This is a genomic window from Acidovorax sp. FJL06 (genome assembly GCF_003852545.1).
Lineage (GTDB): Bacteria > Pseudomonadota > Gammaproteobacteria > Burkholderiales > Burkholderiaceae_C > Acidovorax.
The window spans coordinates 1-42543 of sequence record NZ_QAJR01000036.1 but is presented as its reverse complement, the minus strand read 5'-3'; the positions used below and the strand labels follow the sequence as shown (position 1 = coordinate 42543).

Sequence of the window (42543 nt, the reverse complement as noted above, 5' to 3'; positions counted from 1 at the left end):
CCAAAGCCCCAAAGCCCCAGGTTTTGGGCCCTCTGTCCATCCAGAAAACCAGAAAACGCACCCGTAAAAACTGACGCGGCCCGAGCGAGGGCCGCCGCGCAAGGGCCGCCTCGCCGCGCTGGCGGCGTCCCCCTCCCATAGCGCGCAGCGCGTAGAGAGAGAGGGAGGCGCGCAGCGTCTCAGGGGGGGCAACCCTAAAACGGCGTGATGGAGTTGAAGAACCGGCCCATCCAGCCCATGGCCTGTGCCTCGTTCTGTGCACCGCGGCCACGGGATTCGACCCGCACGTTCGCCACCTGGGTCGAGTTGACGATGCTGCCGGGCTGCAGGGCCCTCGGATCGACGGTGCCCGAGAAGCGCAGCACATCCACGTTCTGGTTCACGCCGATCTGCTTTTCGCCCGTGATGACCAGGTGGCCGTTGGGCAGAACGTCCACCACGGTGGCGGTGATCGAGCCGGTGAAGGTGTTGGCACTTTCCGTGCCCCCCTTGCCGGAAAACGCGTTGCCTGAGGTGGCGCCCACGCCCAGCTTGTCGGTTAAGCTGGTGCTGGTGAAGGGCAGGGCGGTCACGCCCGCAGAGACCTTGGAGTCGCGGTCCACCGTGGACGAAGATTTCTGGCTGGCCGTCACGTTCTCGACGATCTGGATGGTCACGTTGTCGCCCACCAGGCGGGCGCGGCGGTCTTCGAACGCGGGCCGGTAGCTCGCGTTGTGGAACAGGCTGCCCGTCACCGGCGGTGGCGTGCGCTGTGCGGCGGCCAGCGGCGGTGGTGTGGTGGGCAGGATGTCCACGGGCGGCGGGGGCGACAGGCTGGCGCAGCCTGCGCACAGCAGCGCCACGCCGGTCGCGGCCCATGCGCCGGCGCGCAGCGAGCGCACGGCCTGAAGGAGGGAGGAGTGGAGCGGGTACCGCATGGCAATTGTCCTGAGCGTCCTGAGCGAAGGGGCTGGTGGCGCGGCGCTTAGAGCTGCGCGAGCTTGGCCAGCATCTGGTCCGAGGTCTGGATGGCCTTGGAGTTCATCTCGTAGGCGCGCTGGGTCTGGATCATGGTGACCAGTTCTTCCACCACGTTCACGTTGGAGGCCTCCAGAAAGCCCTGCTTGATCATGCCCAGGCCGTTGGTGCCGGGCGTGCCCTGCTGGGGCTGGCCGGAGGCCGCCGATTCCTTGAACAGGTTCTGGCCGATGGGCTCCAGGCCGGCGGGGTTGATGAAGGCCGCCATGGCCAGGCTCCCCAGCGGCTGGGGCTGGGTGTTGCCCGGCACCGTGGCGGCCACCACGCCGTCCGCGCCGATGCTGATGCTGGTGGCGTTGGCGGGCACGGTGATGCCGTTGGCCACGGGCAGGCCGCTGGAGGTGACCAGGCGGCCTTGCGCATCGACCTGGAACGAGCCATCGCGTGTGTAGCCGATGGTGCCGTCGGGCATGGTCACTTCAAAAAAGCCGTTGCCGTTGATGGCCACGTCCAGGTTGTTCTTCGACTCCTGCAGGCTGCCCTGCACGAAGTTGCGGCTGGTGGCCACCGTGCGCACGCCCAGGCCCAGGTGCAGGCCGGTGGGCAGCTGGTTCTGCTCGGTGGTGTTGGCACCCACCTGGCGCAGGTTCTGGTAGATCAGGTCCTCGAACACCGCGTTGTTGCGCTTGTAGCCGGTGGTGGAGACGTTGGCCAGGTTGTGCGAGATGACATCGAGCTGGGTCTGCTGGGCAGACATGCCGGTCTTGGCGATCCAGAGGGAGTTGATCATGGTGCTTCCTTTAGGCAGATGGCGGGCGGTGCTGCGGCGGGCGCGGCATCAGCCGTTCATGCTCAGCAACTGGCTGGCGGTCTTGTCGTTGGTTTCGGCGGTCTGCAGCAGCTTCATCTGCTGCTCGAACTGGCGGGATGCGGCGATCATTCCGACCATGCACTCCACCGGGTTCACGTTGGAGCCCTCCAGCGCGCCCGACAGCATGCGGGCGTTGGCGTCGCTGGGCATGGGGTCGCCCGATGCGGTGCGGAACAGCCCGTCGTCGCCGCGCTTGAGCGGGTCTTCGGGCGTGGGCGTGGCGAGCTTGAGGCGCCCCAGGGCCTGCGCGGGTTGGCCGGCGGCCTTGGCTGTAATGGTGCCGTCGGAGCCCAGCGACACGTCGGCGCCGGGCGGGACATCAATGGGGGATCCGCCATCGGACAGCACGGGCAGCCCGGTGGGCGTGAGCAACTGGCCGGTGGCCGACACCTGGAAGCTGCCTGCGCGGGTGTAGGCCTCTATGCCGTCCAGGCCCTGCACGGCAAACCAGGCGTTGCCGGCGGCCATCGCATCCAGGTTGCGGCCGGTGCGCTGCACGGGGCCCGGGGTGCTGACGTAGCCCGAGGTGGCCTCCAGCGCAAACACGCGGGTTTTGGTGCCGTCGCCCTGCAGCGGCACCGAGCGGAAGGTGGACATCTCGGCGCGGAACCCGCCCGTGGAGGCGTTGGCCAGGTTGTTGGACAGCACGGCCTGCCGGTGGGCGGCCGCGTTGGCGCCCGTCATCGAGGTGTAGATGATGCGGTCCATGGGGGCTCTCCGGGGTCCTGGGTGGGGTCAGTGAAGGGGCTGCTGCCGATCAGCGCAGGTTCACCAGGGTGGACATCACCTGGTCTTGCGTCTTGATCGTTTGGGCATTGGCCTGGTAGGCGCGCTGGGCGGTCATCATGTTCACCAGCTCGGCCGTGAGGTCCACGTTGGAGTCTTCGAGCGCGCCGGAGCGCAGCGAACCGAAGTTGCCGTCGGTGGCGGTGCCCGCCACGGGCTGGCCCGATTCGAACGTGGCCACCCAGTTGTTGCTGCCGACCGAGGCCAGGCCCTGCGTGTTGCGGAAGCTCGACAGTGCCAACTGGCCTTCGGCGCGGGTCACGCCGTTGGAGTAACGGGTCATGATCATCCCGTTGTTCTCGATGTTGATGCCGGTGAGTTCTCCCGAGGTGTAGCCGTCCTGGCTCAGGTTGGACACGGCGAACTTGGTGCCGAACTGGGTCACCTTGTCCAGGCTCACGTCCACGGTGTAGGTGGGCAGGTTGTTGGGGTTGGGCGGCGTCGGGTTGACGGTGAGCGGCAGTGTGAAGCCCGTGGCCGGTGGCGTGGCCACCGGGCCGGTGATGGCGCCGTTGTTGTCAAAGGTGATCTGGCCGATGGGTGCGGCCACCACGGGCGGCACGGCCGTGGGGTCGTCCAGTTGGTCGTACACGTCCCAGGTGTTGGCGGTGGCGGTCTTCTGGAAGTACAGGCTCACGGGCTTGGCCACCCCCTGGCTGTCGAACACGTTGATCGACGTGCCGTAGGTGGCGCGGGGTGTGGCAGGGACGGGGGGCGTGGCCGCCGGGTTGCCCGCCGCATCGGTGGCGCGTGCGTCCAGGTTGAAAGCGGCGGTGATGGTGGTGGTCTGCTTGGCCGGGATGGGCTCGGCCGTGGGGAATACCATGGGGATGGGGTCGGTGCCCGAGCGCAGGCCCGTGACGGGGTCTACCGGGTAGCCCATCACCGAGGCATTGTCGTTGGTGATCATGTTGCCTTCCTTGTCCAGCTTGAAGTTGCCGGAGCGGGTGTAGGCTGGCGTGCCATCGGGCAGCGTGAGCGTGAAGAAGCCATTGCCATTGATGGCCACATCCAGGCTGTTGCCCGTGATGGTGAGGTTGCCCTGGGTGAACTGCTGCGACACGGCCGCCACCTCCACGCCAATGCCAGCATTGGTGCCGCCGGAAGACCCGATGGCCGAGGCCACCATCTCCGCAAACTCGGCCCGCGAGGCCTTGAACCCAACGGTGTTGGAGTTGGCAATGTTGTGCCCGATGACGTCGAGGTTCTTGCTGGCGGCGTTCAAGCCCGACAGGCCTTGCTGAAAACTCATGGTGTTCTCCTGATGGGGGCGAAGGGGTTCGGTCCGGGTTAGACCAGGGCCTTGATCTGGCTGTAGCTGATGGTTTTGCCGTTGGCGAGGGTCAGCTTGAGCTGGCCGTCTTCGGCGCCCGCGGCCGTGACCTTGGACAGGGCCAGCGGCGTGCTGGGCAGCTTGGTGGCGCCGTTGACGGCCGTGACGCGGAACTGCAGCGCATCGGTGGCGCCGGTGTACTTGCTCGCATCCCACTCAAACGTGTGGCGGCCTGCTGCCTTGGCGCCCAGGTCAATGGTGTCCAGCACCTGGCCCCCGGCCGTCGTGACCTCGACCTTCACGTTGGTGGCGGCCGAGGGCAGCTCGAAACCGCCTTTGCCGGCCTTGTCGGCCACGGCCAGGCTGGAGCCTTCGATCATCACGTTGCGCCCGATCAGCGCCGTGCCCTGCATGACCTGCAGCGAGTTGAACTGGGAGGCCATGCTCTGCATGGTCTGGTTGAGCTGCTGGATGCCGGTCACCGTGTTGATCTGCGCGATCTGCGAGGTCATCTGGGCGTTGTCCAGCGGGTTCATCGGGTCCTGGTTGTTGAGCTGGGCAACCAGCAGCTTCAGGAACCGGTCCTGGGCCGCCGAGGGATCGCTCGCGGCATTGGCCTTGGTGGCCGAATCCGTGGTGGTGGTAGCGGCGTTGGTGGCGCTGAGGATCATGGTGGGTCTCCCGGGGTTACTGGCCCATCTGCAGGGTCTTGAGGAGCAGCGACTTGGCCGTGTTCATGACCTCGACGTTGTTCTGGTACGAGCGCGAGGCCGAGATCATGTTGACCATCTCTTCCACCGCATTCACGTTCGAGTGCGTCACATAGCCCTGCTCGTCGGCCGAGGGGTGGCTGGGGTCGTGCACGCGGCGGCCGGGCACATTGCTCTCGCTCATCCCGCTCACGCGCACGCCGGCCGCGCTGTCGGCGCCCATGGGCGCGGTCTGGAACACCACCTGGCGCGCCTTGTAGGCCTTGCCATCGGGGCCCGCCACGGCATCGACGTTGGCCAGGTTGCTGGCCACCACATTGAGCCGCTGCGACTGTGCGCTGATGGCGCTGCCGGACACATTGAAGATGGAGAACATGGACATGGCGTGGCTCGCTTTCTGCGCTGCAGTGCTTTTGCTTATTGGCCCTGGATGGCGCTGAGCATGGTTTTGGCGTTGCCGTTGATGAAACGCAGCGTGGCCTCGTAGCGCACCGAGTTGTCCACGAAGCTGGAGCGCTCGCGGTCCAGGTCGACCGAGTTGTTGTCCAGGCTGGGCTGCGTCTGCACCCCGTAGCCCAGCGCGCCCTGCTTGTCGATGCTGGCGCTGCTGGGCGTGGCGGGCACGGTGGACAGCGGGATGTGGCGCGGGTCGGTGGTGCTGGCCGTGCCAGCCGTGCTCTGGGCGCCACGGGTGGCCAGGCGGGTCACGGCCGAGCCGGCCCCAGCCGCGCCGGTGCCGGACGCGCTGACACCCGTGGCCTCCCGCAGGGCATCCCCGAACTTGAAGTCGCGTGCGACGTAGCCGGGGGTGTCGGCGTTGGCGATGTTGCTGGCGATGGCGCGCTGACGTTCCGCACGCAGCACGAGGGCGTTGCCATGGAAATTCAGCTGGTTGGTCATCTTGTCAAGCATGTGTGCCTCACACCGTCGGTTGCACTGTCGCCAGCCCCGGGGGCTTTTTTGGCGTTGCTTGATTGTGGAGACCGTGCCTTTTTTCTAAAGCGCGAAGAGCGTGGAAATGGATGGGCAGTTCCGGGTTTTGGGCCGGGGCCGTCGGCCTATAGTTCCTGGGGTGAAATGGCCTTTGCCCCCGGTGGGAGGGCCACCCGATGTCCAGGAGGCCTTATGCCCGCAACCCCTGCAACCCCCTTTTCTTCCTCCCTTGGCGTGCCACCTGCTGCCGGGCGCGCGCCAGCGCGTGCCCGTGGCGGCGCGGCGTTGCGCGCGCTGTGCCTGGTGGGGCTGGGCTGGGCTGCGGCCCTGGGCGGCGGCGCGGCGCAGGCCCAGGCGGTGGGCGATCCGGCCACGGACCTGGGCCCCCTGACGCAGCGCTGGCTGGACGATGCCCTGTCCCGCAATGCCTCCACCGCTTTGCCGCTGCGCATGGAAGTGAGCGTTGGCTCACTGGATTCGCGCCTGCGCCTGGCACCTTGCGCGCGGGTCGAGCCCTATCTGCCGGTGGGCTCTCGCCTGTGGGGACGCACCCGCCTGGGCTTGCGCTGCATAGAGGGCGCGATGGCCTGGAATGTGTTTCTGCCCGTGACCATCAAGGCGTTTGGCCCGGCCTGGGTGCTGACGGGCAATGTGGCGCCGGGGGCGGTTCTGACGGCCAACGATGCCACGGAGGCTGAGGTGGACTGGGCGGCCGATGCCGCCCCCATCATGGCGAACCCGGACCTGTGGGTGGGCCAGATTGCCGCGCGCCAGCTGGTGGCCGGCCAGGCATTGCGCCAGACCATGGTGCGGGCGCCCTTGCTGTTTCGTGCTGGGGCCCAGGTGAAGGTGGTGGCCCAGGGGCCCGGCTACGCGGTCACGTCGGCAGGGCAGGCGCTGTCTGCGGGCTCCGTGGGGCAAACTGTGCGCGTGCGCATGGATAATGGGCGAATCGTCAGTGGAATTGTGAATGAGGGTGGGACGGTGGACGTCACTCTTTGATGACGCCCTGGTGATAAATGGCTAAAGTCCCGGCGAAATGGGTCGAAAACATTGCTACTGTGCCCCACATCAAACGGGGTGGTGGAGAGAGCGATGAAGATAGGTCAAAAACCGGAACTCCCGGGCGCCTTGGCGCAGACGGGGCTTGCCAAGCAAGCCAAAAGTCCTGCCAGCGCTGCTGAAGGAGCCACCAAAGACGCCCTGGCTGCGTCGACCGCCGGTGTGCCTGTCACCGTGTCCCTCGCTGCCCAGAGCCTGAACCAGACCGCCCGCACCAGCGGTGATTTTGATGCCGGCAAGGTCAAGGCCGTTCGCGCCGCCATTGAAAAGGGGGCGTTCTCCGTCGATGCCGAAGCGATTGCCGACAAGATGCTGTCCAACGCCCAGGAGATCCTCTCGCGCTCGCGGGGCTGAGCACCCGCCACTTGGCAGACGGGCGCGATCCACCCCACAATGCGCCATGTCACTGGAAGAATCCCTCTCAGCTGTCGAGCAGCTGATCGATAAAGTCTCTACCGCCCTTCTCGCGGCGGACCCCCAATCCCTGGAACAGCACAGTACGGCCCTGCGGGATGCCGCGGCGCAGTTTGCGCGTGTGCTCGAACAATTCACCGCGCGTGGCCTGCCCCTGCCGGAGTCTGTGCAAAAGCGGGTGAACGCCGTCGGCGACATGCTGGTGGTGCACCGTGAAAGCCTGGCACGCCTGTCGGCCGTGGCAGACCGCCAGGCCGCCGGCCTGCTGCCCCCGTCCGATGCGGCGTCGACCTATGGGGATGGGTCGGCTGCGCGCGCGGCCAAGCCGGGCGTGGCGCGCATCTACCGCTCTGCAGGCTGAAGAAGGGGGGGTCAGTGCGCGCGCATCTTGGCGCGCAGCCGGGCGATGGACTGGCTGTGCAGCTGGCACACCCGTGACTCCGTCACACCGAGTACGGCAGCAATCTCCTTGAGATTCATGTCGTGCTCGTAGTACATGCCCATGATGTGCTGCTCGCGCTCTGGCAGGCTCTTGATGGCATTCACCAGCGATATTTTGAGGCGCTGGTCGCGCAGCAATTCCACCGGGTCGGCATCGGCGTCGGCGACATGGCGGTCCAGAAACCCCTCCTCGTCGTCGTTGCCGTGGGTCATGTCTTCCAGGTACACCAGCTGGGTGCCCCGGACCTTGCCCAGCAGGTTCTGGTAGTCGGGCAGGCTCATGCCCATTTCGCTGGCGATTTCCGATTCGAGCGGGCTGCGGCCCAGCTTCTGCTCCAGCCGGTGCACCGCGTGCTCGATGTCTTTCTGGCTCTTGCGCGAGCTGCGGCTCATCCAGTCACCCTCGCGCAGCTCGTCCAGCATGGCGCCCCGGATGCGCTGGGTGGCAAAGGTCTCGAACTGCACACCCTGGGCGACTTCGTAGCGCGAGAGCGCATCGGCCAGACCCATCATGCCGACCTGGATCAAGTCATCCAGCTCCACATTGGGCGGCAGCTTGGCGATCATGTGGTGCGCAATTCTCCGGACCAGCGGCACATGCTGGCGGATCATGGCATCGCGATCAAGCTGGCCTTTGGCGGTGTACATCAGATCAACTTCTCCGGAAAAATCAACTCAATGGCTCCGGACAAAATGCGCAGGCATGTCTGCCAAGTTGCTGGACGGCAGCGCAGTCAGCGATCCATTCATGGTGCCCGCATTTTCCAGCAGTTGCAAGGCCAGGCGCTGAAGCTCCTGGGGGTTCTGGGTGGCGATGGTGGTGGTCCGCACGGGCCCACCCAGATGGCGCTCCGCGCAGGCCTGCAGCGTCATCAGCTGGGACTGGGCCCTGCGGCGCTCGGCCGCCGTGTTGCCATGCAGCAAAGCGGCCACCATGCACGGCAGCCCGGTGTGCAGGGCGATCTGCTTGAGGCTCTTGTAGCTGGTCATCACGCCCGCTGCGCCGCTGCCCATGACCACCAGCGGCACCGTGGCCGTGTGGGTGAGCAGGGGCCCCAGGGTACCGGCGGGCGCGTGGATCACCATCAGTCCATAGGTCCTGAAGTAGGGCAGCAGGTCCTCCATGGGCGACCGCGCCGTGCCACCCGCCTTGCGGCTGAGGTGCTGCAGGCCCTTGGCCGCCGGAATCACGGCAAGCGAGGACGCGGTGGCCCCCAGGTTCAGGCTGGCGCCGTCATTCCATGAGGCGTGTTGCAGCAGGTGGTGCAGGCCCGGGCTGTCGTCGGACTCCTGCGCCGTGCCATCGAGCACGACCACCGGGTAGCCCAGCCGCTGCAGGCTGGCGCAGATCTGCCAGAGTGTTTCCAGCCCGCTCCCGGTGTTGCCCTGGCTGACCACCGCCAGCATCCGCAGTCCGGCCTGTGGCGTGAAGCTGTGCAGCCCTGCGGCCTGGTGAAAGCCCAGATCAAGCATCGACCAGCCCTCCCTCGGTGATGGTGTCGGGCGAGTGCGAGAAGAAGAAGTTCAGGTCGGTGGCCTTGGGGTCGAACGCCGACTTGGCCGGGGCGCGCATGGAGGTGCTGATGAGCTGGTGCGCGTCGGCACGCTCCCAGTCCTCGGGCACGCGCTGGCCGTTGGTCACGCCGCGCAGCACCATCTGGTGGCGGATCAGCGCGTCGATGGCGGGGCCGAGCTTCACGGCCTCGTCCACCTTGGACAGGATGGCCTGTTGCGAGCCGTCGGTCTTGAACGCGGTGAGCACATCGTCCAGCGTGTCACCGTGGCAGCCGGCGTTGAGCACCAGCAGGCGGTTCACATGCGGCAGGTCCAGCACATCGAGCATGTCGCGCTTGCGCGGGTCGCGCGGGGCCACGCCGGTGGTGTCGATGAGCACCATCTTCTTGCCGCTGAGCAGGCCCAGCAGGTCCTGCAGCGCGGCGCGGTCGTGCGCCAGGTGGGCCACGATGCCCAGCATGCGGCCATAGGTGCGCAGCTGTTCATGCGCGCCCACGCGGTAGGTGTCGAGCGTGATCAGGCCCACGCTGCCGGGGCCGTGGATGCGCGCGCACATGGCGGCCAGCTTGGCGGTGGTGGTGGTCTTGCCCACGCCGGTGGAGCCGACCATGGCGAAGATGCCGCCTTGTTCGTACAGCGGGGGATCGGCCTGGTCGGTCTTGAGGTTGCGCTCCAGCACCTCCATGAGCCAGCGCACCGATTCGGCGGCCGACAGCTCCTCGGGCATGCGTTCGAGCACGGCGCGGGCGAGCGACGGGGAGTAGCCTGCGCGGATCATCTTGAGCATGAGGTTGGACTGGATCGGGTTCTGGCGCGCCTGCCCCAGCCAGGCCAGCGTGTTGAAGCGGTCCTCGATCAACTCCTTCATGGAGTGGAGTTCGTTCATCAGGCTTTGCTGGTTGTTCGACTGGATCAGGAGGGCGCTGGCCGCTTCTTGCCGGCGGCGGGGCGGCTCCGGCGGAATGTCCATGGGGATGGTGCGCAGCGGGTTGTGGCGTGCCACGGCGGGGGCGGGCATGCGCTCACGGTCGCGCCCGCGCTCCGGTTCCTGATCGCGGCTGCGCTCTGACAGCGTGGGGGCCTCCGAGGGGCCATTGAGCGCCTCGTGGCGGCGGCGCAGCATGCGCTCGCGCACATAGTCCTGGAACGACAGCGTGCTCATGGCCAGTTGTTCGGTGTCTTCTTCAACGGGATTGCGGTCCAGGCCCATGGGAGCCTGGTTGGCGCGCGGCGGTGTGCTGCGCGCGGCGCTGGGGGCCAGCAGCGGTGCGCTGCCCGCACCACCGCCGTCCAGCGCCGACAGCGTGTCTTCGGCCGTGGCCACCACTTCGACGCCGTTGGCGGTCGGGCGGTTGGACAGGATCAGTGTGCCGTCGCCAAAGGCCATGCGCGCCTTGGCCAGAGCCTCCCGGGAGGTGGGGGCGGTAAAGCGTTTGATGTTCATGCTGATGCACCTTTAAGGATCGGCCCAATGCGGATGGTGTGGGTCTCTGGGATTTCACTGTGCGCAAGCACCTGCAGGCGGGGGGCCACGCGGCGCACCAGGCGGGAGATGGCGTTGCGGATCTGGTCGGGGACCAGCAGGCAGGCGGGCATGCCCATCTCTTCCTGCTTGAGGGCCACCTCGGCAGCTTTCTGCGTGAGGATGTCGGCCACGCCAGGGTCGAGCGCGGGGCCGGCCGTGTTGCCCAGTGCCTGCACCAAGAGGCGCTCCAGGCCGGGTTCGATGGCAATGACGTTGAGTTCGCGCGTGGGGCCGTAGATCTGCTGCACGATGGCGGGCGAGAGCGCAATGCGCACGCGGCGGGCCAGCTCGACCGGGTCGGAGACCGCACCGGCATGTTCGGCCAGCGTCTCGATGATGGTGCGGATATCGCGGATGTGCACAGACTCTTCCAGCAGCAGCTGCAGGACTTTCTGGAACGTTGCGATGGAGACCATTTTCGGGACCACTTCTTCGATGAGCTTGGGAGCCAGCTTGGCCACGTGTTCCACCAGTTGCTGCGTTTCCGTGCGACTGAGGAGCTTGGCGGCCTGCACTTGCATCAAGTGTGACAAATGGGTGGCCATCACGGTTTCGGAATCAACGACCGTAAAACCCGCCATTTGTGCGGCTTCCTTCTGCCGATCGTCGATCCAGTGTGCTGGCAGGCCGAATGCGGGGTCGGTGGTGGGCGTGCCGATCAGCGGCGTGGTGATGCCGCCGGGGTTGATGGCCAGGAACATGCCAGGGAAGGCCTCGCCTTCGCCCACCACCACGCCGCGCAGCGTGATGCGGTAGCCGCTGGGCTTCAATTCGAGGTTGTCGCGCACGTGCACGGCCGGGGGCAGGAAGCCGACCTCCTGGGCGAACTTGCGGCGCACGCCCTTGATGCGGGTGAGCAGGTCGCCCTGGCGGCTCTTGTCCACCAGGCTGATGAGGCGGTAGCCCAGCTCCAGGCCGAGCAGGTCCACGGGCTGCAGGTCGTCCCAGGTGGCTTCACCGTCGGCCACGGGGGCGGGCGGGGCCTCGACTTCGGGTGGCACCTTCTGGCGTTCGTACAGCACCCAGGCGCCATAGGCGAGCAGGCTGCCCATGGTCAGGAAGACCACATGGGGCATGCCGGGGATCAGGCCGAGCAACAGCAGGATGCCCGCAGTCACGCCCAGCACGCGGGGCGACATGAACAGCTGCTGCACGATCTGGCGGCCCATGTCGTGGTCCTTGCCCACGCGCGAGATCACCATGGCGGCGGCCACCGAGATCAGCAGGCCGGGGATCTGCGCCACCAGCGCATCGCCAATGGCCAGCAGGATGTAGCTGTCGGCCGCCTGCTTGGCCGAGAGGTCGTGCTGCAGCACGCCAATGGCGAAGCCGCCGATGATGTTGATCAAGAGGATCAGGATGCCGGCGACCGCATCGCCGCGCACGAACTTGGAGGCACCGTCCATGGAGCCGAAGAAGTTCGCTTCTTCCGCCACTTCGGCGCGGCGGCGCTTGGCTTCCTTTTCGTCGATCAGGCCGGCGTTCAGGTCGGCATCTACCGCCATCTGCTTGCCGGGCATGGCGTCCAGTGTGAAGCGGGCCGACACTTCGGCGATGCGCTCGGCGCCCTTGGTGATCACCACGAAGTTGATCACCACCAGGATCGCGAACACGATCAGGCCCACGGCAAAGTTGCCGCCGATCAGGAAGTGGCCGAAGGCCTCAATCACCGCACCCGCCGCGCCAGGGCCGGTGTGGCCTTCCAGCAGCACCACGCGGGTGGAGGCTACGTTCAGCGACAGGCGCATGAGGGTGGTGAGCAGCAGCACCGACGGAAAGGCCGCGAAATCCAGCGGCCGCAGCATGTAGGCCGCCACCATCATCACCATCAGGGCCACGGCGATGTTCAGGGTGAAGAACGCATCGAGCAGCCAGGGGGGGATGGGCAGCACCATGAGCGCCAGGATGGCCACCACGAGCAAGGGGGCCGACAGCCCCTGGAGGGCGTTGGCATTGCTGCCCGCCCATTGCTGCAAAGACTTTACGGAGGTGTTCATACGTCAGCGCCTTGCACCGGGGTGCGGTTCAGCGGATCGAGTTCCGGCGGAACATAGGGCTCCACCAGGCTGTCGGGCATGCGGCCTTCGCCGCGCAGGGCGGCCTTGAGGCGGTACACATAGGCCAGCACCTGGGCCACGGCGGTGTAGAGCGTGGCGGGGATGGCCTGGTCCAGCTCGGCGTGGGCATAGAGCGCACGCGCCAGCATGGGCGACTGCAGCACGGGCACGTTGTGTTCCCGGGCGACATCGCGGATCTTCATGGCGATGAGGTCGGTGCCGCGTGAGATGACCTGGGGGGCGCCCATGGTCTTTTCGTCGTACTTGAGCGCCACGGCATAGTGGGTGGGGTTCATGACCACGAAGTCGGCCTTGGGCACGGCGGCGACGCTGGCGCGCTCGGCGATTTCGCGCTGCTTCTGGCGGATGCGGCCCTTGGTGTGCGGGTTGCCGTCGGATTCCTTGTGTTCCTGTTTGATTTCTTCGTGCGACATCTTCAGGCGAGCCTTGAAGAAATAGGCCTGCAGCGGCACGTCCACCAGGGCCGCCAGGAACACAACCAGCAGCAACAGGCTCATGCCCGAGGTGAGCCAGTCTGCGATCTGCCGGATGGCCAGGGGTGAGGGTTGCAGCACCAGCATGGCCACCGTTTCCATGCTGTTGCCCAGGAATTTCCAGGCTACCCAGGTCAGGATCCCGGTCATCAACACCATCTTGGCCACGTTGGCCATCTGCTGCTTTGAGAAGAGGTTGGCCAGGCCCGAGATGGGGTTCAAGCGGTTGAACTGGGGCGTGATGGGCTTGGTGCTGAGGATCCAGCCACCTGCGCCGATGGCACTGATCAGGGCTGCACCGCTGGTGAGGGCGGCAAACACCATGCTGGCGATCGCGCCCACGACCACCATGTCCCGCAGGCGCTGGAGCATGGTGCCTGGCGCCATGACGGTGGCGGCGTCAAACGCCAGCTGCTGGCCCATGGCCCGCTGCATGTGGTCCATGAGCTGGGGGGCCAGCACCAGCATGCAGCCCGCGCCCGCCCCCAGGATGGCCAGGTGCGACAGGTCGCGCGAGCGTGCCCCTTGTCCGTCTTCGCGCGCTTTCTGCAGCTTGCGCTCTGACGCGGGGAGGCTTTTTTCTTGGCTGGATTCCATGGTGGCATGACGGCTGGTGTCATGCCATTGTCGTGAGCGACCTGGAAATCTAAAGCGGGATAAGGGGGCTGCCGCCCCCTCTTTTCGATGCCGTCGGGGGCTGCTTCACTGCCGTGGCCGGGTAGGGGCCGCTGTGTGCACCTGCGCCGGGTGGTATCAAAAACAATAGCTGCTGGCGCTTGGCGGGCAAGCGCCAGCAGCGATCGGGATGGCGGAAGGCTTGCGGGGCGTCAAAACCCCAGGCTGGCCAGCAGATCGTCCACCTGGGATTGGTCGGTCACCACGTCGGGCGTGTTTTCCGGGTCCACCACCGGGCCCTGCAGGTGGGCGGGTTTGGCGTCTGCCACCGGCACATGGGCGTGGGGCGGGGCGGTCTGGATGAGCAGTTGCACCAGCTGGTCTTCGATGGTGGCCGCCAGGTTCACCACGCGCGCAATCACCTGGCCGGTGAGGTCGTGGAAGTCCTGCGCCATCATGATTTCGGTGAGGTGCGTGTCGGCCTCCTTGGTCACGCGCTCCACGTCGGTCAGGAAGTTGAAGATCTCGCCCTTGGCCACGGCCGCCACGGGGTCGGCCACCAGCGAGTTGACCACCCGGCGCGTCTCGGCTGCGATGTAGTCGTGCTGGGCCTTGGCCTGCTCGACGCGGCCCAGCACCTTCTCGGCGGCTTCGCCGGTCAGGCGGGCGATGTATGACAGCCGGCTTTGCGCATCGGGCAGCTCGCCCATCGAGCCGCGCAGCTTGTCTGCGTAGCCCAGTTCGTTCAAGGAGTCGTGCAGCTGCCGCGTCAGTTGGCCGATCTTGTGGTGTACATCGGCAGGCTGGCTGTTGTCCGGTGTGTCGTCCATGGTGTCATAACCCCATCTTCTTCAGAATCAAGGTCACTTTCTCTTCGAGCGTCGCCTTGGTGAAGGGTTTGACGATGTAGCCTGCCGCGCCGTTTTGTGCGGCCATCACGATGTCTTCCTTGCGGGCCTCGGCGGTCACCATCAGGACGGGCAGGTGTTTGAGCTTGTCGTCCTTCTTGATCTCGGCCAGCAACTGAAAGCCGTTCATGTTCGGCATGTTGATGTCGGTGACCACGAAGTCGAACTTGCCGTTGCGCAGCTTGTTGAGGGCGGCCACGCCGTCCTCGGCCTCGTCGGCATCGGAGAACCCGCTTTCCTTGAGCAGGTTGCGCACGATGCGTCGCATGGTGGAGAAGTCGTCAACGATGAGAAAACGAAGGGCTGTGGTCACTTGGGACCCTTTCGGTCGAGAATTACTGTAAGCATTGTCATGGGTGGCAGGTTAGGTGACAAGTCGTAACTGTTACCTGCTTGGGGGGGGATTTTCCCGCTTTTCATTCAGCAGTTCTGTTGAGGTGATTTCCGGGATCCCTTTGCCCATGAGACGTTCTTCGGCTTCGCGAGTCAACACCGTGATGGTGATGCGCCGGTTGGCGGGGGCTCGCGGGTTCTTTGGCTCCAGCAGGTCGCTGGCCGCCAGGCCCACTACACGGCCCAGTTTAGCGTCTGGCATGCCGGCCGAGACGAGTTCGCGGCGCGTGGCGTTGGCGCGGTCGGCCGACAGCTCCCAGTTGCTGTAGCCGCGTTCGCTGTTGCCATAGGGCACGGCGTCGGTGTGCCCCGCCAGGCTGATGCGGTTTTCCACGCCCCCGAGCGCGGCGCCGATTTCGCGCAGGATGTCGCGCATGTAGGGTTTTACCAACGCGCTGCCGCTGTCGAACATGGGGCGGTTCTGGTCGTCGATGATCTGGATCTGCAGGCCGTCGGGCGTGATGTCGATGCGGATCTGCGACTTGTATTCGTTCAGGCGCGGGTTTTCGGTGATGAGGGCGTCGATCTTGGCTTCGAGCGCCTTGATGCGGTCCTGGTCCTGCTTGGCGCGCTCGGCGCGGGCGGCGTCAATGCTCATGCGCCGCTGCTTGGCCTCTTCCACATCGGAGCGGCGCACCTGGCCATGGACCTTGGCCAGGTCGTTCCCCCCGCCGGGAATCACGCTGGAGCTGTTGCCTGCTCCATCGCCGCCGGTCATCGCCACCTTGAGGGGCGAGGCGAAATACGCGGCAATCCCCTGCAGCTCGCCCTTGGCCGTGGAGCCCAGCAGCCACATCAGCAGAAAGAACGCCATCATGGCCGTCACGAAGTCGGCATACGCGATCTTCCAGGCGCCACCATGCACCGCATGGCCGCCTTTCTTGATGCGCTTGATGATGATGGGCTGGAGTTTCTTTTCTGCCATGGCGCTCGGAAATCAGGTGGGGCTGCGTGCTCCTGCTATTTCTTGCCTTTCACATGCCCCTCCAGCTCGGTGAAGCTGGGGCGGACATCGGAGAACAGCACCTTGCGGCCGAACTCGATGGCCGTGGCCGGGTTGTAGCCCTGCATGCTGGCCAGCAGGGTGGACTTGATGCACAGCAGCTCCTTGGCGGCATCTTCGGTCTTTTGCTCGACCAGGCCGCCCAGGGGCTCGACCACGCCATAGGCCAGCAGAATCCCCAGGAACGTGCCCACCAGCGCCGAGCCGATCATGCCGCCCAGCACCGACGGCGGCTGGCCCACAGAGCCCATGGTGTTCACCACGCCCAGCACGGCCGCCACGATCCCGAAGGCAGGCAGGGCGCCCGCCAGGCGGGCCAGTGCGGCCACGGGGGCGTGGGCTTCCTGGTGGTGGGTGTCGATTTCGCTGTCCATCAGCGCCTCGATCTCGTGCGAGTTCAGGTTGCCCGAGACCATCATGCGCAGGTAGTCGGTGGTGAACTCGATCACGTGGTGGTCGCTGCCCACGGTGGGGTATTTCTTGAAGATCTCGGACTCGTGGGGTGTCTCGACATCCTTTTCGATCGCCATCAGCCCTTCCTTGCGCGCCTTCTGCAGGATGTCATAGAGCATGGCCATCAGCTCCATGTAGCGGTCCTTGGTGTACTTGGACCCCTTGAGCGCCATGGGCAGCGCGGCCAGGGTGGCCTTGATCACCTTGGGCTGGTTGTTCACCACGAAGGCGCCCAGTGCGCCCCCCAGGATGGTGACGATCTCGAAGGGCAGGGCGTGCAGGATCACGCTGATGTTGCCCCCGTGCATGATGTACACGCCGAAGATGCAGCCTAGGCAGACGACGTAACCGATGATGACGAACATGCTTTAGGACGTGTTGGGCGGTATCTGGGGCAAAAACAGCGGTTCTTTCCAGGACCGCAGTCGCGGGTTTACCGAAGGTTACTGCAAATGTATCGGATTGCTGAGCACGAAATGCCGCAAGAGAGCCGCCAAACCGGGGCTTCTTGAGGAAATGGCGCCACTGCGGCGGGGCGGCTTTGCGGTGCGGCTGCGCACCGGGGTGCACCGGCTGCATTCGCAATCGCCGTATTTGGACCGTGTTTCTGCGGTGACAGGGGCTTTTGGCGGCGCGGGCGCTGCACTATGCTGCGGGCATGAAAGCCGTACTGCTCGCGGGGGGGCTGGGAACCCGCATCTCGGAAGAGTCGCACCTGCGTCCCAAGCCCATGATCGAGATCGGAGGGCGGCCCATTCTTTGGCACATCATGAAGATGTATGCCGCCCATGGCGTCAACGACTTCATCATCTGCCTGGGCTACCGGGGCTACGTGATCAAGGAATACTTCGCCAACTACTTCCTGCACATGTCCGACGTGACCTTCGACATGGCGAGCAACCGCATGGAAGTGCACCACCGCCACGCCGAGCCCTGGCGCGTGACGCTGGTGGACACCGGCGAAAGCACCATGACCGGCGGGCGCCTGCGCCGGGTGCAGGAGTACCTGCCTGCGGGTGAGCCCTTCTGCTTTACCTATGGCGACGGCGTGGCCGACCTCGACATGACGGCCCAGTTCGCTTTCCACCGTGCCCATGGCCTGCAGGCCACGGTGACGGCCGTGCAGCCCCCGGGCCGCTATGGCGCGCTGGTGCGCGACGGCGACACCGTGGCCGGGTTCGAGGAAAAGCCGCGCGGCGACGGCGGCTGGATCAACGGCGGCTTCTTTGTGCTGCAGCCCGAGGTGATCGACCTCATCGAAGACGACGCCACCAGCTGGGAGCTGGAGCCCATGGCCCGCCTGGCCACCAGCGGCCAGCTGCGCGCCTTTGAGCACACCGGCTTTTGGCAGCCCATGGACACGCTGCGCGAGAAGAACCTGCTCGAAGACCTGTGGCAATCGGGCCGCGCGCCCTGGAAGTGCTGGTAACCCCCGATGCGCCCTGATCCTGACTTCTGGCGCGGCAAGCGCGTGTTGCTCACCGGCCACACCGGCTTCAAAGGCGCCTGGCTGGCCCTGTGGCTGCAGCGCCTGGGCGCGCAGGTGACCGGCGTGTCGCTGCCGCCCGCTACCGAGCCCAACCTGTTTACCCTGGCCCAGGTGGGGCCAGGCATCGAGAGCCATTTCTGCGACATCCGCAGCCCCCAGGCCCTGGCCATGCGCGTGCGCGCCGCGCGGCCCGAGCTGGTGCTGCATCTCGCCGCGCAGGCGCTGGTGCGGCCCGGCTACGCGGCGCCGCTCGACACCTTGGCCACCAACGTCATGGGCACGGCCCACCTGCTGGATGCGCTGCGCGGCCTGCCCGAGGCGCGCGTGGCCCTGGTGGTCACCACCGACAAGGTCTACCGCAACCGCGAGTGGGCCTACCCCTACCGCGAGGACGACCCCCTGGGCGGGCACGACCCCTACAGTGCCAGCAAGGCGGCGGCCGAGCTGGTCACCGCCAGCTACCGCGATGCCTTCCTGGCCGCCCAGGGCATGGCCGTGGCCACGGCCCGCGCGGGCAACGTGATCGGCGGCGGCGATTGGGCGCAGGACCGCCTGCTGCCCGACGCGGTGCGTGCCTGGAGTTCCGGCCAGACCTTGCACATCCGCCGCCCGCGTGCAACGCGCCCCTGGCAGCATGTGCTGGAGCCCCTGGCCGCCTACCTGCGCCTGGCCCAATGCCTGTGGGAATCACCCGCGCTGGCCGGAGCCTACAACTTCGGGCCGTTGCCCCATGAGGCCGCCACCGTGCAGCATGTCATCGAATTGGCATCCAGCGCTTATCCATCCAGCGCTACCAGCTATGAAAATGAGAGTGGTGGGCCGCACGAAGCGGGCTGGCTCGCGCTGGAGACCGCGCACGCACGGCAGGCCCTGGGCGTGGCCCCCCGCTGGGCGCTGACCACGGCGGTGGCCCGCACCATGAACTGGTACCGCCGGCAGCACGGCGGCGCCGATGCCCGGGCGCTGTGCCTGGCCGACATCGACGCCTGGGAGGCCCAGGCATGAGCCGCCTGACAAGAGCCCCCTTGCCGCTGGCCGGCCTGTTCCGCGTGCAGCGGCAGCCCCTGGTGGACGAGCGCGGCTTTTTTGCGCGCCTGTTCTGCGCCGATGAGTTGGCCGCCGCCGGCTGGACGCAGCCCATCGCGCAGATCAACCACAGTTACACCGCGCTGGCCGGCACCGTGCGCGGCATGCACTACCAAAGGCCGCCCCATGCCGAGATGAAGCTCGTGAGCTGCCTGCGCGGCGAAGTCCTGGACGTGGCCGTGGACCTGCGCCAGGGCTCCCCCACCTTCTTGCACTGGCATGCCGAGCGCCTGTCGGCCGACAACGGCCACGCGCTGCTCATCCCGCCCGGGTTTGCGCATGGCTTTCAGGCGCTCTCCGACCACGCCGAGCTGCTGTACTGCCATTCGGCCGCCTACGTGCCCGGTGCGGAAGCCGGCCTGAACCCGCTGGACCCGCGCCTGGCCATCGCCTGGCCCCTGCCGCCTGCCGGGCTGTCGCCGCGCGACGCGGGCCAGCCCTGGCTGAGCGACGAACAGGGCGAAGAATTTGAAGGAGTGCGCCTGTGAAGTGCCGACACTGCGGCAGCCCGCTGCAACTGCCGTTCCTGGACCTGGGCAGCGCGCCCCCGTCCAACGCCTACCTGAGCGAGGCCGCCCTGCGCGCGCCCGAAACCTGGTTCCCGCTGCGCCTGCTGGTGTGCGAAACCTGCTGGCTGGTGCAGACCGAAGACCATGCCGGGCGCGAGGCGCTGTTCACCGACGACTACGCCTATTTCAGCTCGTTCTCGTCGTCCTGGCTGGCCCATGCCCAGGCCTATGTGCAGGCGATGCGCGAGCGGCTGGCGCTCACGCCCGCCAGCCGCGTGGTCGAGGTCGCCTCGAACGACGGCTACCTGCTGCAGTATGTGCAGGCCGCCGGCATCCCCTGCTACGGCGTGGAGCCCACCGCGAGCACGGCGGCGGCGGCGCGCGCCAGGGGCATCGACGTGGTGGAGCGCTTCTTTGGCGTGGCGCTGGCCGAAGAGCTCGCCGCTGCGGGCCGCCAGGCCGACCTGATGGCGGCCAACAACGTGCTCGCCCATGTCCCCGACATCAACGACTTCGTGGGGGGCTTCACCCGCTTGCTCAAGCCCCACGGCGTGGCCACCTTCGAGTTTCCGCACCTGCTGCGCATGGTGCAGGGCTGCCAGTTCGACACGGCCTACCACGAGCACTATTCCTATTTGTCGCTCACGGCCGTGCAGCGCCTCTTTGCGGCCAATGGCCTGGTGGTGATCGACGTGCAGGAGCTGCCTACGCATGGCGGCAGCCTGCGGGTGTTTGCCGCACGGGCCGACGCCGTGGACCACCCCCAGGCCTGCCCCGAAGGCACCGCCCGCGTGCAGCAGGTGCTGGCCCACGAAGCCGCAGCCGGCATGCGGAGTGCCGACTTTTATAGCGATTTCCAGGCTCAGGCCATACGGGTCAAGCGCGAACTGCTCACATTTTTGCTGCAGTGCCAGGCCGATGGTGTGACGGTGGGCGCCTACGGCGCCGCCGCCAAGGGCAACACCCTGCTCAACTTTGCCGGCGTTCGGCCCGACCTGCTGCCCTACGTGGTGGACAAGAACCCCGCCAAGCAGGGGCAGTCCCTGCCCGGCAGCCGCATCCCGGTGGTGGGCGAGGCGCATCTGCGTGCGCAGCGGCCGCAGCGTGTGCTGATCCTGCCCTGGAACCTGCGGGATGAAATCAGCGTCCAGCTGGACGAAATACGTGGATGGGGAGGGCAGTTCGTCACTGCCGTTCCTCGCCTTGAAATCTGGTAGCCGCACACCAGGCGCTACCCCCACTTGAACCAGACACCACTGAAGGAGACCACCATGATCCCAATGTTCAAACCCTTGATCGAACAAGAAGAATTTGATGCCAGCCGGGAGTCGTTGGCGCTGGGTTGGCTCGGCATGGGCAGCTACGTGTCCGGCTTCGAGAAAAAGGTCAAGGAGATTCTGCAGGCGCCCGACCGGCATGTGGCAGCGGTGAGCACCGGAACGGCCGGCTTGCATATTGCGCTGCTGCTGGCAGGCGTGGGGCCAGGCGACGAAGTGATCGTTTCGGCATTCAACTGCTCGGCCGACTATCAGGCCATCACCTGGGTGGGGGCGGATATCGTGTTTTGCGATTGCGCTGACGACACTCTGGAACTGGACCTCGCCAAGGCCGAGTCCCTGGTGGGGCCACGCACCAAGGCCATCATCGTGATGGACTACGACTGCATCATCAGCAACCATGAAGACATTGCCGCGTTTGCCGAGCGCCACAAGCTGCGCGTGATCCATGACGCGGCGCATTCCTTTGGCTCCAGCTACAAAGGGCGGATGGTCGGCAGTTTTTCCGACATCTGTGTTTTCAGCCACGACCCGGTGAAAACAGTGACCTGTCTCGATGGCGGCACGATTGTTGTGCGCACGGAAGAGGAGTTGCGTCGTGTGCATGAGCTGCGGTTGCTTGGCATGCAGCAGCCTGCAGAGGTGATGTACCAGAACAAGCGTGCCTGGACTTTTGATGTCGAGCGGGTGGGTTTTCGCTACCACATGCTCAATATGCACGCCGCGATCGGACTGGCGCAGCTGGGCAAGCTGGATGTGATCAAGTCAAGCCGGCAGGCGGCATCACGCAGATACAACGAAAAGCTGCAAGGCATCGCGCAGGTGCGCACTCCCCGTACCGATTTTGCCGAGGTCAACCCGTTTCTGTACTACATCCGGGTGCCTGCGGAGCACCGCGATGCGCTGCGAGATTTCCTGAAGGAGAACGGCGTGGACACCGGCATCCACTGGCAGCCGGGGCACTGGTTTTCGCTGTGGAAGGATTGCAGGGCCGGGGATCTGTCGGTGACCGACAGCGTGGGCAAGGGAATTCTCTCGCTGCCGCTGCACTCGCGCATGCCGCTGGAAAGCGTGGACACCGTGGCTGCGCAGGTGCGCCGCTACTTTGCCCAACTCTGAAGAGGCCGCCATGAGTGCATCCACCCCTGGACAGCAGCTTTTTGCGGCCATCAAACAGACGGCCCGTGCTGGCGAGCCTGGCCTGTTGTTGCCGGTGGGGCAGCCGCTGGCAGCGGTCGTTCGACCCATAGCCACCGTGCCCGGGCACACCGATGCTGTCGATGTGCGGCTTTTGACGGAGTGGCGAAACCGCCATGTCAAATCTTTCCTGACCGAGTTTGTTTCCACCCCCGAGCGCACCGCCGCCTGGCTGGCGGGAGCGGTTCACGAGAACCCCGGCAAGATGTTGTACATGGTGGAAACCTTGGACGGCGAGCGTGTGGGGCACGTGGGCCTGGGCTTCATTGATTGGCAGCGTGGCTATGGCGAGGCCGATGCCATCGTCAGTGGAGGTTCATCCCCCCCGGGGTTGATGAAGGCCTCGTTGCTGGCGCTGATGCGCTGGGCGCGCGATGCACTCGGGCTGCAGACGCTGGCCGTGCGGGTGCGGTCGGACAATCCGGCGGTCGACTTTTACCGCAAGGTGGGTTTTCAGGAGTACCAGCGAGTGCCCATCGTGGCCAGCACAGTCCCGGGCGGGGTGGACTGGAAGGAGGACCCTCATGCAGTCGGGGCCCCTGCCAGCTTGGTGTATATGCAACTGCACTTGCCCCGGGCCTGAACAGGCTCTGAGGTCGCTGGAGGAGGCTGGGCATGGAAATTTTGCGAATGGACCGTGATCGGTTGCTGCGCTACGTGGTGCAGCAACTGCACCACACGCTGCCCGACGACTTCGATCCCCGCATGGACATTGATGCGTGCCTGGACGAAGCGCTCGCTCGCCTGCACGGGTGCATCAACGCCGTGCGGCCCTGGCGGCAGGACTGCTTTGATCCACTGCATTCCACGCAGTACTGCAGCTTTCTCTACTTTCTGGCCAACACCATCTGGCGCCGCACGGCCAGTACGGAAACGCCCACGCGCCTGTTCTTGCTGAACAAGGCCTTGAACGGTATCGACCTCTTTTACGAAATTGAGATGCCGCCGGTTTTCTTCATCGGACATTCCGTCGGGATCGTCTTCGCCAAGGCAAGCTATGGCAACTATCTGGTGATTTACCAGAATTCCACCGTCGGCAAGAACCATGGGGTGGCCCCCGTGCTCGGAGAGGGCGTCATCATGTACGCGGGCACCGCCATCATTGGGGACTGCCAGGTGGGCGCTGGCACCGTGTTGTCTCAGGGGGTCAGCCTGGTCAACACCCACTCATCGGGGCAGTGCACCGTTTACCGTGGCGACGCCGGCAGGGTGGTTTTCAAGCCCACCCGGCGCAACGCGCTGCTCGACATTTTCCGGATCTGACCCCCGCGTCAGGAGCCTTCGAGGCCCATCCCCATGGCCTGCGTTGCATACTGAAGATAGGTGACCGCGAATTCGGTGTGCCCGTGCGCATGCTCCACTTCGGCAAGGCACGCCAGTGCCACAGGATCGTGCGGTACGGCGTTGAGCACTTTTTCGGCCAGCTCGGTCACGGCAATCCAGTGGCGGTCCGTGATCCGGGGGGCTGACTCACCGGTCCGCCGGGGCGGGGAGGCGGCCCGTGCTTTTTCAACCAGGTTCTGCAGGCTTTGGTGGGCTGCGTGCAGGCTGACCCGCTGGCCGGGTTTCAAGCCGACGCCCAGGACCGGGGGCTGTTCCCACTCTTGCGGGAACTGCGGTAACCAGCTCTGTATGGCCTGCTCCTGCGCCTGGGCATCGTCGGGATGCTCCATCTGGGCCAACCATTTCAGCCACATGACCCGCAGGCCTTCGCCGAAGTGCCGGCAGTAGAGGTCTTCGCGCATGAGCGCAGAGTTTTCCACCTCGCTGCGCAGGCTGAGCCGAAGCGCATTGAGCGCCTGGGCATCTGCAGCGAGGCCTGACGCAATGCGCACATAGTCGTCGGGCCCCTCTGCCAGCCACTCCTTTCGCCCGAGGTAGCTGAGCATGCCGACGCCCATGCGGCTCTTGAAGCTTTCGCCCACCATGGAGACGATGGGGACCGCCATCCACAACACATCGAAGGTGGTGGTGCCGCCGGTGAGTGGAAATGGGTCCAGCGCAATATCGATGCGGTGGTAGGTAAGGTATTGGTTGTCTTGGCTGAGCGGCACCAGCTCCAGCCGCGAAGGCGGGAGCCCCAGCCCTTCGCAGCGATCGCGGTAGGCCTGCGCGAACTCGGGGCGGTCGAAATTCTTGCCTTCGATCAGCAGACGCGAATGGGGCACGGCTGCCAGGACATGCCCCCACAGCGCCAGCACCTCATCGGTCAGCTTGCCCAGGTTGTTGCAGGAGCCGAAGGTGATGAACCCGTTGTCCATCACGGGCGAGGGGCGCACCTGGTAGCGGGGCTGGTAGCGCCACAGGGGGTTGCGGCTCATGGGCCGGTAACAGGCGAACAGCGTGGGGAGCCGGTACAACTGTTCGGTGTACTGGTCGTCGACGCCTGGCGGGTCGGTGATCTCGTCCGTGAACTTGTAGTCCACGGCGGTGAGCCCGGTGGTGGCCGGGAACCCCAGCCACGACACTTGCACCGGTGCAGGCTTGTGCGCCAGGATGAGCAAGCCGTTGTTGCCCGTGTGGCCCGCCAAGTCGACCAGGATGTCTATGCCCTGGGCGCGGATGGTATCGGCCTGTTGCTCGGGGCTGAAGCCAGCCAGGCGCACGAAGTGGTCGACATGGCATTCCACCCGCTCGGTGACATGGTCGCCCTTGGGGAACAGGTAGAACGCATGCACCTCGAACTGCCGCCGGTCCAGCTGGGCCAGCAGCCCCTCCACCGAGTACATGACGGCGTGCATGCGGAAGTCTGGTGACAGAAACCCAATCTTCAAGCGGCGCCAGGGCGAGCCGCGATGGGCCTCAAAGCGGGGCCAGTGGGGGCGCAGTGGGGGCTCAAAGACGCTGCCAAACTGGCGGGCGGCTGCAGACAGCTGCGCAGCGTCCACCTGGGGGTCCGCCAGCATGAAAAGCAGCCGGTTGGTGTAGTTGCCAGGGTCGCTGGGGCTGAGCGCGATGGCCTTCTCGCAATCTTGCACCGCCTCGCGCACCTGGCCCAGCTCCCGGCGGTGAATGGCGCTTTGCATCAGGGCACCGACCGTCAGCGGCATGGAGTCGGCCAGCGCAAGGGCCTTTTGGCTCGCGTCGAATCCCTTGCCGTGCAAATTGATCAGATAGCAACACTCGGCCAGTTTGATCCATGCAACGGCCTGCTGGGGGCGCAGCTCGCAGACCTTCTCAAGATGTGGAAGCGCGTCGTAGTTGCGTGCTTGCTCAATCAGGATGTTGGCGTAGTTGATGAGCAGCTCGGCATCGCCCGGCCAGTACGCATAGGCTTGCTGGTAGGCCTTGAGGGCTGTGTCGAACTCGCGCTGCTTGTGGAGCGAGAAGCCCAGCAGGCGGTGGGCACCGAGGTGGCGGCCATTCTTGCGCAGAATCTGGCGGCACAACCGGGTCAGCGAGGGCCAGTCTGCGGCTGCGAGTGCCGCATGGAGGCGGGGGTCGTCCTGGGCGGTGTTTTTGGATTGCACGTGGCTGCCGATCTACAAGCTAAGGAGCGGGGGCGCCGCACAGTGTGCCATGTGCAAAGGGGCCCGATGGGCCCCTTCGTTGTTGCTGTTCCACTGCGCAGCGTGCGGGCTGGGCCAATTATTTGAGCAGCGACAGCACGCCTTGCGGGATCTGGTTGGCTTGGGCCACCATCGCCGTGCCGGCCTGTTGCAGGATCTGGGCGCGCGACAAGTTGGCGGTTTCTGCCGCGAAGTCGGCATCCTGGATGCGCGAGCGCGAGGCCGAGAGGTTTTCCGACGTGATCTGCAGGCTGGAAATGCTGGTTTCAAAGCGCGACTGCAGGGCGCCGAGCTTGGCGCGTTCGCCGTTGATGAAGGCCAGGGCCGAGTCCACGGTCTTGAGCGCATCGGTGGCGTTGGTGAAGGTGGTCACGTCCAGGTTGGCCACGGTGTGCAGTGACGATCCACCACTGTCCAGCTGGTTGCTGGCGGAGGTCAGGGCAAACGATTTTTCCGAGTCGAGTGTGATGTAGCCGCCGGTGGCAATGTTGTCGATCGTCGCATCGGCTGCCAAGGTCTGCGCCGTGCCGGTGCTGGCGCCTGCCGCATCGTAGCCGGTCACGCTCACGGCGGCGGCATTGGCATTGGTGGTGTCGCCCACTACGATGTTGTTGCCGGTGGCGTTGGTCAGGATGATCTGCGTGCCGTCCGAGCTCAACGAGGCATTGATGCCGGTTTTGGCGGATTGTTCATTGATCGCCGATACGGCGGGCGACAGGCGGTCTGTGCCGGTGGCGGATGTCAGGGTGAACGAGATCGTGCGGGCTGCGCCCACGTTGTCGCCTTCCAGCGTCAGCGAATAGGACCCGGCCGAGGCCATGCCCCCCAGGCGCACTTCGGTGCGCGCGGTTGCCGTCACGCCCGTGGTGGCCTGCAAGGAATTGACCTGATCGGCTGTGGCTTTGGCGGTGGCATTGGAATTGACCGTCATGGTGCCTGTGCCCAGGTAGCCGCTGACGGATACCGTGCCCGCTGTCACGCCGTTGGAGGTGGCGCCAGTCGCAGGGGCTTGTGCACCGATACCCGAGCCGTTGGAGGCAATGTTCTGGTTGTTGCCGTACACGTTGGTGCGCAGGTTGGCCGTGGCCGCGACGATGGTCTGGTTGGCATTGGCGCCCACCTGGAACTGCTGCGTACCAAAGGTGCCGTCCAGCAATTTCTGGCCGTTGAACTCGGTGGTTTGCGAAATCCGGTCCAGTTCCGCCACCAGTTGGCCGACTTCCTGTTGCAGGGCCTGGCGGTCGCCGGCGCTGTTGGAGGCATTGGCCGATTGCACGGCCAGCTCGCGCACCCGCTGCAGGATGTTGCCGGCCGAACCCATCGCACCTTCCGCCACCTGGGCCAGCGAAATCCCGTCGTTCGCATTGCGAACAGCCTGGTTCAGGCCGCGGATCTGGCTGGTGAAGCGCTCGGAAATCGCCAAGCCGGCCGCGTCGTCCTTGGCGCTGTTGATGCGCAGGCCCGACGACAGGCGCTGGATGGCTGAATTGAGCGACATCTGGCTGGTGCCCAGGTTGCGCTGCGCAGTCAGCGAACTGATGTTGGTATTGATGGTTGCTGCCATGGCGAAACTCCTTAACGTCGCAAGACGGATCTGTTTGCCGGTTCAAGCGCACCCGTCCGGCTGTCAATGAGGGAACGATGGGTGAATTGTGGAGATGCCGTTTTTTGGCGTTGGGCCGATAAGCGGTCAAAAAGTCGCACAACTTGTGCGTTTGCCCCTCAAGTTTTCCGGCGGCCACCCGAAAACAATTGCAACGGACCGTAAGTGGCCCGCCGTTCCCCAGAGGGCCTGCAGCACTGGGAACCCAGGAGGCCAGCACGGTGCTGGCGCCCCGGCTGGCGGCAACGCCATATTCAGTCAGTTCTTTTCTGGAGATTTGCAATGGCTTCCACCATCAATACCAACATCGCCTCGCTCACCGCCCAGCGCAACCTGGGCACGAGCCAGTCCTCGCTGAACACCTCCATCCAGCGCCTGTCGTCGGGCCTGCGCATCAACAGCGCCAAGGACGACGCGGCCGGTTTGGCCATCTCGGAGCGCTTCACCAGCCAGATCCGCGGCCTGAACCAGGCAGTGCGCAATGCCAACGACGGTATCTCCCTGGCGCAGACCGCTGAAGGCGCGCTCAAGGCGTCGGGCGACATCCTGCAGCGGGTGCGCGAGTTGGCCGTGCAGTCGGCCAATGCCTCCAACAGTGCGGGTGACCGCCAGGCGCTGCAGTCGGAAGTGGGCCAACTGGTCTCCGAACTGGACCGCATCTCGCAAACCACGGAATTCAATGGCGCCAAGCTGCTGGACGGAAGCTTTGGTACGCAACAGTTCCAGGTGGGCGCTAACGCCAACCAGACCATCGTGGCGGCCACGGGCAACCTGCGCACCAGCGTGTATGGCAACAACCAGAACGTGGCCTCGAACGGCGCGGGCGTTGGTGCGCAAGCCACAGTGGGTGCGGGTGCGACTTCCAATGGCGTAGCTGCCGGCACTATTGCCATCAGCGGCTACTTGGGCACTAACAGCATTGCGGCGGCGTCGAATGCGACGGCCAAGGCCACGGCCGATCAGATCAACGGGATGAAGGCGACCACTGGTGTGACGGCCACGGCCCGCACGGAGGTGCGTTTGGGTGGCCTGGCCGCGGCCGGGTCCTATTCGTTGACGCTGAATGGTGACAATGTGGGGTCTGCCGCTGCCGTCACCGTGTCGTTCACGCTGACTTCTGCCACGGGTACCGACCGCCTGTCGGCGGCGGTGTCTGCCATCAACGACCAGTCTGCCAAGACGGGCATCAATGCCGCGCTGAGCTCGGACGGCACGCAGGTGATTCTGACCAACGCCACCGGCAACGACATCGTGGTGGGCGACACCGCCAATGCCAATGCCGCCGCCGTGACGGTCACAGGCTACAACGCCGCAGGCGCCAGCAACGGCACAGCTCGGACGCTCACGGCCGATGCGAACGTAGAACAGGTGAATACGGGTGGCTACATCGTCCTGGATTCGGAAAAGTCGTTTGCGGTGGACTCTACTACCGCCAATCAGCTGCTTGACGGTGGCTCTGCGCTGCAGGCCGTGGCCAACCTGGACGTGACCACGTTCAGCAACGCCACCAATGCCCTGAAGACCGTGGACTCGGCCCTGAGCTTCATCAACGGTGAACGCGCCAAGCTCGGTGCCCTGCAATCGCGCTTTGAAACGTCGATCAGCAACCTGCAAGTCACGTCGGAAAACCTGTCTTCTTCGCGCAGCCGCATTCTGGATGCGGACTTCGCTGCAGAAACGGCCAACCTGTCGCGCTCGCAGATCCTGCAACAAGCCGGCACGGCGATGGTGGCCCAGGCCAACCAGCTGCCCCAAGGTGTGTTGGCCCTGCTGCGTTAAGCAGCGGGCAGGGGGCCGGGGCGTTGCAGCGCCCTGGCGGACCGGGCGGCGGCAGATTTTTCTGTCGCCGCCATTTGGCTTTTTGGACGGCGGGTGCCAGGACCGCTGGATAAGACGGGTTTCCTGGCGTGTTTACGGACGTTCTTGATCGCCGTTCGGCGCCATAATTTCCGTTGAACCAGTTCAGGAGGTTGGTATGGCCACGATTTCATCCCCAGGCGTCGGTACGAACGGGTTGGATGTCAAAAACATCATCTCGCAGTTGGTCGCGCTGGAAAAAAAGCCTCTGGATACGCTCAAGCTGCAGGCGGCCACGGTCAACACCAAGATTTCCGCCTTCGGCCAGATCAAGTCGCTGGTGTCCACGCTGCAGGATGCAGCGAGCAAGCTCACCAGCGTGACGGGGTGGAACGGGGTGTCTGCTACCTCGTCCGACTCCAAGTATGTCTCGGTCTCCGCAGTGGGTGGCACCTTGCCCACCACCTTCAGCGTGGAGGTGCAGGGCCTGGCCAAGGCGCAGGCCACGGCATCGGCTGCGTTGCTGCCCGTGGGCGGCGCCCTGGGGGCGGGCACGCTGCGCCTTGAACTGGGTCAGTGGAGTGTGTCCCCTGCGTCATTCACGCCCGGTAGCGGTCAGCCGGTGGAGATCTCCATCAGCGCCAGCGACAAGCTGTCCGATGTGGCCAGCAAGATCAATGGCTCCAACGCGGGCGTGACGGCGTCGATCCTGTCTGATGCTTCGGGCGAGCGCCTGCTGCTGCGCAGCAAGAGCACGGGCGAGCAGTTCGGCTTCCGCCTGAGCGTGATGGAGGGCGGCGATACCGACATCCAGAGTGCGGGCAACACCGATGCCACGGGGTTGTCGCGCCTGGTCAATGGCGCCACGGTCACGCAGGCGGCGGCCAATGCCAAGGCCACGGTCAACGGGATTGCCGTGTCTTCGGCCACCAATACCTTTGCCTCCACGATTTCCGGCGTGACCTTCAAGGCCGAGCAGGTGACCACGGCGCCCATCGAAGTGGCGGTGAGCAAGGACAACACCGCGATCCAGTCCAACATCGACGGGTTTGTAAAGGCGTACAACGCCATCAACGAGCTGCTGCAGGACGCCACCAAATACGATGCCAAGACCAAGTCGGCGGGCCTGTTGCAAGGCGATTCGACGGCTGTCGCGTTGCAAAATTCGCTGCGCAATGCCATCCAGTCGGTGACCTCGGGGGGCGGGGGGTTCCAGCGGCTGGCGGATGTCGGCATCACCCAGCAACTGGGGGGCAACCTGGCGGTGGATACGACCAAGCTGAACAAGGCCCTGGCCGAAAAGCCCGACGATGTGAAGAGCCTGTTCCGAAATACCGGGGGGGGCTCTGCGGATGGCATTGCCGTGCAATTGAAGGCGTTGACCACCAACCTGTTGTCCAACGACGGTTTCTTCAAATCCAAGGACGACACCTTGCAGCTGAACCTCAAGCGCAATGCCCAAGACCAAACCCGCGTGAATGAAAAGGTCGATGCATTTGAAAAGCGGATCACGCAGCGCTATAACTCGCTGGACAAGCAGTTGAGCACCTTGAACGGCTTGAATGCCTATATCTCGCAGCAGGTGACATCCTGGAACAAGTCGAGCGGTTAATCAGGGGCTTCAGTTTTCCTGGCGCGAGCCGATAACTTAGGTAATACCTCGGAAGGATTGTCAGCATGTTCAGCGCCTACAGCCCCCGTGCAGCCAACGCTTACCAGCGCATCAATGTAGAAACCAGCATGCACACGATCGACCAGCACCAGTTGGTCAGCCTGTTGTATGAGGGGGTTCTGAATTCCATCGCCACGGCGCGTGGTGCCATGGCGCGTGGCGACGTGCTGGGCAAGGTCAATGCCATCTCCAAGGCGGTACGCATCCTTGAAGAGGGGCTGAGTACCTCGCTCGACAAGGTGGACGGCGGCGAACTGGCCGAAAACCTGGGTGCGCTGTATGACTACTGCATGCGCCGCCTGATCCTGGCCAATGCCCGCAATGACGATGCCATGATGCAGGAGGTCATGCGCCTGATCGAGCCCGTGGCTTTGGGCTGGAATGAAATCAAGAAAACGGGCGCCAGTGCTTCGGCCGATGCGCCGGCCTTGGGCCAGCCGGTGCTGGTGGGGGCCTGAACCATGTCACACATGCTGATTGACTATTACAAGGCGATCGAAGACAGCAGCGCCAAGATGCTGGAGGCTGCCAAGCTCAAGGATTGGGATGGCGTGGTGCGCTACGAAGGCGCTTGCGCCGTGCTGATCGAGCAGTTGCGCTTCAAGTCGCAGGAGCACGAGCTGTTGCCCGAGCACCGCCGCGAGAAAACCCGCATCATGCAGCGCATCCTGCGCAATGACGCCCAGATCCGCTGCCTGGCCGAGCCCTGGCTGGCGCAGTTCGAACATCTGTTTGAAGGCCAGCCGCAGATGATGCACTGAGGCGTGCGCCGAGAGCTTCAAGACAAAGCCGACCCAGTGAGGCCGGCTTTTTTATGGGTGAAATACGGCTCTACCGCTTATTTATAAAGCGCAAGAAGCTATGAAATCACGAGTAATTGCGGGCTCCGATGGCCCAATACCGGCGCGCCCCAAGGCCAGGGCAGCCGAGCAAGGGCCGCCCCGCAGTGAGGGCTGCGTCCCCCTGCCCGCAGCGCGCAGCGTTGCGAGAGCGGGGGGAAGGCGCGCAGCGCCTCAGGGGGGGTGTCGCTGTCACACCTGCATGTTCATGATGTCGGTATAGGCCTGCACCATCCGGTTGCGCACGTGCAACGTGGCCTGAAAGCCGATCTGGGCCTTCTGGATGGCCACCATGGTTTCTTCCAGGCTCACCGAGGGGTTCTCCAGCTGGACTTCTTTTTGCAAGCCAGACGAGTGGTTCTGTGCGGCGCTCACCGACTGCAGGGCGCCTTTGAGTGCGCCCGAAAACCCCACGTCGTTGCCGGTTTCTTGGGGGGCCGCAGCACGGCGCGCCACGCCTGCGCCCGACAGGGGGGCGGTAGAGCTTGAGATGCGGAGGTCCATGGCTGTGTCCGTAGGGAATGGCGGTATGCTGCGTATCCTAGCCACCGCCCCGGTGCCCATCCCCCTGAAATGATGGTCAAACGGGCGGCTTATCCAGCGAACATGGTGGAGGCGTGACCGAATAATCGACACCACGCCAGGTCTGTTGCCGGACCTGCTTTACCGGAAAAGCAAAGATGTCTGCTGTTGCTGAAGTCCCTCTCAATCCGCTCCCGCCGCCTGCCAGCCCCAGCTGGCTGCAGCGGTTGTCTGCCCTCGACCGGGCGCAGCGCATGCGGCTGGGTGTGGGCGTGGCGTTGCTGGTGGCAGCTGCCGTGGCGGCCATTGTCATGGGGCGCCAGCCGGACTACCGGGTGCTGTTCACCAACCTGAGCGACAAGGATGGCGGCGCCATCGTGGCCCAGCTGTCGCAAATGAACGTGCCCTACAAGCATGCCGAGGGCGGCGGCGCCATCCTGATCCCGGCGGACCGGGTGCATGACGTGCGCCTGCGCCTGGCCACCCAGGGCCTGCCCAAGGGCTCGGTGGCCGGGTTCGAGCTGATGGAGTCCAGCAAGTTCGGGATGACGCAGTTCCAGGAGCGCCTGAACTTCCAGCGCGGCCTGGAGGGCGAACTGACCCGCTCCATCCAGGCGCTGTCGTCGGTGCAGGGCGCGCGCGTGCACCTGGCGCTCCCCCAGCAGAATGGATTCTTCCGTGAGCAGCAAAAGCCGTCTGCCTCGGTGCTGGTGAGCCTGCATCCCGGCCGCATCCTGGACCGCGCCCAGCTGGCCGGCATCGTGCACCTGGTGGCGTCCAGCGTGCCCGAGCTGGCGCCCTCTGCCGTGAGCGTGCTGGACGACACGGGCAAGCTGCTGTCGCAGACGTCCGACAGCACCGCCGGGGCCGAGATCAATGCGCAGCAACTGCTGTATGTGCAGCAGATCGAGCAGCAGTACACCCGTCGCATCATGGACATCCTGGAGCCCGTGGTGGGGCGCGAAAACGTCAAGGCCCAGGTCACGGCCGAGGTGGATTTCACGCAGACGGAGTCCACGTCCGAGCAGTTCCGCCCCAACCAGACGCCCGACTCCAGCGCGGTCCGCAGCCAGCAGGTGCTGGAGAGCCGGGGCAGTTCCAGCAAGACCGCCACGGGCGTGCCTGGTGCCGTGGCCAACCAGCCGCCTGCGCCTTCCGCTGCGCCCGTCAATGGTGCCAACCCCGCGCCCAATGCCGGTGGCCAGCAAGGGACGGAAGAGGCGACGAACAAGCGTGAATCCACCACCAACTACGAAGTGGACAAGACCGTGCGCGTCACGCGGGGCAGCACCGGCTCCGTCAAGCGCCTGAGTGCGGCGGTGGTGGTGAACTACCAGTCCGGCGAAGACAAGGGCAAGCCGATCACCAAGGCGCTGACGCCCGAGCAGGTCGAGCAGATGACGGCCCTGGTGCGCGAGACCATTGGCTTCAACAAGGAGCGGGGCGATTCGGTCAACCTCATGAACACGCCGTTCCAGGTGACGGCAGCGCCATCCACCGATGTTCCGCTGTGGAAGCAGCCCGAGGTGATCGACCTGGCCAAGACCTTTGCGTGGCCGGTGGGGGCGGTGCTGTTTGCTGCCCTGGTGCTGCTGGGCCTGGTGCGGCCCGCCCTCAAGGCGCCCGCACCGGCCAAGGCCAGCGCCGCGCCGGTGCCGGGTGGGCAGCTCGATGCCCTGGAGGCCGAAACGCCTGACCGCCCCGCGCTGCCTGCACCGTCCAAGAAGGACGAAGCGGTGCCTGCGACGCCCGAGCAACTGCGCCTGGAAGACGCCCGCGTGCTTGCCAAGGAGAATCCGGTTGCCGTGGCGAACATTCTCAAGACCTGGCTGAACGGCGACGCCGCCGCTTAGCCACCGATTGCACGGACCCCCACCATGGACGACCAAGGCCTCCACGATGCCGCCATCATGCTGATGTCTCTCGGCGAAGAGGAAGCGGCCGAAGTCTTCAAGCATTTTTCGCCCAAGGAAGTGCAGAAGCTGGGCGAGACCATTGCGCGCATGCGCTCGGTGTCGCGCGAGAAGGTGGACGAGGTCATCAACAAGTTCTCGAACGCGGCGGCCGCACAAAGCCTGCTGGTGTCGGACACGGGCAACTATGTGCGCGCCGTGCTCAAGCGCGCCCTGGGCGATGACAAGGCCGGGTTGCTGATCGACCGCATTTTGCAGGGCGGCGATGTCTCCGGCATCGAAAGCCTCAAGTGGATGGATCCGCTGTCAGTGGCCGAGCTGCTGCGCAATGAGCATCCCCAGATCGTGGCCGCGATCCTGGTGCACCTGGACAGTGACCAGGCCTCGGGCATCCTGATGCACCTCACCGACCGCCAGCGCAGTGAAATCCTGCTGCGCGTGGCCACGCTCGAAGGCATCCAGCCCACGGCCCTCAAGGACCTCAACGAGGTGCTCTTCAAGGTGCTGGCAGGCGGCGACAAGATCCGCAAGAGTTCGCTCGGGGGCGTCAAGGCCGCGGCAGAAATCATCAACCTGCTGGGCGGCAACATGGACGCCGTGGTGCTCGAATCCATCCGGGGCTACGACCCGGACCTGGCGCAGAAGATCATGGACAAGATGTTCGTGTTCGAGGACGTGCTCAAGCTCGACAACGCCGCCATCCAGTCCGTGCTCAAGGAAGTGGCGTCCGAGACCCTCATCGTGGCGCTCAAGGGCGCTGTGCCCGAACTGCGCGACAAGTTCCTGGCCAACATGTCCTCGCGCGCGGCCGAAGCGCTGCGCGAAGACCTTGAATCCCGTGGTCCGATGCGCCTGTCCGAGGTGGAGGCGCAGCAGAAGGAAATTCTCAAGACGATCCGGCGCTTGTCCGATGAAGGCCAGATCGTGATCGGAGGCGGTGGTGATGATGCCTTCGTCTAACCAGCGGTCGTATTCCCGCTTCATCCCCAGCGAGGAAGTGGGTGATTTCAAGCAGTGGAAGTTCAGTGCGGTGGACGGCTCGGACCTGGTGGAGCCGGAGCCCGAGCCTGCCCCAGAAATTTCGGTCGAGGTTGATGAAGCAGCCGCAGAGCAGGCGCTGCAGCAACAGGCCTGCGACGACGCCTACGCCGAGGGTTTTGCCCAGGGGCAGGCGCAGACCGCGCTGGAGTGGCAGCGCCGCATGGACGATTACATCGCCCAGCAGGGACAGGAGGCGGCGCAGCGTGTGCAAGCGGTGCTGCAGACACTGGACGCAAGCCTGATCGACATGCAGCAGCAGATGGCCCAGCAGCTGCTGGAGCTGGCGTGCGACATTGCGCGCCAGGTGGTGCGCCAGGAGTTGTCCGTCAACCCCAATGCCTTGCAGCCCGTGGTCCGCGAGGCCGTGGGCATGCTGGTGACCGAGGGGCGGCCCGCCATGGTGCGCCTGAATCCGCTCGACATGGAGGCGATGGCGCAGCCGCTGCGCGAAGAACTGGATGGCCCCGGAGTGCAGTGGGTGGCGGATGCCGCGGTGCCTGCGGGTGGCTGCCTGGTGGAGTCCGCCGGAACGGTGGTGGACGGCAGCCTGGACAAGCGCTGGCAGCGTGCCATTGCAGCCTTGGGCCTGGAGTCGCCGTGGAGTGGGGGTGAGGGCGATGACCGTTGAGGCCCCCTCTGCCTGGACGCGTTTCATGGACGACGCGCGCGAGCGCGTGGCCGAAGGGGCGCCGCTGGAGACCCGTGGCACGCTCACTCGGCTGACAGGCCTGGTGCTGGAGGCCGTGGGCATCCGGGTGCCGGTGGGCTCCCAGTGCATGGTGCAGATGCCCGGCCGCGAGCCAGTGTTGGCCGAGGTGGTCGGCTTTTCAGCCGACCGCGCGTTTTTGATGCCTGCGGGCGACATCCATGGCCTGTCGAGTGGCGCCCGCGTGTTTCCTGCCGCTCCCTATATTCCCCTGCCCCGCCTGGGCGAGCCGCCACGGCCCGTGCAGCGCGCGGGCGTGCTGCGACTGCCCATGGGCGACGGGCTGCTGGGGCGTGTGGTGGATGCCCAGGGCCTGCCGCTGGACCATGGCGGCCCCGTGCGGGACGTGGTGGCCGAGCCCATGGGGCGCCGGCAGATCAATGCCATGGACCGCGACCCGGTGCGCGAACCGCTCGACACAGGCGTGCGCGCCATCAATGCCCTGTTGACCGTGGGGCGTGGCCAGCGCCTGGGCCTGTTCGCGGGCTCAGGGGTGGGCAAGAGCGTGTTGTTGGGCATGATGGCCCGCTACACCCAGGCGGATGTCATCGTGGTCGGCCTCATCGGCGAACGGGGCCGTGAGGTCAAGGAGTTCGTGGAAGACATCCTGGGCGAGGAGGGCCGCGCGCGTTCGGTGGTGGTTGCGGCACCGGCCGATGCGCCGCCGCTGTTGCGCATGCAGGGCGCTGCGTACGCCACGGCCGTGGCCGAACATTTCCGCGACAAGGGCCAGCATGTGCTGCTGCTCATGGATTCGCTGACCCGCTACGCCATGGCCCAGCGCGAGATCGCCCTGGCCATCGGCGAGCCGCCGGCCACCAAAGGCTACCCCCCGTCGTGTTTTGCCAAGCTGCCCGCCTTGGTCGAGCGCAGTGGCAATGGCCTGCACGGCGTGGGGTCCATCACCGCGTTCTACACCGTGCTGTCGGAGGGGGACGACCAGCAGGACCCGATTGCCGATGCGGCGCGCGCCATCCTGGACGGGCACATCGTGCTGTCGCGGGCGCTGGCCGAGATGGGGCATTTCCCGGCCATCGACATCGAGCAGTCGGCTTCGCGGGTGATGCACAACGTGGTGTCGCGCGGACATTTTGATCTGGCGCGCAACTTCCGCGCCGTCTACTCGCGCTACCAGAAGAGCCGCGACCTGGTGCAGGTGGGGGCGTACATGAGCGGCTCGGACCCCGCACTGGACGAGGCGATCCGCTTGCAGCCGCAGATGGCGGGCTTTCTGCAGCAGGACATGTTCGAGGCGGCCTCCATGGACCAGAGCGTGACCGCCATGGCCTTGGTGCTGGACCGCTGACTTTCACGGGTGACTTGCCATGTCCACCAGCCTGAACGCCCTCACCGTCGCCGTGGATGTGGCCTCCCGCAGGCGGGACGCAGCGCGCAAGGTGCTGCAGGACGCGCTGGCCGCGCAGCAGGCGGCGTGTGCGCAGCTCGACCAGTTGGAGGACTATGCCCGCGAGACCGAGTCCCGCTGGGGGATGAAGGCCGACACCGCGATGCAGCCCGAAGTGATGTACCACCACTACCAGTTCATGAACCGCCTGGGGCATGCGGCCAGCATTCAGTCGGGTGTGGTGAGCGATCAGTCGGGGCGGGTGGAGGGCGCCCAGCGCGCGTTGTTGGAGGCCGAGCTGCGCCTCACCAGCCTGCGCAAGGTTGTGGAAAAAAGGCGCCACGACCTGGAGCTGCAGCAAATGCGCAGAGACCAGAAACAGACCGATGAACGGGCCGCGCTGCAGTACCGCAATGCGACCCCAGGGCCCCAGGGCCAGGAGTATTGACCATGGAACAGGCAAAAATTTCTTCTTCGCAGGGTGGCACCCAGGCGGCCCATGCCACCCGCGCCAAGGCGCCTGCGCAGCAAGCGGCGGATGCTGGTGATGCGGCCTCGGCGGGGGGGTTTCTGGCGCTGCTGGCGGCACTGGATGCCGCGTCTGTGGACGCCGGGCCGTTGGAGCTGGCGGGGGCCGATGCGAGCCCCGCGGACATCGCGGTAGATGCCGGGAAGGGTGATGTGGACGCTGCGGCGATGGCGGCCTGGCAAGGGTTGTTTGCCTCGACCCAAGGCGATGCCTCCACCACGGGATTGGTGCGGCAGGCCGATGGAACGCTGCGCCCGGAGTCCATGGCGGGCGGGGTGTTGGGGGGGGCTGGGGCTGTCGCTGGTGCGATGGGCGAACCCGCTCTGAATGGGCTGGCGATGAAAGGAGGCCAGCCCCAAGGCCTTGTGGCCGAGACCGCCAAGCTCGATGCCTCTGCCGACTTCAAGGATCTGAAAGACGGTCCCGCACAGGGCACGGTGGCCGGGTTCGGCCGCATCTTTTCGCGCATGCAAAGTGCCCAGGCCCAGCGGGTGGGGGGCGCTGCGGGGGCGGATCTGTCCACGGGGGGGGGCACTGCCGGGGATTCCGCGCAGCGCCTGTCTGCCGCCCATGGCGCGGCGGCGGCGCTTGTCCAGGCCGCTAGCGAGCGCCCGGCCCTGGGCCTGTCTGCTGCAGGCGCTGCGCTGGAACGCGGCGCTGGCGCACAAGCTGCGCCAACGGGGGGCGAGCTGGGCCCCGCCTTGGCAGATGGCGTGCTGGCTGGCTTGGCATCGGCCCGGGGCGCAGAGCCCTCGGCGGGCGGGCGGTCTGGCGAAGGGCCAGCCGGGGGGGGCGCCTGGTCGGAAAGCGGTGCGGGCACGTCTGCGCTGGACGGCGGGAATACCGACGCCGCCACGGCGTTTGTGGACCCGGGTTCTGTCGGCACCGAGGAGCAGGTGGCCGATCAGGTGGCGTACTGGGTCAACCAGAAGACGCAGAACGCGGAGCTCACGCTCAATCGGGATGGCCAGCCTGTGGAAGTCTCCGTGTCCCTGTCGGGCAATGAGGCGCATGTCTCCTTCCGCAGCGACCAGGCACAGACGCGCGAACTGCTGGACCAAAGCATGGCCCAGCTGCGGGATCTCTTGCGCAACGAAGGCCTGGTGCTCTCGGGTATGTCGGTGGGCTCCTCGGCGGGGCGGGATGCCGCCCAAGGGCAGGGGGGCGATGCCGGGTCATCCCGTGGCCGCGAGGGCGCGCGCCAGGCGCAGGTCGTGTCCAGCGCACCCGTGGGCACGGCGTCCCTGGCCCGAGGGAGTGGCGGGGCGGACCGCGCCGTGGACATCTTTGTGTGAATCTGTTGCAGATGGCGCCAGCGGGAGGGCCGCCATCTGAGCGCCCGCAGGGCGAGAGCTCGGTGAATGCCATGGTTTTGGGCTTTTATTCTGGCTATTATTGGTTACACCCCCGTCCAATAATGGGCCATCCGGCTTTGCTTGCACTTTGAGAGCGCAGGCACGGTCTGCTCCCTACCGCAAGGAACATCCATCGTGTCAGCCAATCCCCCCGCAGCTGCTCCGGCGAAAAGCAAGAAGATGCTCATCATCATCATTGGCGTCGTCGTGGCGGTGCTGGTGATCGGGGGCGGCGCGGCGGCCTGGTTCCTGTCCAACCGCTCGCATGGGGATGAAGAGGAGGGCGGCGGCGCGGCCCATGCGCCCCGCAAGGAGGCCCCCAAGGTTGCACCCACCTTTCTTGCCATGGAGAACATGGTGGTGAATCTGGCCGACCCGGGAGGGGATCGTTTTGCCCAGATCGGGATCACGCTGGAACTGGAAGACGCCAAGACCGCCGAGCAGGTCAAGCTGTACCTGCCCACCATCCGCAGCGGCATCCTGATGCTGGTGTCCCAGCGGACGTCTACGGAGCTGCTGTTGCGCGAAGGCAAGGAAAAGCTGGCCACTGACATCCGGCGCGAAGTCTCCCGCCCCCTGGGCTATTCGGTGCCCACGGAGCGTGACCGTGAGCGCGCACGCGCGGCCGATGCAGAGCAGGACGGGGATGCCGAAGACCGCCCAGCGCGCAAGCGCACCGAGCGCAACCCGGTGCTGCGCGTGCTCTTCTCCAATTTCATCATTCAGTGAACCGGGCAAGGACCAGCCATGAGTGATTCATTTCTTTCGCAGGAAGAGGTTGATGCCCTTCTGGAAGGGGTCACTGGCGAGAGCCAGAAGTCGGTCGAGGAAGTGGCCGAGGCGGGGTCCGTACGCAACTACGACATCTCCAGCCAGGAGCGTATTGTCCGTGGCCGCATGCCGACGATGGAAATCGTCAACGAGCGGTTTGCGCGCAACTTCCGCATCGGGCTGTTCAACTTCATCCGGCGCAGCCCGGAGATCTCGGTCGGGACCGTGTCCGTGCAGCGCTACAGCGCCTTTCTCCGCGAGCTGGCGGTGCCGACCAACTTCAACATCGTGGCGATCCGCCCCCTGCGCGGCAGTGGGCTCATCGTGTGCGAGCCCTCGCTGGTGTTCGGCATCATCGACACCTTGTATGGCGGGGTGGGGAAGTTCCAGACCCGGATCGAAGGGCGCGATTTTTCGCCCACGGAGCAGCGGGTCATCAACCGGTTGGTCGATGTGATCTGCACCGAGTACAAGAAGGCATGGCAGGGGATTTATCCCCTGGAGCTGGATTACCAGCGCTCGGAGATGCAGCCGCAGTTTGCCAACATCGCCACGCCGAGCGAAATCGTCGTGTCCACGGCGTTCCAGCTGGAGATTGGCGACCTCTCGGGGGCCATCCATATCTGCATGCCCTATGCCACCCTGGAGCCGATCCGTGACGTGTTGTATTCGTCCACGCAGGGCGATTCCATCGAGGTGGACCGCCGGTGGGTGCGGGTTCTGACCCGCGAGATTCAGGCGGCCGAGGTGACCCTGGTGGCCGAGTTGGCCCGGGCTGACGCTACGGTCGAGCAGTTGCTGGCCATGAAGCCGGGGGATTTCATTGAACTCGATCGTGAGCCGCGCATTCGCGCATCCATCGGCGGGGTTCCCATTTTTGAATGCCAGTACGGGACCCACAATTCAAAGTACGCCATTCGCATCGAAGAGTGCCTGCGCAACGCAGACATGAGCTGGCTGGGAGAAAAAGATGTCAACTGAAGACGATAAAAAAGACGCTGGCGCAGACGATCCCTTTGCGGGCTGGGCCGAGGCGCTGGAAGAGCAAAAGCGCACCGACGAGAAGCCGGGGGACGCCGAGCAGGGCGGACCGCTGTCGGGGGAGCCTGTCCGTTCGTTTGCGGGTGGCGGGGATGGAACCGTCAACGACATCAACATGGTGCTGGACATCCCGGTCCAGTTGTCGGTGGAGCTGGGGCGCACCAAGGTGCCGATCAAGTACATCCTCCAACTGGCCCAGGGATCGGTGGTGGAGCTGGATGCGCTGGCGGGTGAGCCCATGGACGTGCTGGTCAACGGCTACCTTATCGCCCAGGGCGAGGTGGTGGTGGTGAACGACAAGTTTGGTATTCGCCTCACTGATGTGGTGACCCCGTCCGAGCGCTTGCGCCGTGTCAGCCGTGGATAGTGGGAGCATGACCCAGACCTTGGTCGTGGTGGTGCTCTTTGTCGGCGCCATGGCCGTGCTTCCCTGGCTCGTGCGGCGCGTCCAGCAGCGCCATGTGGCGGGGGCGGCGGCTGCGGGCACCGCGTCGCGCGTGGTGTCTGCGGTGGCGGTGGGGCCGCAGCAGCGGGTGGTCACCGTCGAGGTGGGGCCCGAGCATGCGCGCACATGGCTGGTGCTTGGGGTCACGGCCCAGCAGGTGAGTTGCCTGCATGTCTTGCCGGTGCAGCCCTTGCCGTTGCCGGGGGGCGCAGGCTCAGGAGCGCCTGGCATGCCGTCGTTTGCGCAAGAGATGGCGGCCGCCGCCGGCGAGCCCGGAAAGGCGGCCCATGGCTGAAGGATCGCGAACCTGCCCGGAGCGGCGGCGGGCCCGCGGTGCCTGGCTGCCGGTGGCCCTGGTGGGGTTGATGGGGCTGCTTGTGCAGGGCCCGGTTTTTGCGCAAGCGGTAGGGGCGCTGCCCCTGGTGGTGGGCAGCGGTCCTTCGGGCACCAGCTATTCGGTGCCGATCCAGACGCTGCTGTTCTTTACCGCGCTGTCCTTTCTGCCGGCCGTGCTGCTCATGATGACGGGCTTCACCCGCATCGTGATTGTGCTGTCCCTTCTGCGCCAGGCGCTGGGCACGCAGTCCGCGCCGCCCAACCAGGTCATCATCGGGTTGTCGCTGTTTCTGACCTTTTTTGTGATGGGCCCCACCCTGGACCGTGTGTACCAGGATGCGTATGTGCCCTACACCAACAACAGCATCACTTTTGAGCAGGCGCTGGACAGGGCGGAGGCGCCCATGCGCGGTTTCATGCTCAAGCAGACCCGCCAGTCTGACTTTGCGTTGTTCTCGCGGCTGGCCCGCCTGGACCCGAAGGTGACGGCAGAGACCGCCCCGATGCGGGTGCTGGTCCCGGCCTTTGTGACCAGTGAGCTGAAGTCGGCGTTTCAGATCGGCTTCATGATCTTCATCCCTTTCCTGGTGATCGACATGGTGGTGTCGAGCATCCTGATGTCCTTGGGCATGATGATGCTGTCGCCTGTGCTCGTGGCCCTGCCGTTCAAGCTCATGCTGTTTGTGCTGGCGGATGGCTGGAATCTGCTCATTGGCTCTCTGGCGGCCAGTTTTGTCACCTGAAGGAGCGTGCGATGACCCCGCAAATGGTATTGACCATCGGGCGTGATGCCCTGACCCTGCTGTTGATGATCTCCATGCCGGTGCTGGGAGTGGTCATGGCGGTGGGTTTGATCGTGAGCATTTTCCAGGCGGTCACACAGATCCATGAGGCCACCCTGGCCTTTGTCCCCAAGCTGATTGCTGCCATGGTGGTGTTTGCGATCGCCGGGCCGTGGATGCTCAGCACGCTGGTGGATTTCATCCGCAGGACCATCGAGTCCATTCCGTCGATGGTTGGCTAGGTCTTTGATAAAAAGAGCCTTTTGCGCCCGCCCATCAAACGCTATGCGCTATGGTTTATATAGCATTTTGGCGCCATGATTACCTTCAGTGAAGCGCAGATCATGGCCTGTTAGCGCCAGTGCAATC

The 42543-nt window shown here is 65.5% G+C and carries 45 protein-coding genes; 26 read left to right on the top strand and 19 right to left on the bottom strand.

The window, feature by feature from the left end; all coding sequences use genetic code 11:
• Window positions 1-194 precede the first annotated feature (194 nt).
• From DBV10_RS19385 to DBV10_RS19355, 7 genes are read right to left on the bottom strand one after another with little or no spacing between them, the layout of a single operon-like run.
• Window positions 195-917, bottom strand: a complete 723-nt coding sequence (locus tag DBV10_RS19385) for a flagellar basal body L-ring protein FlgH (RefSeq protein WP_124515232.1) — start codon at window positions 915-917, stop codon at window positions 195-197.
• A 47-nt stretch (window positions 918-964) separates the two neighbouring features.
• Entirely contained in the window at window positions 965-1747 is a 783-nt protein-coding gene (flgG, locus tag DBV10_RS19380; RefSeq protein WP_124515231.1) for a flagellar basal-body rod protein FlgG, read from the bottom strand.
• Window positions 1748-1795: 48 nt separating this feature from the next.
• Window positions 1796-2536: a flagellar basal-body rod protein FlgF gene (gene flgF, locus DBV10_RS19375; protein WP_124515230.1), complete on the bottom strand. Its 741-nt coding sequence runs from the start codon at window positions 2534-2536 to the stop codon at window positions 1796-1798.
• Between the two features lie 49 nt (window positions 2537-2585).
• Window positions 2586-3866 carry a flagellar hook protein FlgE gene (flgE, locus tag DBV10_RS19370; RefSeq protein WP_124515229.1) on the bottom strand — a complete coding sequence of 427 codons (1281 nt, stop codon included), beginning with the start codon at window positions 3864-3866 and terminating at the stop codon, window positions 2586-2588.
• A gap of 38 nt (window positions 3867-3904) precedes the next feature.
• Window positions 3905-4558, bottom strand: coding sequence for a flagellar hook assembly protein FlgD (locus tag DBV10_RS19365; RefSeq protein WP_124515228.1), 654 nt, complete (start codon window positions 4556-4558; stop codon window positions 3905-3907).
• A 16-nt stretch (window positions 4559-4574) separates the two neighbouring features.
• Complete coding sequence (gene flgC, locus DBV10_RS19360; protein ID WP_124515227.1) at window positions 4575-4979, bottom strand: flagellar basal body rod protein FlgC; 405 nt, start codon at window positions 4977-4979, stop codon at window positions 4575-4577.
• Window positions 4980-5014: 35 nt separating this feature from the next.
• Window positions 5015-5509 (bottom strand): flagellar basal body protein, encoded by a 495-nt coding sequence (locus tag DBV10_RS19355; RefSeq protein ID WP_124515226.1) that lies wholly within the window; start codon window positions 5507-5509, stop codon window positions 5015-5017.
• 213 nt (window positions 5510-5722) lie between these two features.
• Between DBV10_RS19355 and flgA the strand changes: the two genes are divergently transcribed.
• The 3 genes from flgA (at window position 5723) to DBV10_RS19340 (ending at window position 7367) form a co-directional block, all read left to right on the top strand.
• Window positions 5723-6532: a flagellar basal body P-ring formation chaperone FlgA gene (gene flgA / locus DBV10_RS19350; RefSeq protein WP_199740194.1), complete on the top strand. Its 810-nt coding sequence runs from the start codon at window positions 5723-5725 to the stop codon at window positions 6530-6532.
• Between the two features lie 93 nt (window positions 6533-6625).
• Window positions 6626-6946, top strand: a complete 321-nt coding sequence (gene flgM, locus DBV10_RS19345) for a flagellar biosynthesis anti-sigma factor FlgM (RefSeq protein WP_124515225.1) — start codon at window positions 6626-6628, stop codon at window positions 6944-6946.
• Between the two features lie 46 nt (window positions 6947-6992).
• On the top strand, window positions 6993-7367 hold the full coding sequence (locus DBV10_RS19340; protein ID WP_124515224.1) for a hypothetical protein: 375 nt from the start codon (window positions 6993-6995) through the stop codon (window positions 7365-7367).
• Window positions 7368-7378: 11 nt separating this feature from the next.
• On the opposite strand, the gene DBV10_RS19335 is transcribed toward DBV10_RS19340, so the two are convergent.
• The 9 genes from DBV10_RS19335 to motA all read right to left on the bottom strand — a co-directional run bounded on the left by DBV10_RS19335 (window position 7379) and on the right by motA (window position 16775).
• On the bottom strand, window positions 7379-8095 hold the full coding sequence (locus tag DBV10_RS19335; protein ID WP_124515223.1) for an RNA polymerase sigma factor FliA: 717 nt from the start codon (window positions 8093-8095) through the stop codon (window positions 7379-7381).
• A gap of 27 nt (window positions 8096-8122) precedes the next feature.
• Window positions 8123-8920, bottom strand: coding sequence for a hypothetical protein (locus tag DBV10_RS19330; RefSeq protein WP_124515222.1), 798 nt, complete (start codon window positions 8918-8920; stop codon window positions 8123-8125).
• Window positions 8913-10406 (bottom strand): flagellar biosynthesis protein FlhF, encoded by a 1494-nt coding sequence (gene flhF / locus DBV10_RS19325; RefSeq protein ID WP_124515221.1) that lies wholly within the window; start codon window positions 10404-10406, stop codon window positions 8913-8915. Before flhF ends, DBV10_RS19330 begins: the two co-directional genes overlap by 8 nt.
• The gene (flhA, locus tag DBV10_RS19320) at window positions 10403-12484 is read right to left on the bottom strand and encodes a flagellar biosynthesis protein FlhA (protein ID WP_124515220.1); all 2082 of its coding nucleotides are present in this window, start codon (window positions 12482-12484) and stop codon (window positions 10403-10405) included. The genes flhF and flhA overlap by 4 nt, the downstream gene beginning before the upstream one ends.
• Window positions 12481-13635, bottom strand: coding sequence for a flagellar biosynthesis protein FlhB (locus DBV10_RS19315; RefSeq protein ID WP_124515219.1), 1155 nt, complete (start codon window positions 13633-13635; stop codon window positions 12481-12483). The genes flhA and DBV10_RS19315 overlap by 4 nt, the downstream gene beginning before the upstream one ends.
• Before the next feature lie 230 nt (window positions 13636-13865).
• On the bottom strand, window positions 13866-14483 hold the full coding sequence (locus DBV10_RS19310) for a protein phosphatase CheZ (protein WP_124515218.1): 618 nt from the start codon (window positions 14481-14483) through the stop codon (window positions 13866-13868).
• Window positions 14484-14487: 4 nt separating this feature from the next.
• Complete coding sequence (gene cheY, locus DBV10_RS19305; RefSeq protein WP_124515217.1) at window positions 14488-14874, bottom strand: chemotaxis response regulator CheY; 387 nt, start codon at window positions 14872-14874, stop codon at window positions 14488-14490.
• Between the two features lie 72 nt (window positions 14875-14946).
• Window positions 14947-15879, bottom strand: coding sequence for a flagellar motor protein MotB (gene motB, locus DBV10_RS19300; RefSeq protein ID WP_124515216.1), 933 nt, complete (start codon window positions 15877-15879; stop codon window positions 14947-14949).
• Window positions 15880-15914: 35 nt separating this feature from the next.
• Window positions 15915-16775, bottom strand: a complete 861-nt coding sequence (gene motA, locus DBV10_RS19295) for a flagellar motor stator protein MotA (protein WP_124515215.1) — start codon at window positions 16773-16775, stop codon at window positions 15915-15917.
• Window positions 16776-17068: 293 nt separating this feature from the next.
• On the opposite strand from motA, the gene rfbF reads away from it, so the two are divergent.
• From rfbF to DBV10_RS19260, 7 genes are read left to right on the top strand one after another with little or no spacing between them, the layout of a single operon-like run.
• Entirely contained in the window at window positions 17069-17839 is a 771-nt protein-coding gene (gene rfbF / locus DBV10_RS19290) for a glucose-1-phosphate cytidylyltransferase (RefSeq protein WP_124515214.1), read from the top strand.
• A gap of 6 nt (window positions 17840-17845) precedes the next feature.
• Window positions 17846-18904: a CDP-glucose 4,6-dehydratase gene (gene rfbG, locus DBV10_RS19285; RefSeq protein WP_124515213.1), complete on the top strand. Its 1059-nt coding sequence runs from the start codon at window positions 17846-17848 to the stop codon at window positions 18902-18904.
• A complete protein-coding gene (locus DBV10_RS19280) occupies window positions 18901-19473 on the top strand; it encodes a dTDP-4-dehydrorhamnose 3,5-epimerase family protein (RefSeq protein ID WP_124515212.1) in 573 nt (190 codons plus the stop codon). The genes rfbG and DBV10_RS19280 overlap by 4 nt, the downstream gene beginning before the upstream one ends.
• Entirely contained in the window at window positions 19470-20711 is a 1242-nt protein-coding gene (locus DBV10_RS19275) for a class I SAM-dependent methyltransferase (protein ID WP_124515211.1), read from the top strand. Before DBV10_RS19280 ends, DBV10_RS19275 begins: the two co-directional genes overlap by 4 nt.
• Before the next feature lie 24 nt (window positions 20712-20735).
• Window positions 20736-21890 carry a DegT/DnrJ/EryC1/StrS aminotransferase family protein gene (locus DBV10_RS19270; protein WP_233589989.1) on the top strand — a complete coding sequence of 385 codons (1155 nt, stop codon included), beginning with the start codon at window positions 20736-20738 and terminating at the stop codon, window positions 21888-21890.
• A 10-nt stretch (window positions 21891-21900) separates the two neighbouring features.
• A complete protein-coding gene (locus tag DBV10_RS19265; RefSeq protein WP_124515210.1) occupies window positions 21901-22551 on the top strand; it encodes a GNAT family N-acetyltransferase in 651 nt (216 codons plus the stop codon).
• A gap of 32 nt (window positions 22552-22583) precedes the next feature.
• Complete coding sequence (locus tag DBV10_RS19260; protein WP_233589988.1) at window positions 22584-23231, top strand: hypothetical protein; 648 nt, start codon at window positions 22584-22586, stop codon at window positions 23229-23231.
• An 8-nt stretch (window positions 23232-23239) separates the two neighbouring features.
• Here the strand turns inward: DBV10_RS19260 and DBV10_RS19255 are convergent, their stop codons facing one another.
• Window positions 23240-25438 (bottom strand): glycosyltransferase family 41 protein, encoded by a 2199-nt coding sequence (locus DBV10_RS19255; RefSeq protein WP_124515209.1) that lies wholly within the window; start codon window positions 25436-25438, stop codon window positions 23240-23242.
• A 118-nt stretch (window positions 25439-25556) separates the two neighbouring features.
• Window positions 25557-27041, bottom strand: coding sequence for a flagellin (locus DBV10_RS19250; protein WP_124515208.1), 1485 nt, complete (start codon window positions 27039-27041; stop codon window positions 25557-25559).
• Window positions 27042-27362: 321 nt separating this feature from the next.
• Here DBV10_RS19250 and DBV10_RS19245 point away from each other — a divergent pair, with 321 nt between their 5' ends.
• From DBV10_RS19245 to DBV10_RS19230, 4 genes are all read left to right on the top strand, one after another.
• Entirely contained in the window at window positions 27363-28859 is a 1497-nt protein-coding gene (locus DBV10_RS19245) for a flagellin (protein WP_124515207.1), read from the top strand.
• Window positions 28860-29055: 196 nt separating this feature from the next.
• A complete protein-coding gene (gene fliD, locus DBV10_RS19240) occupies window positions 29056-30489 on the top strand; it encodes a flagellar filament capping protein FliD (protein ID WP_124515206.1) in 1434 nt (477 codons plus the stop codon).
• 65 nt (window positions 30490-30554) lie between these two features.
• The gene (gene fliS / locus DBV10_RS19235; protein WP_124515205.1) at window positions 30555-31007 is read left to right on the top strand and encodes a flagellar export chaperone FliS; all 453 of its coding nucleotides are present in this window, start codon (window positions 30555-30557) and stop codon (window positions 31005-31007) included.
• Between the two features lie 3 nt (window positions 31008-31010).
• Window positions 31011-31310 (top strand): flagellar protein FliT, encoded by a 300-nt coding sequence (locus tag DBV10_RS19230; protein WP_007860919.1) that lies wholly within the window; start codon window positions 31011-31013, stop codon window positions 31308-31310.
• A 270-nt stretch (window positions 31311-31580) separates the two neighbouring features.
• Here DBV10_RS19230 and fliE read toward each other — a convergent pair whose 3' ends face one another.
• Window positions 31581-31892, bottom strand: a complete 312-nt coding sequence (gene fliE / locus DBV10_RS19225) for a flagellar hook-basal body complex protein FliE (RefSeq protein ID WP_124515204.1) — start codon at window positions 31890-31892, stop codon at window positions 31581-31583.
• 176 nt (window positions 31893-32068) lie between these two features.
• Between fliE and fliF the strand changes: the two genes are divergently transcribed.
• The 12 genes from fliF (at window position 32069) to fliQ (ending at window position 42416) form a co-directional block, all read left to right on the top strand.
• Window positions 32069-33763, top strand: a complete 1695-nt coding sequence (fliF, locus tag DBV10_RS19220) for a flagellar basal-body MS-ring/collar protein FliF (RefSeq protein ID WP_124515203.1) — start codon at window positions 32069-32071, stop codon at window positions 33761-33763.
• Window positions 33764-33787: 24 nt separating this feature from the next.
• Window positions 33788-34783 (top strand): flagellar motor switch protein FliG, encoded by a 996-nt coding sequence (fliG, locus tag DBV10_RS19215; RefSeq protein ID WP_124515202.1) that lies wholly within the window; start codon window positions 33788-33790, stop codon window positions 34781-34783.
• Window positions 34767-35492: a flagellar assembly protein FliH gene (locus DBV10_RS19210; protein ID WP_199740192.1), complete on the top strand. Its 726-nt coding sequence runs from the start codon at window positions 34767-34769 to the stop codon at window positions 35490-35492. The genes fliG and DBV10_RS19210 overlap by 17 nt, the downstream gene beginning before the upstream one ends.
• Window positions 35482-36876, top strand: a complete 1395-nt coding sequence (fliI, locus tag DBV10_RS19205; RefSeq protein ID WP_124515201.1) for a flagellar protein export ATPase FliI — start codon at window positions 35482-35484, stop codon at window positions 36874-36876. Before DBV10_RS19210 ends, fliI begins: the two co-directional genes overlap by 11 nt.
• 19 nt (window positions 36877-36895) lie before the next feature.
• Window positions 36896-37363 (top strand): flagellar export protein FliJ, encoded by a 468-nt coding sequence (gene fliJ / locus DBV10_RS19200; RefSeq protein ID WP_124515200.1) that lies wholly within the window; start codon window positions 36896-36898, stop codon window positions 37361-37363.
• 2 nt (window positions 37364-37365) lie between these two features.
• Window positions 37366-38739 (top strand): flagellar hook-length control protein FliK, encoded by a 1374-nt coding sequence (locus DBV10_RS23200; protein WP_233589987.1) that lies wholly within the window; start codon window positions 37366-37368, stop codon window positions 38737-38739.
• A gap of 195 nt (window positions 38740-38934) precedes the next feature.
• On the top strand, window positions 38935-39528 hold the full coding sequence (locus DBV10_RS19190; protein WP_233589986.1) for a flagellar basal body-associated FliL family protein: 594 nt from the start codon (window positions 38935-38937) through the stop codon (window positions 39526-39528).
• Between the two features lie 18 nt (window positions 39529-39546).
• Complete coding sequence (gene fliM, locus DBV10_RS19185; RefSeq protein WP_124515199.1) at window positions 39547-40551, top strand: flagellar motor switch protein FliM; 1005 nt, start codon at window positions 39547-39549, stop codon at window positions 40549-40551.
• Entirely contained in the window at window positions 40541-40978 is a 438-nt protein-coding gene (fliN, locus tag DBV10_RS19180) for a flagellar motor switch protein FliN (protein WP_124515198.1), read from the top strand. The genes fliM and fliN overlap by 11 nt, the downstream gene beginning before the upstream one ends.
• Before the next feature lie 7 nt (window positions 40979-40985).
• Window positions 40986-41351 carry a flagellar biosynthetic protein FliO gene (locus DBV10_RS19175; RefSeq protein ID WP_124515197.1) on the top strand — a complete coding sequence of 122 codons (366 nt, stop codon included), beginning with the start codon at window positions 40986-40988 and terminating at the stop codon, window positions 41349-41351.
• Complete coding sequence (fliP, locus tag DBV10_RS19170) at window positions 41344-42135, top strand: flagellar type III secretion system pore protein FliP (RefSeq protein ID WP_370451203.1); 792 nt, start codon at window positions 41344-41346, stop codon at window positions 42133-42135. Before DBV10_RS19175 ends, fliP begins: the two co-directional genes overlap by 8 nt.
• Window positions 42136-42146: 11 nt before the next feature.
• Window positions 42147-42416: a flagellar biosynthesis protein FliQ gene (gene fliQ / locus DBV10_RS19165; protein ID WP_124515196.1), complete on the top strand. Its 270-nt coding sequence runs from the start codon at window positions 42147-42149 to the stop codon at window positions 42414-42416.
• The last annotated feature ends 127 nt before the right edge of the window (window positions 42417-42543 follow it).

What these genes read in the sequence shown, in the direction of transcription:
- fliF (WP_124515203.1), top strand. Translation starts at nt 32,069, where the DNA reads ATGTCTGCTGTTGCTGAAGTCCCTCTCAATCCGCTCCCGCCGCCTGCC.
- DBV10_RS19335 (WP_124515223.1), bottom strand. Translation starts at nt 8,095, where the DNA reads ATGTACACCGCCAAAGGCCAGCTTGATCGCGATGCCATGATCCGCCAG.
- fliI (WP_124515201.1), top strand. Translation starts at nt 35,482, where the DNA reads ATGACCGTTGAGGCCCCCTCTGCCTGGACGCGTTTCATGGACGACGCG.
- rfbG (WP_124515213.1), top strand. Translation starts at nt 17,846, where the DNA reads ATGCGCCCTGATCCTGACTTCTGGCGCGGCAAGCGCGTGTTGCTCACC.
- DBV10_RS19280 (WP_124515212.1), top strand. Translation starts at nt 18,901, where the DNA reads ATGAGCCGCCTGACAAGAGCCCCCTTGCCGCTGGCCGGCCTGTTCCGC.
- DBV10_RS19310 (WP_124515218.1), bottom strand. Translation starts at nt 14,483, where the DNA reads ATGGACGACACACCGGACAACAGCCAGCCTGCCGATGTACACCACAAG.
- DBV10_RS19355 (WP_124515226.1), bottom strand. Translation starts at nt 5,509, where the DNA reads ATGCTTGACAAGATGACCAACCAGCTGAATTTCCATGGCAACGCCCTC.
- rfbF (WP_124515214.1), top strand. Translation starts at nt 17,069, where the DNA reads ATGAAAGCCGTACTGCTCGCGGGGGGGCTGGGAACCCGCATCTCGGAA.
- DBV10_RS19245 (WP_124515207.1), top strand. Translation starts at nt 27,363, where the DNA reads ATGGCTTCCACCATCAATACCAACATCGCCTCGCTCACCGCCCAGCGC.
- fliE (WP_124515204.1), bottom strand. Translation starts at nt 31,892, where the DNA reads ATGGACCTCCGCATCTCAAGCTCTACCGCCCCCCTGTCGGGCGCAGGC.
- DBV10_RS19340 (WP_124515224.1), top strand. Translation starts at nt 6,993, where the DNA reads ATGTCACTGGAAGAATCCCTCTCAGCTGTCGAGCAGCTGATCGATAAA.
- flhF (WP_124515221.1), bottom strand. Translation starts at nt 10,406, where the DNA reads ATGAACATCAAACGCTTTACCGCCCCCACCTCCCGGGAGGCTCTGGCC.
- DBV10_RS19250 (WP_124515208.1), bottom strand. Translation starts at nt 27,041, where the DNA reads ATGGCAGCAACCATCAATACCAACATCAGTTCGCTGACTGCGCAGCGC.
- motB (WP_124515216.1), bottom strand. Translation starts at nt 15,879, where the DNA reads ATGGCAGAAAAGAAACTCCAGCCCATCATCATCAAGCGCATCAAGAAA.
- DBV10_RS19230 (WP_007860919.1), top strand. Translation starts at nt 31,011, where the DNA reads ATGTCACACATGCTGATTGACTATTACAAGGCGATCGAAGACAGCAGC.
- fliQ (WP_124515196.1), top strand. Translation starts at nt 42,147, where the DNA reads ATGACCCCGCAAATGGTATTGACCATCGGGCGTGATGCCCTGACCCTG.
- fliG (WP_124515202.1), top strand. Translation starts at nt 33,788, where the DNA reads ATGGACGACCAAGGCCTCCACGATGCCGCCATCATGCTGATGTCTCTC.
- fliN (WP_124515198.1), top strand. Translation starts at nt 40,541, where the DNA reads ATGTCAACTGAAGACGATAAAAAAGACGCTGGCGCAGACGATCCCTTT.
- motA (WP_124515215.1), bottom strand. Translation starts at nt 16,775, where the DNA reads ATGTTCGTCATCATCGGTTACGTCGTCTGCCTAGGCTGCATCTTCGGC.
- fliD (WP_124515206.1), top strand. Translation starts at nt 29,056, where the DNA reads ATGGCCACGATTTCATCCCCAGGCGTCGGTACGAACGGGTTGGATGTC.
- DBV10_RS19330 (WP_124515222.1), bottom strand. Translation starts at nt 8,920, where the DNA reads ATGCTTGATCTGGGCTTTCACCAGGCCGCAGGGCTGCACAGCTTCACG.
- flgC (WP_124515227.1), bottom strand. Translation starts at nt 4,979, where the DNA reads ATGTCCATGTTCTCCATCTTCAATGTGTCCGGCAGCGCCATCAGCGCA.
- DBV10_RS19365 (WP_124515228.1), bottom strand. Translation starts at nt 4,558, where the DNA reads ATGATCCTCAGCGCCACCAACGCCGCTACCACCACCACGGATTCGGCC.
- flgE (WP_124515229.1), bottom strand. Translation starts at nt 3,866, where the DNA reads ATGAGTTTTCAGCAAGGCCTGTCGGGCTTGAACGCCGCCAGCAAGAAC.
- fliP (WP_370451203.1), top strand. Translation starts at nt 41,344, where the DNA reads ATGGCTGAAGGATCGCGAACCTGCCCGGAGCGGCGGCGGGCCCGCGGT.
- flgF (WP_124515230.1), bottom strand. Translation starts at nt 2,536, where the DNA reads ATGGACCGCATCATCTACACCTCGATGACGGGCGCCAACGCGGCCGCC.
- fliM (WP_124515199.1), top strand. Translation starts at nt 39,547, where the DNA reads ATGAGTGATTCATTTCTTTCGCAGGAAGAGGTTGATGCCCTTCTGGAA.
- flhA (WP_124515220.1), bottom strand. Translation starts at nt 12,484, where the DNA reads ATGAACACCTCCGTAAAGTCTTTGCAGCAATGGGCGGGCAGCAATGCC.
- flgG (WP_124515231.1), bottom strand. Translation starts at nt 1,747, where the DNA reads ATGATCAACTCCCTCTGGATCGCCAAGACCGGCATGTCTGCCCAGCAG.
- fliS (WP_124515205.1), top strand. Translation starts at nt 30,555, where the DNA reads ATGTTCAGCGCCTACAGCCCCCGTGCAGCCAACGCTTACCAGCGCATC.
- DBV10_RS19260 (WP_233589988.1), top strand. Translation starts at nt 22,584, where the DNA reads ATGGAAATTTTGCGAATGGACCGTGATCGGTTGCTGCGCTACGTGGTG.
- flgA (WP_199740194.1), top strand. Translation starts at nt 5,723, where the DNA reads ATGCCCGCAACCCCTGCAACCCCCTTTTCTTCCTCCCTTGGCGTGCCA.
- DBV10_RS19315 (WP_124515219.1), bottom strand. Translation starts at nt 13,635, where the DNA reads ATGGAATCCAGCCAAGAAAAAAGCCTCCCCGCGTCAGAGCGCAAGCTG.
- DBV10_RS19265 (WP_124515210.1), top strand. Translation starts at nt 21,901, where the DNA reads ATGAGTGCATCCACCCCTGGACAGCAGCTTTTTGCGGCCATCAAACAG.
- DBV10_RS23200 (WP_233589987.1), top strand. Translation starts at nt 37,366, where the DNA reads ATGGAACAGGCAAAAATTTCTTCTTCGCAGGGTGGCACCCAGGCGGCC.
- DBV10_RS19210 (WP_199740192.1), top strand. Translation starts at nt 34,767, where the DNA reads ATGATGCCTTCGTCTAACCAGCGGTCGTATTCCCGCTTCATCCCCAGC.
- flgM (WP_124515225.1), top strand. Translation starts at nt 6,626, where the DNA reads ATGAAGATAGGTCAAAAACCGGAACTCCCGGGCGCCTTGGCGCAGACG.
- DBV10_RS19385 (WP_124515232.1), bottom strand. Translation starts at nt 917, where the DNA reads ATGCGGTACCCGCTCCACTCCTCCCTCCTTCAGGCCGTGCGCTCGCTG.
- fliJ (WP_124515200.1), top strand. Translation starts at nt 36,896, where the DNA reads ATGTCCACCAGCCTGAACGCCCTCACCGTCGCCGTGGATGTGGCCTCC.
- DBV10_RS19175 (WP_124515197.1), top strand. Translation starts at nt 40,986, where the DNA reads ATGACCCAGACCTTGGTCGTGGTGGTGCTCTTTGTCGGCGCCATGGCC.